Source organism: Streptomyces sp. NPDC058773 (genome assembly GCF_042746015.1).
In the GTDB taxonomy this organism is placed as follows: Bacteria; Actinomycetota; Actinomycetes; order Streptomycetales; family Streptomycetaceae; genus Streptomyces.
This window is the reverse complement of sequence record NZ_JBHYPE010000042.1, coordinates 1-55,909: the sequence shown is the minus strand read 5'-3', so window position 1 is coordinate 55,909 and position 55,909 is coordinate 1. Positions and strand designations below refer to the sequence as shown.

49 protein-coding genes and 2 pseudogenes (1 of these 51 cut by a window edge) are annotated in these 55,909 nt (G+C 72.1%); 23 read left to right on the top strand and 28 right to left on the bottom strand.

The features are described 5' to 3' along the window. The 5 genes from ACFW5B_RS28265 to ACFW5B_RS28245 all read left to right on the top strand — a co-directional run. Positions 1–403, top strand: the 3' portion of a protein-coding gene (locus tag ACFW5B_RS28265) for a DUF5925 domain-containing protein (RefSeq protein WP_386445407.1). Its footprint begins 710 nt before the window's first position; only the last 403 of its 1,113 coding nucleotides appear in the window; the start codon falls outside the window, past its left edge; the stop codon is at positions 401–403. A 1,101-nt stretch (positions 404–1,504) separates the two neighbouring features. Then, on the top strand, positions 1,505–1,870 hold the full coding sequence (locus ACFW5B_RS28260) for a hypothetical protein (protein WP_386445404.1): 366 nt from the start codon (positions 1,505–1,507) through the stop codon (positions 1,868–1,870). A 53-nt stretch (positions 1,871–1,923) separates the two neighbouring features. Continuing rightward, entirely contained in the window at positions 1,924–3,168 is a 1,245-nt protein-coding gene (locus tag ACFW5B_RS28255) for a hypothetical protein (protein ID WP_386445401.1), read from the top strand. Positions 3,169–3,383: 215 nt separating this feature from the next. Next, positions 3,384–3,845, top strand: a complete 462-nt coding sequence (locus ACFW5B_RS28250; RefSeq protein ID WP_386445398.1) for a hypothetical protein — start codon at positions 3,384–3,386, stop codon at positions 3,843–3,845. Positions 3,846–3,879: 34 nt separating this feature from the next. Beyond that, positions 3,880–4,482 (top strand): hypothetical protein, encoded by a 603-nt coding sequence (locus tag ACFW5B_RS28245; protein ID WP_386445395.1) that lies wholly within the window; start codon positions 3,880–3,882, stop codon positions 4,480–4,482. A gap of 338 nt (positions 4,483–4,820) precedes the next feature. Here the strand turns inward: ACFW5B_RS28245 and ACFW5B_RS28240 are convergent, their stop codons facing one another. From ACFW5B_RS28240 to ACFW5B_RS28220, 5 genes are all read right to left on the bottom strand, one after another. Further along, the gene (locus ACFW5B_RS28240; RefSeq protein ID WP_386445392.1) at positions 4,821–5,780 is read right to left on the bottom strand and encodes a pirin family protein; all 960 of its coding nucleotides are present in this window, start codon (positions 5,778–5,780) and stop codon (positions 4,821–4,823) included. Between the two features lie 70 nt (positions 5,781–5,850). Continuing rightward, a complete protein-coding gene (ddaH, locus tag ACFW5B_RS28235; RefSeq protein WP_386445389.1) occupies positions 5,851–6,627 on the bottom strand; it encodes a dimethylargininase in 777 nt (258 codons plus the stop codon). A gap of 100 nt (positions 6,628–6,727) precedes the next feature. Then, complete coding sequence (locus tag ACFW5B_RS28230) at positions 6,728–7,117, bottom strand: GntR family transcriptional regulator (RefSeq protein WP_386445386.1); 390 nt, start codon at positions 7,115–7,117, stop codon at positions 6,728–6,730. Positions 7,118–7,420: 303 nt separating this feature from the next. After that, positions 7,421–9,271 carry an asparagine synthase (glutamine-hydrolyzing) gene (gene asnB / locus ACFW5B_RS28225; RefSeq protein WP_386445383.1) on the bottom strand — a complete coding sequence of 617 codons (1,851 nt, stop codon included), beginning with the start codon at positions 9,269–9,271 and terminating at the stop codon, positions 7,421–7,423. A 233-nt stretch (positions 9,272–9,504) separates the two neighbouring features. Continuing rightward, positions 9,505–10,701 (bottom strand): methyltransferase domain-containing protein, encoded by a 1,197-nt coding sequence (locus ACFW5B_RS28220; RefSeq protein WP_386445380.1) that lies wholly within the window; start codon positions 10,699–10,701, stop codon positions 9,505–9,507. Between the two features lie 195 nt (positions 10,702–10,896). Between ACFW5B_RS28220 and ACFW5B_RS28215 the strand changes: the two genes are divergently transcribed. Beyond that, entirely contained in the window at positions 10,897–13,431 is a 2,535-nt protein-coding gene (locus tag ACFW5B_RS28215) for a SpoIIE family protein phosphatase (RefSeq protein WP_386445377.1), read from the top strand. A 359-nt stretch (positions 13,432–13,790) separates the two neighbouring features. Then, entirely contained in the window at positions 13,791–14,792 is a 1,002-nt protein-coding gene (locus ACFW5B_RS28210) for a lytic polysaccharide monooxygenase (protein ID WP_386445374.1), read from the top strand. A 67-nt stretch (positions 14,793–14,859) separates the two neighbouring features. Here ACFW5B_RS28210 and ACFW5B_RS28205 read toward each other — a convergent pair whose 3' ends face one another. Then, positions 14,860–15,327 (bottom strand): Lrp/AsnC family transcriptional regulator, encoded by a 468-nt coding sequence (locus tag ACFW5B_RS28205; RefSeq protein ID WP_386445371.1) that lies wholly within the window; start codon positions 15,325–15,327, stop codon positions 14,860–14,862. A gap of 80 nt (positions 15,328–15,407) precedes the next feature. On the opposite strand from ACFW5B_RS28205, the gene ACFW5B_RS28200 reads away from it, so the two are divergent. Next, positions 15,408–16,691 (top strand): APC family permease, encoded by a 1,284-nt coding sequence (locus ACFW5B_RS28200; RefSeq protein ID WP_386445368.1) that lies wholly within the window; start codon positions 15,408–15,410, stop codon positions 16,689–16,691. On the opposite strand, the gene ACFW5B_RS28195 is transcribed toward ACFW5B_RS28200, so the two are convergent. Beyond that, complete coding sequence (locus tag ACFW5B_RS28195; protein ID WP_386445365.1) at positions 16,681–17,163, bottom strand: SRPBCC family protein; 483 nt, start codon at positions 17,161–17,163, stop codon at positions 16,681–16,683. The two genes, ACFW5B_RS28200 and ACFW5B_RS28195, sit on opposite strands and share 11 nt — an antisense overlap. Before the next feature lie 75 nt (positions 17,164–17,238). Here ACFW5B_RS28195 and ACFW5B_RS28190 point away from each other — a divergent pair, with 75 nt between their 5' ends. Continuing rightward, the gene (locus ACFW5B_RS28190) at positions 17,239–17,826 is read left to right on the top strand and encodes a TetR/AcrR family transcriptional regulator (protein WP_386445362.1); all 588 of its coding nucleotides are present in this window, start codon (positions 17,239–17,241) and stop codon (positions 17,824–17,826) included. Positions 17,827–17,887: 61 nt separating this feature from the next. Here ACFW5B_RS28190 and ACFW5B_RS28185 read toward each other — a convergent pair whose 3' ends face one another. Then, entirely contained in the window at positions 17,888–18,763 is an 876-nt protein-coding gene (locus ACFW5B_RS28185; RefSeq protein WP_386445359.1) for an esterase/lipase family protein, read from the bottom strand. A gap of 325 nt (positions 18,764–19,088) precedes the next feature. On the opposite strand from ACFW5B_RS28185, the gene ACFW5B_RS28180 reads away from it, so the two are divergent. After that, positions 19,089–19,736 (top strand): pyridoxamine 5'-phosphate oxidase family protein, encoded by a 648-nt coding sequence (locus tag ACFW5B_RS28180; protein WP_386445356.1) that lies wholly within the window; start codon positions 19,089–19,091, stop codon positions 19,734–19,736. A 30-nt stretch (positions 19,737–19,766) separates the two neighbouring features. On the opposite strand, the gene ACFW5B_RS28175 is transcribed toward ACFW5B_RS28180, so the two are convergent. Both ACFW5B_RS28175 and ACFW5B_RS28170 read right to left on the bottom strand, forming a co-directional pair. Beyond that, complete coding sequence (locus tag ACFW5B_RS28175; protein ID WP_386445353.1) at positions 19,767–20,900, bottom strand: hypothetical protein; 1,134 nt, start codon at positions 20,898–20,900, stop codon at positions 19,767–19,769. Further along, positions 20,897–24,505: a DNA polymerase III subunit alpha gene (locus tag ACFW5B_RS28170; protein WP_386445350.1), complete on the bottom strand. Its 3,609-nt coding sequence runs from the start codon at positions 24,503–24,505 to the stop codon at positions 20,897–20,899. Before ACFW5B_RS28170 ends, ACFW5B_RS28175 begins: the two co-directional genes overlap by 4 nt. Positions 24,506–24,726: 221 nt before the next feature. On the opposite strand from ACFW5B_RS28170, the gene ACFW5B_RS28165 reads away from it, so the two are divergent. Next, positions 24,727–25,797 carry a DUF3533 domain-containing protein gene (locus tag ACFW5B_RS28165; protein WP_386445347.1) on the top strand — a complete coding sequence of 357 codons (1,071 nt, stop codon included), beginning with the start codon at positions 24,727–24,729 and terminating at the stop codon, positions 25,795–25,797. A gap of 37 nt (positions 25,798–25,834) precedes the next feature. Here the strand turns inward: ACFW5B_RS28165 and ACFW5B_RS28160 are convergent. Beyond that, a pseudogene (locus ACFW5B_RS28160) lies at positions 25,835–26,017 on the bottom strand (SDR family oxidoreductase); the annotation flags it as partial. Between ACFW5B_RS28160 and ACFW5B_RS28155 the strand changes: the two are divergent. From ACFW5B_RS28155 to ACFW5B_RS28145, 3 genes are all read left to right on the top strand, one after another. Next, entirely contained in the window at positions 25,971–26,387 is a 417-nt protein-coding gene (locus tag ACFW5B_RS28155) for a hypothetical protein (RefSeq protein ID WP_386445424.1), read from the top strand. The pseudogene ACFW5B_RS28160 and the gene ACFW5B_RS28155 overlap by 47 nt on opposite strands. Positions 26,388–26,757: 370 nt before the next feature. Further along, positions 26,758–27,198, top strand: coding sequence for an SSI family serine proteinase inhibitor (locus tag ACFW5B_RS28150; RefSeq protein WP_386445344.1), 441 nt, complete (start codon positions 26,758–26,760; stop codon positions 27,196–27,198). A gap of 135 nt (positions 27,199–27,333) precedes the next feature. After that, positions 27,334–28,167: a metallophosphoesterase family protein gene (locus tag ACFW5B_RS28145; RefSeq protein ID WP_386445341.1), complete on the top strand. Its 834-nt coding sequence runs from the start codon at positions 27,334–27,336 to the stop codon at positions 28,165–28,167. A gap of 86 nt (positions 28,168–28,253) precedes the next feature. On the opposite strand, the gene ACFW5B_RS28140 is transcribed toward ACFW5B_RS28145, so the two are convergent. From ACFW5B_RS28140 to ACFW5B_RS28130, 3 genes are all read right to left on the bottom strand, one after another. Next, positions 28,254–29,330, bottom strand: coding sequence for a S1 family peptidase (locus ACFW5B_RS28140; protein WP_386445338.1), 1,077 nt, complete (start codon positions 29,328–29,330; stop codon positions 28,254–28,256). A gap of 458 nt (positions 29,331–29,788) precedes the next feature. Beyond that, on the bottom strand, positions 29,789–30,712 hold the full coding sequence (locus tag ACFW5B_RS28135) for a slipin family protein (protein ID WP_386445335.1): 924 nt from the start codon (positions 30,710–30,712) through the stop codon (positions 29,789–29,791). A 228-nt stretch (positions 30,713–30,940) separates the two neighbouring features. Continuing rightward, positions 30,941–31,849 (bottom strand): S1 family peptidase, encoded by a 909-nt coding sequence (locus ACFW5B_RS28130; RefSeq protein WP_386445332.1) that lies wholly within the window; start codon positions 31,847–31,849, stop codon positions 30,941–30,943. A 995-nt stretch (positions 31,850–32,844) separates the two neighbouring features. Here ACFW5B_RS28130 and ACFW5B_RS28125 point away from each other — a divergent pair. Continuing rightward, positions 32,845–33,294, top strand: coding sequence for a cell division protein SepF (locus ACFW5B_RS28125; RefSeq protein WP_042157429.1), 450 nt, complete (start codon positions 32,845–32,847; stop codon positions 33,292–33,294). Positions 33,295–33,398: 104 nt separating this feature from the next. Here ACFW5B_RS28125 and ACFW5B_RS28120 read toward each other — a convergent pair whose 3' ends face one another. Together ACFW5B_RS28120 and ACFW5B_RS28115 are read right to left on the bottom strand one after the other, a co-directional pair. Continuing rightward, the gene (locus ACFW5B_RS28120; protein ID WP_386445327.1) at positions 33,399–34,595 is read right to left on the bottom strand and encodes an acyl-CoA dehydrogenase family protein; all 1,197 of its coding nucleotides are present in this window, start codon (positions 34,593–34,595) and stop codon (positions 33,399–33,401) included. A gap of 135 nt (positions 34,596–34,730) precedes the next feature. Beyond that, positions 34,731–36,371: an MFS transporter gene (locus ACFW5B_RS28115; protein ID WP_386445324.1), complete on the bottom strand. Its 1,641-nt coding sequence runs from the start codon at positions 36,369–36,371 to the stop codon at positions 34,731–34,733. A 211-nt stretch (positions 36,372–36,582) separates the two neighbouring features. Here ACFW5B_RS28115 and ACFW5B_RS28110 point away from each other — a divergent pair, with 211 nt between their 5' ends. Both ACFW5B_RS28110 and ACFW5B_RS28105 read left to right on the top strand, forming a co-directional pair. Further along, positions 36,583–37,773 carry a hypothetical protein gene (locus ACFW5B_RS28110; protein WP_386445321.1) on the top strand — a complete coding sequence of 397 codons (1,191 nt, stop codon included), beginning with the start codon at positions 36,583–36,585 and terminating at the stop codon, positions 37,771–37,773. A gap of 288 nt (positions 37,774–38,061) precedes the next feature. Continuing rightward, entirely contained in the window at positions 38,062–39,096 is a 1,035-nt protein-coding gene (locus tag ACFW5B_RS28105) for a phosphatase PAP2 family protein (protein WP_386445318.1), read from the top strand. Positions 39,097–39,201: 105 nt separating this feature from the next. Here ACFW5B_RS28105 and ACFW5B_RS28100 read toward each other — a convergent pair whose 3' ends face one another. Continuing rightward, on the bottom strand, positions 39,202–39,414 hold the full coding sequence (locus ACFW5B_RS28100) for an I78 family peptidase inhibitor (protein ID WP_386445315.1): 213 nt from the start codon (positions 39,412–39,414) through the stop codon (positions 39,202–39,204). 503 nt (positions 39,415–39,917) lie between these two features. On the opposite strand from ACFW5B_RS28100, the gene ctaD reads away from it, so the two are divergent. Beyond that, on the top strand, positions 39,918–41,597 hold the full coding sequence (gene ctaD, locus ACFW5B_RS28095) for a cytochrome c oxidase subunit I (protein WP_386445312.1): 1,680 nt from the start codon (positions 39,918–39,920) through the stop codon (positions 41,595–41,597). Here the strand turns inward: ctaD and ACFW5B_RS28090 are convergent. The 3 genes from ACFW5B_RS28090 to ACFW5B_RS28080 all read right to left on the bottom strand — a co-directional run bounded on the left by ACFW5B_RS28090 (position 41,488) and on the right by ACFW5B_RS28080 (position 44,824). Continuing rightward, positions 41,488–42,519 carry a helix-turn-helix transcriptional regulator gene (locus ACFW5B_RS28090; protein WP_386445309.1) on the bottom strand — a complete coding sequence of 344 codons (1,032 nt, stop codon included), beginning with the start codon at positions 42,517–42,519 and terminating at the stop codon, positions 41,488–41,490. The two genes, ctaD and ACFW5B_RS28090, sit on opposite strands and share 110 nt — an antisense overlap. Before the next feature lie 71 nt (positions 42,520–42,590). Continuing rightward, complete coding sequence (locus ACFW5B_RS28085) at positions 42,591–43,568, bottom strand: hypothetical protein (protein WP_386445306.1); 978 nt, start codon at positions 43,566–43,568, stop codon at positions 42,591–42,593. Then, positions 43,565–44,824 carry a glycosyltransferase family 4 protein gene (locus ACFW5B_RS28080; protein WP_386445303.1) on the bottom strand — a complete coding sequence of 420 codons (1,260 nt, stop codon included), beginning with the start codon at positions 44,822–44,824 and terminating at the stop codon, positions 43,565–43,567. The genes ACFW5B_RS28085 and ACFW5B_RS28080 overlap by 4 nt, the downstream gene beginning before the upstream one ends. Positions 44,825–45,099: 275 nt before the next feature. Here ACFW5B_RS28080 and ACFW5B_RS28075 point away from each other — a divergent pair, with 275 nt between their 5' ends. Then, on the top strand, positions 45,100–45,894 hold the full coding sequence (locus ACFW5B_RS28075) for a phytanoyl-CoA dioxygenase family protein (RefSeq protein ID WP_386445300.1): 795 nt from the start codon (positions 45,100–45,102) through the stop codon (positions 45,892–45,894). Between the two features lie 102 nt (positions 45,895–45,996). Here ACFW5B_RS28075 and ACFW5B_RS28070 read toward each other — a convergent pair whose 3' ends face one another. After that, positions 45,997–46,554, bottom strand: a complete 558-nt coding sequence (locus ACFW5B_RS28070) for a transglycosylase family protein (RefSeq protein ID WP_386445297.1) — start codon at positions 46,552–46,554, stop codon at positions 45,997–45,999. A 285-nt stretch (positions 46,555–46,839) separates the two neighbouring features. Between ACFW5B_RS28070 and ACFW5B_RS28065 the strand changes: the two genes are divergently transcribed. Together ACFW5B_RS28065 and ACFW5B_RS28060 are read left to right on the top strand one after the other, a co-directional pair. Then, the gene (locus tag ACFW5B_RS28065; protein ID WP_386445295.1) at positions 46,840–47,646 is read left to right on the top strand and encodes a hypothetical protein; all 807 of its coding nucleotides are present in this window, start codon (positions 46,840–46,842) and stop codon (positions 47,644–47,646) included. Between the two features lie 172 nt (positions 47,647–47,818). Further along, the gene (locus ACFW5B_RS28060; protein ID WP_386445292.1) at positions 47,819–48,100 is read left to right on the top strand and encodes a hypothetical protein; all 282 of its coding nucleotides are present in this window, start codon (positions 47,819–47,821) and stop codon (positions 48,098–48,100) included. Between the two features lie 37 nt (positions 48,101–48,137). Here the strand turns inward: ACFW5B_RS28060 and der are convergent, their stop codons facing one another. From der to aroH, 5 genes are all read right to left on the bottom strand, one after another. Further along, positions 48,138–49,598 (bottom strand): ribosome biogenesis GTPase Der, encoded by a 1,461-nt coding sequence (gene der, locus ACFW5B_RS28055; protein ID WP_386445289.1) that lies wholly within the window; start codon positions 49,596–49,598, stop codon positions 48,138–48,140. A 69-nt stretch (positions 49,599–49,667) separates the two neighbouring features. Further along, a complete protein-coding gene (locus ACFW5B_RS28050; RefSeq protein ID WP_386445286.1) occupies positions 49,668–50,324 on the bottom strand; it encodes a lysophospholipid acyltransferase family protein in 657 nt (218 codons plus the stop codon). Beyond that, positions 50,321–51,055, bottom strand: coding sequence for a (d)CMP kinase (cmk, locus tag ACFW5B_RS28045; RefSeq protein ID WP_386445283.1), 735 nt, complete (start codon positions 51,053–51,055; stop codon positions 50,321–50,323). Before cmk ends, ACFW5B_RS28050 begins: the two co-directional genes overlap by 4 nt. 86 nt (positions 51,056–51,141) lie before the next feature. Next, a complete protein-coding gene (locus ACFW5B_RS28040; RefSeq protein WP_386445280.1) occupies positions 51,142–52,227 on the bottom strand; it encodes a prephenate dehydrogenase in 1,086 nt (361 codons plus the stop codon). Further along, the gene (aroH, locus tag ACFW5B_RS28035; RefSeq protein ID WP_386445277.1) at positions 52,224–52,586 is read right to left on the bottom strand and encodes a chorismate mutase; all 363 of its coding nucleotides are present in this window, start codon (positions 52,584–52,586) and stop codon (positions 52,224–52,226) included. The genes ACFW5B_RS28040 and aroH overlap by 4 nt, the downstream gene beginning before the upstream one ends. A 230-nt stretch (positions 52,587–52,816) precedes the next feature. On the opposite strand from aroH, the gene ACFW5B_RS28030 reads away from it, so the two are divergent. Beyond that, the gene (locus ACFW5B_RS28030; RefSeq protein ID WP_386445274.1) at positions 52,817–53,512 is read left to right on the top strand and encodes a DNA polymerase beta superfamily protein; all 696 of its coding nucleotides are present in this window, start codon (positions 52,817–52,819) and stop codon (positions 53,510–53,512) included. A 10-nt stretch (positions 53,513–53,522) separates the two neighbouring features. Here the strand turns inward: ACFW5B_RS28030 and ACFW5B_RS28025 are convergent. Together ACFW5B_RS28025 and ACFW5B_RS28020 are read right to left on the bottom strand one after the other, a co-directional pair. Continuing rightward, positions 53,523–54,048: pseudogene (locus ACFW5B_RS28025) on the bottom strand (transposase). Between the two features lie 46 nt (positions 54,049–54,094). Further along, complete coding sequence (locus ACFW5B_RS28020) at positions 54,095–54,622, bottom strand: DapH/DapD/GlmU-related protein (protein WP_386445421.1); 528 nt, start codon at positions 54,620–54,622, stop codon at positions 54,095–54,097. A 114-nt stretch (positions 54,623–54,736) separates the two neighbouring features. Here ACFW5B_RS28020 and ACFW5B_RS28015 point away from each other — a divergent pair, with 114 nt between their 5' ends. Further along, entirely contained in the window at positions 54,737–55,666 is a 930-nt protein-coding gene (locus tag ACFW5B_RS28015; RefSeq protein ID WP_386445271.1) for a LysR family transcriptional regulator, read from the top strand. Positions 55,667–55,909 lie beyond the last annotated feature (243 nt).

Here is a 55,909-nt window from a genome sequence, read left to right as displayed (position 1 = left end):
CGAGGACGACAGCACCGGCAAGGGCCGCTGGCGGCTGCTGCTCCTGGAGGACTGCGACGAACTGATCCGCGGCGAGGCCAAGCACGCCGCGGGCCAGGCCCTGTCCCGGCTGCTCAACCTGACGGACGGTCTGCTCGGCCAGGGCCGCAACGTCCTGGTCGGCGTCACCACCAACGAGGACCTGGAGCGGATGCACCCCGCGGTGGTCCGCCCCGGCCGCTGCCTGGCCCGTATCGAGGTCGGTCCCCTGACCCGCCCCGAAGCCGCCCACTGGCTCGGCACCGACCAGAACACCGGCCGCGACGGCGCCACCCTCGCCGAGCTCTACGCCCTCCGCCGCGGCACCGGCCCCGCCTCGGTCCCGGTCCAGGACTCGGGGGCGGATGCGGGGTTGTATCTGTGAAGGCCGGCGGCTTGACCGGTCCGTATCTGTGACAGTCGACGGCTGACCGGTCCGTGCGCTACGGCTGACCGGGGCGCCCGGAGCCGGACGGGCTGGCCGGGAAAGTCGCTCGGTCAGGAACTCGGCGTGGACCGCTCCGCGGTGTGGCAGCACGTCACAGACCGGGACGCGCTGCTGCTCGCCGTGGGAGACACGCCTGGCCGACCTGCTGCCGAAGCTGCGCTCCGGGATCACCTACGACTGCTCACGGCCGGGCACCTGCTCGACAGGCCCTCCGGCGTCGACGTGCCCGAGATCTACAGCCCCTGGTGGCGCTTCAGCAAAGCCAAGCAAGGCCAGCCACCTCAGCCTCAACATCCAGTTGCTGGGCCTGATTCTGCTGCGCGTCGAGAAGAAGCCGCTGGCTGACCTACTCGCCGAGCGCATCTGGAAGCCCATGGGCGCCGCGCACACCGCGACTTGACCGCGAAGGTGGCGTGGACAAGGCCTTCTGCTGCCTTGACACCACGGCCCGCGACTTCGCCGGAATCGGCAAGCTCGTCCTCGACGGGGGCAGCGCCGACGGCTGGCAGATCATCCCCGAGGGATGAATCAGCCGCCTCTCCACCCCTGCCCCCCACCCCACCGGATCGACGGCTGGGGCTACCCCATCGTAAGCCACGGCCGTGTACACCTACGTACGGCGCTGCCCGGAACACCGACCATGCCGGCGGCACCGGCCATCTGTTGCTCGTTACCACTCTTCCCCGTCGGACTCCAGCATCTGCAGGACCTGCGCGAGGCGCTTCACCGTCCCATTCCACTTGCGGGTCGGGCGAGGAATGACAGCGCGATGGCGGCGATCCCAAGGGGAGCTGTGACCATTCGGCTGCGCCCGTGGCATCGCGGGTGGCCGGCCTGGTGCGGCGCTCGGTGAGATCGGGACGGGGGAGTGCGGTGAGCGCGAAACCGCGCATGTTCTCCGGCAAGGTCAGCAACCGTCACTTTGGGCACACGATGGGAGACTGCGGGCGCATGCACCGGTGACTGGACTGCGCCGGTGCGGGCTGCCAGTGGCGCCGGACAGACATTGCGTCCATCTGGCGAATGTAGGGTCTCCGGATGCGTAGGCCGATCGATCGGCACGCCGAATGCCAGAACAGCCGTAGGGGGCCTGTGGGAGAGAAATTCTCGGTCGACACCGGAGAGCTGGGCGATTTCATGAGAACGCTCAAAAAGGCTCATGAGTCGCTCGACAGTGTGCGAAAGCTGATGAATCAGACGAACTCTGACCGCATGGGCACCGGCGAGCTCGACGAAGCATGCAACGACTTCCAAGAACACTGGAAGTACGGTTCCGAGCAGATCGCCGAGCAGACCAAGAAGCTCACCGAAGCGGTGAGTAAGACCAAGCAGAACTACGAAGAGGTCGAGCAGGCGCTGGAAGAGGCATTCAAGAAGGCTGCGGGCAAGGCGGGAGCGAAGTGACACAGCCGTACCCCCACCTGGGCTTCGACCCCGTCCCCGGGAACGTTGCCGCCGTGTCGGCCCTGAAGTCGAAGCTGGCATCCTCGGCGGAGACCCTGGCGAAGGCGCACCGCTTGGTGCAGCAGCTGCAGTCCGGCAACTCGTGGGAGGGCGACGCAGCCGTCGCCTTCCGTGAGGAGCTGGACGGTGCGCTCCCGGACAACCTCAAGAAGGCCCACACCTCCCTGCTGAAGGCCGCGCACGCCCTGGACGGCTGGAGTCGCGCCCTGCACGGCTATCAGGGCGATGCGAAGAAGCTGGACGGCGAGGCGAAGGCCGCGCAGGACAAGCTCGACGCAGCCAAGAGCCGGGAGAAGAGCGCCAGCGGCAACCCTGACCTCAAGCTTGCGCACCAGACCTTCGACGACGAAGCGTCGCTGCAGAACGCGCAGGCCCGGCTGGATAAGGCCACTACGGCGCTCAACAATGCACGAGACGCGGTCACCGACGCGCAGGACGATCTCTCGTCCATCAAACGACGCGCCCACGACCTGGAGGGCGAGCACTCCTCCACGGCACGCAATAAGGCAGTCCTGATCCGGGATGCGACGGACAAGCTGGCACCTGAGGAGCCAGGCTGGTTCGGCAAGGCCATGGACTGGCTGGACGACAATCTCACGGATGTGCTGGGCACGGTGGCCGCGATCGCCGGTCTCCTCGCACTGATCCTCAGCGGCCCCATCGGCGTAGCCTTCCTGCTGATCGCGGCGACGGCGAGCGCGGCCACACTTGCCTCGCGCCTGTCGGACCCCGCCGTCCGTGCCTCTCTCTCGGACGGGTTCACCAAGGGCGAGTTCGACGCTGACTTCTGGAGCAACGCGGTGGGGGTGGCGGGGGACGCGCTGGGCATGGTGCCCGGAGTCGGCGCCGTGGCGCGCGGCATCAACGGAGCGGCCCGCTCGGCCGGCGCGGCGAGCGAGGCCGTGTCCCTCACCGACCATCTGGCGAGTGCCGGAAGCAAAACGTGGCTCGCCGCGAACCGGATCTCCGCGGCGGAGAACCCCTTGACCGCCTGGGTGGTCAAGGGCGCCGCCAACCCGGAGCGGGCCGGGCAAATGATCGACCTCGGCGTCGCAGGCGCCGGAGCCGCCACCGGCACGTACGGCACGGCGAAGGACCTGATTGACGCCCTGGACAACGACACAGTCAACAATGTGGGCACTGGCATGGACGGTGCCCGGGCTGGCAGCTTCGACGGTGCCGGCAACGGATCCGCTGCACTCAAAACGCTGAAGGTGGTGCTCGGTGCCGGCCACTGACGTGATCATGGATGAGTTTGCCGTCGCCGGATCGGCGATGAGCGCCGAGTGCGACATCTGGTTCGCCCTGCCCCCGGGGTTCGTCGAAGTGCCACTGGCACCCCGCTTCGGACGCACCCGACGCCGGGGCGGCGGAAGGGCTGGAACTGCTCGCCGGACTGGTACCTGAGGAACAGTACGAGTCGTTCCGCTCAAGCACGGATGAGGCTCGAGCCATGGGTGGCCTGCTGGCGCGGACCGGCACCGTCCACCTCTCGATGGGGGTGCACCATGACGAGTCGGGCGACATTTTGCACTCGGTGCTCCTGATCAAGTGGGAAGAAATTCCCTGGACTCCGCCGAAACTCGCAGCCGCGAAGGCTGCCCTGGCTTCGTCGGGTGCGCGCGACGCCGAACTGGTCGACCTGCCGTGCGGTCCGGCGGCTGTGGTAGAGAGTCTGAACGAGCGAGAAGGACAGAAGGTCTTCGAGATGACCGGCTACCTCCCGCACCCCGACGGCCTCCGGGTTGCCGTACTCGCGCTGAGCACGACGGCCGCATCAGACCATGCTCACTACCGTGACATGTTTCACGGCATCGCCCGCATGGTGAGCTTCGACAACCCACTTCCGCCGCAGCTGCGCGAGCAGGTGCCCGAAGCCCAGGAAGTCGCAGCCGCACGAGACGTGTTCGGCTGATCGGAGACTTGTGATGATGGAAGGGACGTCCCCAGTGCACTACAAGACGGCCTGGGAGGACCCGGCCACCCGCCAGGCGTGGCGCCGTACGGCGATGTTCCGGTGCGGCGCCGTGCTGGGCTGGATACTGGGCTTCTTCGCCTGGCTGTTCGCCGTCGTCATGACGCCGGTCTGGCTGGTATGGGTGTTGTGGATGCCCATGTTGTGCGTCGGTATCTGGTACGCCCTGCTCGCAGTGATCAGTGCCGCCTCGCTGACCGGAACACGCCGAGTGCTGCGCGTCTATCCGTGGCAAGTGGGAATCACCGAGGTCAGGTCGAAGAAGAACGGCGGCACACAGTTTCTCGTGCCGAATCCGGAGCGGCCGGAGAAGACCGTGGGCCTCGGGTATGGCGGGGCGATCGGGACGGGGCGGCACTTTTGGGTGCGCGCAGTGAAGTCCGGGCAGGTCACAACAGTGTGGTTCGCCGGGGACCCCCGGTACTTGGGCGTCATGGCGACTCCCGGGCCGCGGAACCTCCTGCAGGTCGCCCAACGGGAGGCGATGGACTCACGGATGTCCCCCCGCAAGCGGGGCGTCAGCCCCGAGGCACGGGCTCTGGCCCGCGCCGCCGGAGCGCGGGTCGGGGAGGACTGACACGGGCGCACCAGTGGGCCGAGTCACAACCAGGCGCTCCCGGGAGGTCGTGGGGCGAGAGCAGAGGACCGGACTCCGCGGGCGCGATACCCCTGTATGGTGGCCCGCTCGCAGTACGCCCCATGCAGGTACGTGATGTCGGCCGGGAGATTCAGTAGAGGCCCCGGAAGAGTCCGACCGGACCTGGTCACAGGCACACCCCATGCTCACATCACGACTCGTCTGCGGGCCGACCACCTGAGGGATGTCCTTGCCCTCTGCCGAATCTGGATTTCCCGGGGTGCGGTAGAGAAGGCAAGGGCCCCGCACGCAACCCGCCCCTCAGCCATGCCCCCGGCTCACCGCACCCTCCCCCGCGGCTTCAGCCCCACCGGCGGAAGATCCGGAGCCGCCAGCCGCTCGCCGTCGTAGCCGTGGACGGTGCCGAAGCGGGAGCCCGTCATCCAGTCCGTACGGGCCTCTTCGATGTCCTGTTGGGAGCGCCCCACGAAGTTCCACCACATGACGAGTTCTTCCTCGAAGGGTTCGCCGCCGAGGAGCATCAGGGTGCTGTCGGAGTCGGCGCGGAGGGGGAGTTCGGTGCGGCCGCAGCCGAGGTAGAGGAGGGCGCCGGGGGCCAGGCGGACGCCGTCGATCTCGCTCTCGCCGGAGATGGTCAGCGCGGCGTACTCGAAGTCGGGGTCGACCGGCAGGCGGGTGTCCGTGCCGGCGGTGAGGGTGAGGTCGGCGCCGACCAGTGGGGAGTAGGTGGTGCCGGGCGAGGTGGCGCCGGCCAGTTCGCCGAGGATGACGGTGGCGGAGAGGCCGCCGCCGTTGATCACCGGCAGGTCGGTGTGGTGCTCGAAGGACGGGGCGGTATGGCGGTGTTCGCCGGGGAGCGCCACCCACAGCTGGGCGCCGTGCAGGAGCGGGCCGTGGCCGTGCGGCGACTCCTCGGAGTGGGCGATGGCCCGGCCGGACGTCATCAGGCCCAGTTCCCGCGGCCGTACGGTCTGCAGGCTGCCGAGGCTGTCGCGGTGCAGCACCTCGCCCTCGCGCAGCCAGCTGACCGTCTGCAGTCCCATGTGCGGATGGGGCGGCACCTGCATCCCCGGCTCGTCGACGATGTCGTCGGGGCCGTAGTGGTCGACGAAGCACCAGGCGCCGATCATCCGTCGGCCGAGGTTCGGCAGCAGCCTGCGGACGACGGTGCTCTCGCCGAGTGGCACCTGCTTGCCGGGCTGGACATCACGGACCGGGCCCGTACGGCCGGTGCCGCCGCAGAGGCTGGGCGCGGGTCTGAGGTCGAGGTTGCTCATGGCGCCACGATAGGCACGCTCGGCGGTGCGGTCCGGGCAGGCGCACGAGGCGCCCGGGGATGATGCCCCGTCATGCATACAGCTCACGCAGCCGCACGGACAGGCAGGTCACACAGCCCTCCAGCTTCTCGAACTCGCTGATGTCCACGACGACCGGCTGATACCCCAGGTCGGCGAAGAGCTCGGCGCTGCGGGGCGCGCCGGCGGCCATCAGCAGCTTGCCGCCGCCGAGGAGCACGACGTGGGCGCCGGACTCCTCGGGGACGGGCAGGAAGCGGGGGAAGGCGGCGGGGTCGTCGACCAGGGGCGGATGGCCGATGACGGTGCCGTCCGGGAGCGCGGTCACGGCGGATTTGAGGTGTAGTACGCGGCTCACCGGTACGGCGACCACGCGGGCGCCCAACGGCTCGAAGGCGGCGCGGAGTTGGCGTACCCCGTCGGCGTTGGTGCGGCCGCCGCGGCCCACGTAGACGGTGTCGCCGACCTTGAGGATGTCGCCGCCGTCCAGGGTGCCCGGCTCGCGGATCTCGTTGACGGAGCAGCCGAGCGCCTCGACGGCCGCGCGGGTGGCCGAGACCTCGGGCCGGCGCTGTCCGGCACCGGGGCGGGCGAGCAGGGCGACATTGCGGAACATGACCACGGAGTCCTCGACGAAGACCGCGTCGGGGCAGTCGTCGGCGGGGGCGACCTCGGTGGTGTGCCAGCCGTGGTCGCGCAGCACCTGGACGTAGGACTCCCACTGGCGCAGGGCCAGGGCGGGGTCCACCGGGCGCCGGTCTATGTGAGTGACCAGCCCCTCGGCGAGACGGGGGCCGGGACGGCGCACGAGCGCCTGCTTGCTGGGCATGCGGCTCCTTTTCGGGCGGCAGGTCGGTGAGTCGACGGGTTGGGTGTGGGGGTGTGGGGGTGTGGGGGCGAGCCGGGTCGTGGCCCGGCCGGGGACCACGTCAGGCGTCGGCCCCGTACGTGGCCCGCAGAGCGTTTTCGACGGCCGTGCGGGCGGCTCGGTGGTCGAGACCGAGGCGCTGGGCGCGGCGGGCGTAGGTCTCGGCGGCCGCGGCGGCCTCCTTGTCCGCGGCCTCCCCGGCCGCCGCGATGAAGCTGCCGTTGCGGCCGCGGGTCTCGATCACGCCGTCGGACTCCAGGGCGCGGTAGGCCTTGGCGACGGTGTTGGCGGCCAGGCCGAGGTCTTCGGCGAGCCCGCGGACGGTGGGGAGTTTGTAGCCGACCGGCAGACCGCCGTCCCTGGCCTGGTCCGCGATCTGGGTGCGTACCTGCTCGAACGGCGCGGCGGCCGCCGCCGGATCGATGGTGATGGTCAAGGTCTGCGGGGACACGGTGGCGCTCCTGGTGCTGGTGGTGGGGCGGGCGGGTGCGCGACGGCCCGCACCTCTGGGGTGTCCCGGGGTGCGTGCGCGGCTGCGTACCCGTCGGTGCGCGTTCTTTGTCGCATCCATTGTGCGCCAGGAGCGCCCGCCGTGACGGGAGGCCGGCCTCTCGGGAAGTCTCATCGCGGGAAGCGGTGCCGTGCGGGAGCCGCCCGCAGGCCGGGAGTTGCCCGCAGGCCGGGAGTTGCCGTCTCTCGGGGAGGCGTCACCGTCCGGGGAGGCGGCTCCCTTCCCCGGAGCGTGTCCGCGCCCTCACAGCTCCAGCACGGTCCCCGTGGTCCGCAGCCAGGCGTTCATGCCGAGGATGAGTTCGGCTCCGGGGCGGATGTCGGGGGTCGCGGGGCCGGAGGTGGCCGCGGCGAGGGCGGCGGAGTCCAGGAGTGGGCGGACGGGGGCGGTGCGGTCGGCGGCCAGTGCGTTCAGTTCGTCGCGCAGTGCGTCGTGGTAGCGCGGGTCCTGGGTACTGGGGTAGGGGCACTTGACGCGGTCGGCCACCACATCGGGCAGGACGTCGCGGGTGGCGGCGCGCAGCAGCGATTTCTCCCGGCCGTCGAACGTCTTCATCGACCACGGGGTGTTGAAGACGTAGTCGACGAGGCGGTGGTCGCAGAACGGGACGCGGACCTCCAGGCCGACGGCCATACTGGCGCGGTCCTTGCGGTCGAGCAGGATCTGCACGAAGCGGGTCAGATGCAGATAGCTGATCTCGCGCATCCGGCGCTGGAGGCCGGTGTCGCTGTCGAGGAAGGGCACTTCGGCGAGCGCCTCGCGGTAGCGGCGCGCGGTGTAGCCGGGCAGGTCGAGCTTGGCCAGCAGACCGCGGTCCAGCAGCGCCTCGCGGGTGCCGGCGCCCCCGGCGAACCGTCCGGAGAGGCCTGCCGCGATCCAGGGGAAGGTGTCGGCGTGCACGACGTCGGGGTCGTGGAACCAGCGGTAGCCGCCGAAGACCTCGTCCGCCGACTCACCGGACAGCGCGACCGTGGACTGCGCGCGGACGGCTCTGAACAGCAGGTAGAGGGAGGTGTCGCCGTCGCCGAAGCCGTTGGGCAGATCGCGGGCGGTGAGCACCGCGGCGCGGTGGCCGGGGTCCGTCAGGGCGGCGGTGTCCAGCACGATGTCGTGGTGGTCGGAGCGGACGTGCTCGGCCAGGGCGTGGGCGTACGGCCCGTCGGGGGTGCTGCGCAGGTCGTCGGGCTCGAAGTTCTCGGTGTGGCCGGTGAAGTCGACGGCGAACGAGCGGACCGGGCCGCGGCCCTGGGCAGCGAGTCTGCGCGCGGCGAGCGCGGTGATGACGGAGGAGTCCAGGCCGCCGGAGAGCAGGGTGCACAGCGGGACATCGGCGATCAGCTGGCGGTGCACGATGTCGTCGAGCAGCTCGCGGATGCGCGCGACGGTGGTGTCGAGGTCGTCGGTGTGCTCGCGGGCCGTGAGGGACCAGTAGCGCTTGACGGTGACACCTCCGCGGCCGACCCGGACGAGGTGGCCCGGGCGCACCTCGTGCATGCCCCGGTAGACGGCGTGGCCGGGGGTCTTGGTGAAGGTGATGAGTTCGGCGAGGCCCTCGGCGTCGACGGTGGGGCGTACGGAGGGGTGAGCGAGGATCGCCTTGGGCTCGGAGCCGAACAGCACCCCGTCGGGGGTGGGGTGGTAGTAGAGCGGTTTGATGCCCATCCGGTCGCGTATCAGCAGGAGTTGCCGGGTGCGTGCATCCCAGAGCCCCAGTGCGTACATACCGTTGAGGCGCTCGGCGAAGGCCTCGCCCCACTGGAGGTAGGCGTGCAGCACCACTTCGGTGTCGCTGCTGGTGCGGAAGCTGTGACCCAGCAGCTCCAACTCGGCCCGCAGCTCGCGGTAGTTGTACACCTCGCCGCTGTAGGTGGTGACGAGCAGGGTGCGGCCGTCGTGGGTGACGGTCATGGGCTGCTTGCCGCCGTCGATGTCGATGACGGCGAGCCGGCGGTGGCCGAGCGCGGCGTGGGTGTCGAGCCAGAGGCCTGCCGCGTCCGGGCCGCGGCAGGTCATGGTCCCGGTCATCGCCTCAAGGGTGGCGCGCTGTCTCGTGAGGTCGTGGTCGTAGGAGATCCATCCGGTGATTCCGCACATGCTCGCGGCTCCTCCTTCGTGGGCCGCGCCGCGTCCGGGCGGCGGCCTGCGGCATGCACCGTACGCACAGGTAGATGTAACGGCCACCCAAACCTCCCCGGAGCGTGCGGAACGGGCCACGCGGTCGCCGGATTACGGAAAAGCAGCGGCAAAGCACGGCCCGCACACCGGGAAAGAGGCGGCAAACGGACACGAGGACGGGGGTGGGCGGGGCGCCACCCCCGCTTGCCGCCTCATCCCGTCGGCCCGGGGCCGTCGAGGACGACCGCGCGGCCGGGACACGACGGGTCATGGGCGACGGCGTCGCCGGACCGCTGCCAGTGGAGCAGGAAGCGGTGGCCCGCCCGCAGCCCGTCCAGACCGGCGCGGGAGCAGGCGACCATGTCGTCCGGCAGCGCGTCCAGCGGGAACCACGCCAGCTCCGCGCACTTGTCCGGTTCGCGGTTGGAGGGTTCGCCGCCCGCGCCGTACTCCGCCTCGAAGAACCAGCCGATCCGGGGCCGCGCCGGGGGCGGGGCGCAGTGCTGCATCACCAGCGCGACCCGCAGGTCCCCGGGCGCCAGCCGCAGCCCGGTCTCCTCCGCGGCCTCCCGGATCATCGCCGCCCTGACGTCCTCACCGTCCTCGGCATGCCCCGAGGGGACATTCAGCAGTCCGTCCGCGTAGCCCGTGCCGGCCCGGCGGGCGAGCAGCACCTCGTCGCCGCGGCGCAACACCAGGTGGACGTCGACGACTTCGGTGTGCCGGCGGGGGAGGTCGGCGGTCAGTACGTACCGTTCGTCGGTCACCTCCTTGCCCCAGAGCGCCGGCTCGTGCACCAGGCTCTCCACGTGCGTACGCGCCGCCAAGGGCCCCACGAGCGCGGTGAGTTCGGCGGCGCGAATGCCGATCGGGTCGACCTCGCCCCAGCGGCCCTCCACCAGCACCAGCCGGCCGCCCGGGCGGAGCAGAGCGGCCCAGTGCCGCAGCACGGCCGCGGGATCGGGCAGGGCCCACAGGACATGGCGCACCAGGACGACATCGAACCGCCGCTCCCCCACCGGGGGTTCGGCGGCGTCCCCGACCAGGAACGCGGCGTCATGGCCCGCGAGCTTGCCGCGGGCCCGCTCGATCATGCCGGCCGAGCGGTCGACGCCCAGGACGCGATGGCCCTGCTCGGCGGCGAGCAGGGAGAGGCTTCCCGTGCCGCATCCCAGGTCGAGGACGGCGGCGGGCGCGGGCGGAAGCCAGGAGCGCAGCCGGGCGGCCCAGGCGGCCCGGACCGCGGGGTCACGCAGACCGTGGTCGGGCTCCTCGTCGAAGGATGCGGCGGCCGCTTCCCAGTAGGCGGCGTCGGCGGCCGGCAGCGGTGATTCCCCCTGGCCGACAGGGGGGTTGAGGGCTTCGGGCGCGGGATGACGGGACGGGTCGGCGGAGGCGTCGGTGCTCATGTGTCGAGGGTGGCAGCACCCACTGACAATCGCGGCGGACGCGGCTTTCGGGGCGTGCTGCGCGGGCCCGGCGGCGGGCGCCGGAGAGAGCGCCCGGCCAGGGTGAGGGGTTACCGTGGAAAGGCCGGTCGTGTGCGACGGCGCCGCGGTGAGAGAGCGTCCGTCGCACGGTGGGACCGGCATTGGACCGGTCATATGTGTGCCTCCCAGAGCGGCCGTCTCTCCGGGGACGGCGTCTTCGACCTCACGCGGACGGCCGTGGTGATGGCCGATCGCGCGGGGGTGGCGCGGGGCTGGACGAAGGGCGCCGAGCGGCTGCTCGGCTATGCGGTGTCCGAGGCCGTCGGCAGGCCCCTGGCGGAGCTGTTCACGGGAGTGGCCCCCGGGGCTCAGCAGGACGACCGCTGGGAGTCCCGGCTGGCGTCGGCGGACGGCTGGAGCGGGCTGGAGGCCGTACGGCACAAGGACGGCCACCGGCTCGATCTGGAGTTCCGCGTGCTGCCGCTGAGGGACGCCCGGGAGCCCTCCGGACGTCTCGTCCTGGCCGCAGAGATGACCCGGACGCCCTGGTCGGGAGCGAGCCGGTCGTTCCTGGAGGGCATCTTGGGCATGTCGCCGATCGGCGTGGCCATGGTGAACCCCGATCTGCAGTTCGTGTGGCTGAACGACGCCCTGGAGCGGATGGGCGGCACCAGCCGCGAGCAGCGCCTCGGGAAGCGGCTGGGGGAGATCCAGCCGGGCCTCGCCGTTGAGGCCATCGAGGCGGAGATGCGCAAGGTGCTGAGCACCGGCACCCCCTCGGTGGGCTACGAGTACCTGGGGCGCCCGCAGTCCGATCCGGAGCGGGAGCACGCCTACTCCACCTCGTTCTTCCGCCTGGAGGACGAGGCCGGCCAGGTGCTGGGTGTCTGCTACATGGTCCTCGACGTCACGGAGAGTTATCGGGCGCGGCAGCGGATGACGCTGCTGAACCGGGCCGGGGAGCGCATCGGCAGTTCCCTGGACGTCTGGCGGACCGCGCAGGAACTCGCCGACGCGGCGGTGCCGGACCTCGCCGACTTCGTCACCGTCGATCTGCTCGACCCGCTGCTCTCCGGGGAGGAGCCGACGCCCGGCCCGGTCGACGCCGCGGATCTGCTGACCATGCGCCGCGCGGGACAGCAGTCGGTGCGCGAGGGCTGTCCCGAGGCGGTGGTGGCGGTCGGGGAGGCCGCCGCCTATTCCCCGTCGGCCCCCGTCGTGCCGGGTCTCGTCGCGGGGAATTCCGCGCTCTTCCAGACGCTGGACCTCGCCGCCGGCGACCGGCCGGCCGACGACCCGGTCCGGGCGGCGCACCTGCGGGAACTGGGTTTCCACTCCCTGATGGTGGTGCCGCTGCGGGCCCGTGGTGTCTTCCTGGGGGCGGCCGCCTTCGCCCGCCGGCAGCACACCGGGCCGTTCCAGCCCGACGACCTGGTGCTCGCCGAGGAGTTCGTCACCCGCGCCGCGATATCCATCGACAACGCCCGCCGGTACACCCGCGAGCACACCGCGGCGCTCACGCTCCAGCACAGCCTGCTGCCGCACGATCTGCCCGAGCAGTGCGCGGTGGAGGCGGCCTACCGCTATCTGCCCGCCGATTCCCTCAGCGGGGTCGGCGGCGACTGGTTCGATGTGATCCCGCTGTCCGGTGCCCGGGTCGCGCTGGTGGTCGGCGATGTCGTCGGCCACGGGGTGCATGCCGCGGCCACCATGGGGCGGCTGCGGGCCGCGGTGCAGGCGCTCGCCGACCTGGACCTGTCGCCGGAGGAGGTGCTGGCCCACCTGGACGACATGGTCAACCGGGTCGCCCATGACACCAACGCCGACGACGGGGTCATCGGAGCCACCTGTCTGTACGCGGTCTACGACCCGGTCGGCTGCCGCTGCACGCTGGCCCGCGCCGGTCACCCCGCGCCGCTGCTCGTCGGTCCCACGGGCGACGGGCAGTTGCTGGAACTGCCGACCGGACCGCCGCTGGGGCTGGGCGGGATGCCCTTCGAATCCGTCGAACTGCCTTTGCCGGAGGGCAGCCTGCTGGCTCTCTACACCAACGGTCTGCTGCTCGGGAAGGCTCTGGACCTCGACGGCGGGATCAGCCGGCTGCGCAGCGCCCTGACCGATCCGCGGGCCCCGCTGGAGGACCTCTGCGACACCGTGATCGGCGGTCTGCCGGGCGGACGGCCGGTCGACGACGTGGCGTTGCTGCTGGCCCGCACCCGGGCGCTGGCGCAGTCCCAGCTGGCGGCCTGGGAGATCCCCGCCGATCCGTCCGCGGTCGGCCGGGCCCGCAGGTACGCCGCCGAGCGGCTGGCGGAGTGGGGCCTGGAGGAGCTCGCGTTCTCCACCGAGCTGATCGTCAGCGAACTGGTCACCAACGCCATCCGGCACGCCTCCGGGCCGATCGCCTTGCGGATGATCCGGGCGCGGGCCCTGATCTGCGAGGTCTCGGACGGCAGCAGCACCTCACCGCACCTCCGCCATGCGCGGACCACCGACGAGGGCGGCCGGGGGCTGTTCCTCATCGCCCGGTACGCCGAGCGCTGGGGCACCCGTTACACCGCCCAGGGAAAGATCATCTGGGCCGAGCAGCCGCTCCGGCCGGCCACCGGGACCACACCGCCCAACGCCGTGGACGCGCTCCTCGACGTCCTGGAAGACCTCGACGACACCGGCGGCCCGACCCCCGCCACCGGCACGGACGCCCCCTGACGGCACCTCATACCGGGCCCAACTCCCGTTGCGGGCATGCCCTGAGAGCGGCACACGGCGACCGGATGCCCAGGTCCCCCGGGCGTACCGACGCCGGACGAACGGCACGCACCCCACGCCGATGCCCGTTTCCTCCCCGCCTGTATGAGCCCCCTCTTAGCCATCCCTTAACAGGACCATAAGGATCACCAGGATCGCCCTTCAGCCCCCAAAACCGCTGTTCAGCGCGGCTAGCGTGCTCATCACAGGCGGGTCGCGGACCGCCGGCGCCGGTCACCGGGGGCGGCGTCGCGGGCTGCGTCCCGACCCCCCACTCCCCCGCCACCCGCTCGACGCACCAGATGAAGGAGACCCCCACCATGACCGCTCGTCGCAAGGCCACCGGGATCGCACTGGTCGGTTTCGCCCCGCTCGCGCTCACCGCGCTCGCCGCGAGCCCGGCCGCCGCACACGGTTCGATGACCGACCCGGTCAGCCGGGTATCGGCCTGCTACGCGGAGGGCCCCGAGAGTCCGAAGTCCGCGGCGTGCAAGGCCGCCGTACAGGCCGGCGGAGCCCAGGCGTTCTACGACTGGAACGGGGTCCGGGACGGCAGCGCGGGCGGCCAGTCCCGGACCCGTATTCCGGACGGCAAGCTGTGCAGCGCCAACAGCCCCGAGTTCAAGGGCCTGGACCTGCCCCGCGCCGACTGGCCGTCGTCCCCGATGAAGGCGGGCAACCACACCTTCCGCTACAAGGCCACCGCACCGCACAAGGGTTACTTCGAGCTGTACCTCACCAAGGCCGGCTACGACCCGAAGAAGCCGCTGAAGTGGTCCGACCTGGACGCGAAGCCGTTCGCGAAGGTCAACGACCCGAAGCTGGTCAACGGGGAGTACGTCTTCGACGCCAAGGTGCCGGCGCGGTCCGGGCGCCACCTGGTCTACAGCGTCTGGCAGCGGTCGGACAGCCCCGAGGCCTTCTACACCTGCTCCGATGTCACCTTCGGTAAGACGGCCGGCACCGCCAAGTCCCCTGCGGCGCCCGCGCCGGCCGCCTCCGCGCCGACCGACGCCCAGATCGAGAAGGGCGCCCCCAAGTCGTCGGTGGGCACCGGTCACCACGACGACTGCGGCACCACCGGCCACAAGGACGGCGCCCGGCCGAAGTCCGCCGGCGCGCCGGCCCACGCGGACGCGGCGAAGGCCAACGCCCCGCACACCAACGGTGATTCCGAGCCGGTCGACGGTCAGCGGCTCGCGGAGACCGGTAACGACAGCTCCACCGCCCCGCTCGCCGTCAGCGGCGCCGCGGTGCTCGCCCTGGGCGCCGGGGTCGTGTTCGCCACCACCCGCCGCCGGGCCGCCCGGCACCGCGGCTGAACCCGGCACCTCGCCGTCCGGGAAGTGACGCCGCCCCCTTCTGCACCTGGGGGGGCGGCGTCGCCTGTTACGCGCCGTGCGGCGGCAGTGCCTCGATGATGTCGTTGGCGACGTGCTGGTAGATGACCGAGCTCCGGCAGTCGACGACCTCACGGCGCTTGAAGACCTGGTCCATCAGGAGCGCGTGCAGCCGGTCGACGTCGGGCACGGCGACATGGACCAGGAAGTCGTCGCCGCCGGCGACGACATAGACGTTGAGCACCTCGGGCAGCGACGTCAGGAATGCCTTGAAGCGCTCGATGACCTCGCGGTTCATCGGCCGGATACGGACCGTGAGCAGCGCCTGGACGGGCCGGTTGAGGGCACGGAGGTCCACCGTCGCGCGATAGCCGGTGATCACGCCCCGGGCGCGCAGGGCCCGGACCCGTTCCAGGCAGGTGGAGGGCGCGATGTTCAGCCGACGGGCCAGGTCGCGGTTGGTCTGCCGCGCATCGCGCTGCAGTTCCCGGACAATCGCCGAATCAATGTCGTCCATGACCCCCATGGTGCCGCAGCTACCGAATTATGTTCGGCGAGACTCCATATTGATCAATCCAACGGTTACCTTCAGCGACTGTGACCGTACAAGAAACATCGCTCGCCACATCCGAACGACCGGATGTGCGGCGGCTGGGCGTCGGCAGCGGTACCGCGCTGTGCGCCGGGGCCGTCCTCGGCCCCGGCGTCCTGACGCTGCCGTCGCTGGCCGCCGCGGCGGCCGGCCCCGCCTCGATCCTGGCCTGGGTGGTCCTGCTCGCCCTGTGCGTACCGGTGGCCGCCTCCTTCGCGGCGCTCGGCGCGCGGTTCCCCGACGGCGGCGGCGTGGCCACCTATGTGCACCGGGCGATCGGGCCGCGGGCGGCGGCCGTGGTCGGGTGGTGGTTCTACGGGGCGGTGCCGATCGGGGTGGTCTCGGCGGCCTGGATCGGCGGGAAGTACGTGGCCGGCGCGGCCGGCTGGGACGGCAGCGGCGCGGCCGTCGTGGCCGGGGTCGTGGTGGCGGTGGCGCTGGTCTCCAACGCGGTGGGTCTGCGGATGTCGGGCCGGGTGCAGCTGCTGCTCGGCGGGCTGCTGGCGGTGGTGCTGCTGGGCACGGTGCTGGCCTCCGCGCCGCAGGTGACCGCCGGCCACTTCGCCCCGTTCCTGCCCGGCGGCTGGTCCTCGGTCGGGTCGGCGGCCGGGGTGCTGTTCTTCGCGTTCGCCGGCTGGGAGGCGGCCAGCCATCTGTCGGGCGAGTTCGCCGACCCCGCGCGGGATCTGCCGCGGGTGACGCGCCGTACGCTCGGTGTCATCACCGTGCTCTACCTGGGCCTCGCGGTGACCACGATCGGTGTGCTGGGGCCGGCCGCGGCCCGTACCGACACCCCGCTGACCGAGCTGCTGATACGGAGCGTGGGCGGCGCCGCCCGTCCCGTGGCCGCCGCGGCCGCCCTCTTCCTGACCTTCGGCGCGGTCAACTCGTATCTGGCCGGGGCCTCCCGGCTCGGTGCGGCGCTCGCCCGGGACGGGGCGGCGCCGCGCGGGCTGGCCAAGGGCGGGGCGCCGGGCGAGGTGCCGCGGCGGTCACTGGCGGTGCTCGGCGGGGCGGCGGTGCTGGTGGCCGCGGCGGCGGGGTTCGGCGGCGCCGACCTGGATCTGCTGATGAGGGCCACCGCCACCTGTCTGGCGGCGGTGACCCTCGCCGGCCTGGCCGCCGCGCTGGTGCTGCTGCCCCGCCGCACTCCCCTGTGGTGCGGCGGCCTCGCAAGCGCCCTGCTGACGGCGGCCGTGCTGGGCTTCGCCGGGCGGCTGCTGCTGATCCCCGCGGGACTCGCCTGCGCCGCCCTCGGCTTTCTGACGCTGCGCCGGGTCACCCGATGAGTCGGCGCAGCAGCCGGACATAGCCGCTCCAGCGGGCGGGCCGGGCGACGCGGCCCGTGCAGGCCCGTTCGGCGCGGTCCAGGCCGTCCTCCAGGACCGCGTCGTGGAGCGGCCGGAAGACCAGCGGCCAGCTGAACCGGGCCCCGCCGCGGGCGTGCATGGCGAGGGTGTGGCGCAGCAGCGTGCGGTCCGGGCCGAGCGGGTGGACGGTGAATTCGTGGAAGCCGTGGAAGCCGCGCGGCGCGGTGAAGAGGAAGCGCACCCACCGGCCCGGTACATGGGCCGCCACGGTGTAGCGGACCGGGCCGTGGCCGCCGGCTGCGCCCGATGCCAGCGGGCCGTCGAGCCGCATCGGGGGCCAGTCGCGGCCCGGCCAGAGCGGGTCGGAGTCGCCGGACAGGCCGTCGAGCAGCAGGCCGGCCTCGGCTTCGGGCACCGTCAGCACCCGCTCGTGCACGTTGTAGACCCCCATCGCGCCCTCCCTCGCCCGGTCCACGCCCCGTTCTAGAGGCGCTTCTCCAATATAGTGGAGAGTACCCTCTAGAACATGGCCAGGCCATCCCGATTCGAGACCGCCCAGCTGCTCGACGCCGCCGTACGGCTCGCGGCCGAGTCCGGACCCTCGGGCGTCACCATGTCCGCGGTCGCGGCGGCGGTCGGCGCCCCCAGCGGCTCGCTCTACCACCGTTTCTCCGGACGCGCCGCGCTGCTCGCCGAGGTGTGGCTGCGCACCGTCGAGGGCTTCCAGGAGGGCTACTTCGAGGCCCTCGAATCGTCGGACGACCCGCGTACCGGGGGCCGGGCGGCCGCCCGGCACGTCGTGGCGTGGAGCCGCGCGCACCCGGCGGAGGCCGCGCTGCTCCTGTACGGGGCCCAGGAGTTCGGGCGGGACGACTGGTCCGACGCGCATCTGCTCCGCGCGGAGGAGGGGAACATCCGGGTCCGGGCCGCCCTGGCGGCGCTCGCGGGGGCACTGGGGCTGCACGGCCGTGAGGGCTTCGACCGGGTGACGCTCGCCGCCGTCGACCTCCCGCTGTCGCTGGTCCGCCGCCATCTGCGCGGCGGCACCCCCCTGCCCCCGCACGCCGAGGACCTGGCGGAGCGGTGCACCGACGCCCTGCTGGCCATCGACTGACCAGCACCTCCCGTACGGAGCGCGGCCCGGTCCCGCGGCGGCGGGCCGGGCCGGCTTCCGGTCAGTTCACGCAGGTCGTCGGGGTGGCGTGGGCCGGGTCGAGGGCGTTGGCCGTCTCGTGGAAGGCGACACGGTCGACGAGCCCGATGGCCACATGCTCGGAGAGGTCGATCGCGCACATGTCCTGAACCACCACATTGCGTACGTCGGAGCCGTTGAGGAACGCGCTCCGGTAGGGGGTGACGACCTCGTCGCACTTGGTCGCGATCACGGTGTAGTGCACACCGGGGAGCGTGTCGCCGCCCTCGTTGAGGCGGTTGAGGACGTCGGAGCCGGCGATCTGGTCGGCCAGCCCGGGGGTCAGCTCGCTGATGTACTTCTTGGCGCCGGGGAAGTGGTCGAGCAGACGGGTCAGCCCGTTCAGATCGGTGCCGTGGTTGTCGGGGGCCAGCCCGACCAGCGTGTTCACCTTGCCCGCGCCGCCGTGGAACTTCAGATAGACCCGCGCCATCATGCCGCCCTGGGAGTGGCCGACGAGATCGGCCTTCTCACTGCCGGTGGCGGCCAGCACCCGGTCGACATACGCGGCGAGCTGCCCGGCGGACGCGTCGACCGGGCCCAGGCCGTGGAAGAACGGGACGCCGGACAACTGGCCGTAGTCCAGGGAGAAGACGCAGTAGCCGCGGGCCACCAGATAGGGCGCGAGGCCGAGCCAGTTGTCGACGGAGTTGCCGAGGGTGCCGTGCACCAGGATCACCGGCCGCGGATGGGCGGCGGAGGGCTTGCAGGAGTAGTTGTTCCAGCCGCTGCTGACGGCGGTGCGTTCGGCCGCGGCATCCCCGGCCGGGGTTCCGGCGGCAGCGGGGACGGTGGTGGCGCCGAGGGCCAGGGCGAGGGCGGGAAGCAGGGTGAGCGTTCGTGACCAGCGCAGCTTCATACGATGCTCCTTGCGGGGTGAGGGGACTCCGAAGTGCTCGGTGAGCCGTTCACGCGATCCGGATCGCAAGGGCCAACGCAGTTGACTCGCAAGTAAGTTACGGCCGGGTAAGCGGAGTGGACCAGCGGTGCGACGGTGAAGGAAGCGACACACAACCCTCACCGGACGTCCGGGGTACGGCGCCCCATTTGTGTGCCTGCGTGACTCCCCTTCGGTCCCGCTCCCTGCCCGTGCCGTCCCGCGCGTTCCGACCGGGGCGGATGTCAGACCCCTCCCGTAGAGTCGGCAACGACGTGGCCAGGCAAGCAAGTTGAAGGAGACGCCGATGGAAACGGCCGGGACGGCGGATCTGACCGGGATCGTGGAGGTCGGGTCGGCGGCGGAGCTGCGCGAGCTGGCCGGTGAGCCCAGCTCCCATGCGGCGAACAAGACCCGCCACCGGCTGCACGACCTCGACCGCCAGTGGCTGGCGCGCTCGCCGTTCTGCGTGATAGCCACCTCGGACGCGCAGGGGCGGTGCGACGCCTCCCCCAAGGGCGACCCCGCGGGCTTCACCCTCGTCCTGGACGACACCACCCTGGTGATCCCGGACCGCCCCGGCAACAAGCGCGTGGACGGCTGGATGAACGTCCTCGCCAATCCGCACGTCGGCCTGAACTACCTCCTCCCGGGGCGCGGTGACACCCTGCGCATCAACGGCCGTGCCCGGCTGCTGCGCGACGCCCCGTTCTTCGACGCGCTGACCGTCAAGGGCAACCGCCCGCGGCTGGCCCTCCTGGTGGAGGTCGAGGAGGTCTTCTACCACTGTTCCAAGGCGTTCCTGCGCTCGGAGCTGTGGAAGCCGGAGACCTGGCAGCCGGACGCGGTGCCCTCACGGGCCCGGATCGTCAAGGGCGTCGAGGCACAGGACATACCCCTGGAGGATCTGGAGCAGCACTACGGCCCCCGGTATGCGGAGAGGCTCTACGGCTGAGGCCGGGGGCTCCGGCCCGGGGGACGGGTCCTAAGGACGGTCGGCCCCGGGGCCGCGGGGCTTCGCCCCCGGAGGCGGAGGGGTCCGGGCGGCACCGGCGGTCCCGGTGGTCCCGGCAGCCCCGCCGAGGGTCGCCGCGGGCCGTACGCTCGCGGCCCCGAAGCGCGCCCTGGCGCGGTCGACAGCGGCCTCGATACGGTGCGCCTTGTCGTCGGAGGGGTCGAAGGTCAGCTGCCGCGCGGCGCGTTCGGCGCGGCACAGGTCCTCCGCGCGCAGCGCCACGGACCGCACCCGCGCCCGCTGGAGCCCGAGCGCGGCATGCAGCGCATAGGCCGCCTCGGTCAGCGCGGGCCCGTGCGCGGTCGGCGCGTCCAGCCGCCGGGTGCGGGTCGTGGTGGAGCGGTCGGCGTAGCGGACGGTGAGGGTGAGCGCGCGGGCCGCCTGCCCGCTCGCACGCATCCGGGCCCCGAGGTCGTCGGCGAGCGAGAGCAGCGCCCGGCGGCGCCTGGCCGGGTCCAGCTCGTCGTGGACGAAGCGGTGTTCGGCGCCCATCGAGCGGGCCGCGGCGTTGGGCGTCACCGGCGTCGGGTCGATACCGCGGGCCCGCTCGTACACGATCCGGCCCGTCCGGGCGCCGAGGATCCGCTGCAGGGTCGCGGGCGGCGCGGCGGCGATCCGGCCGATACTGTCGAGTCCGTACGCACACAGGGCGCGCGCGGTCGCCGGGCCGACACCGTGCAGCGCCGAGGCCGGCCGGCGGTCGAGGAACGCGGTGACGGTTCCGGCGTCGTCGGGGACGGTCCGGATCTCCCCGGGTGCCGCGCCCTGGGCCGCCAGCCGGGCGAGCAGCGGGTTGCCGCCGATCCCGATCGTGCACCGTACGCCGTGCCAGGCCAGCGCGCGCAGCCGCACCAGTTCGGCGATGCCCGCCGCGTCCCGGTCGAAGTAGCGCAGCGCACCGCGCACATCCGCCAGCGCGGCGTCCGGCGGCAGCGCCTCGACCACTGGGGTGAACTGTCCCAGCAGTCCCAGCAGTTGTTCGTAGCACCCGGCGCTCACGGGGATGCCGTCGGCGGTCCGGAACCGCACGTGGAGCAGGCCCGGCTGCCGCGGGGCACCGGAGGGACCGGGCGGCGCGGCGAACGGCCCCGGCCCGGGGGTCATCCCGCGCTCCCCGGGCTGGAGTGCCACAACTTGCGCCCGGTGGCGGCGCGTTCGCCGGGCGGCTGGAGGTCGGCCCACGGGTGCAGCTCGTAGCCGGTCGACAGCCGGATGGTGCGGCCCGGGGCGACCGGCTCGGGCTCCCGGTCCGGCCCGGCCTTTTCACCGGCCTCCTTGCCGGGCCCCTGCCCCGGCTCCGCCACGGGTCCGTCCGGCTCGGCCTCCGGGGCGTCCGCCTCGGCCGTGCCCCCCTCGGCCGTCCCCGTGTCCGGCCCCGCCGCGAGCCGGGCGGCGACCGCCTCCAGCCCGCCCTCGCGGCGGAGTTCGGCCAGCTCGGCGAGGTTCCAGGCGGCAGCGCCGACCACGCTGAGGCTGCGCGGGCCGCGCCGCTGGACCGTACCGCGCACCAGCAGCAGCCAGGAGTGGAAGACCGTGTGCGCGCAGGCGGCATGGCTGTCGTCGAAGAAGGCACAGTCGACCAGCCCCGTGCTGTCGTCCAGGGTGGTGAAGATGACCCGGCGGCCGGAGCGGATCGGGGGCGTCTGGGTGGCCGCCTTGGCCCCGGCGACCAGCACCGTCTCGCCGTGCCGGGCGCTGCGCAGCAGCCGGGCCGGCAGCGCGCCCAGCTCCGTGAGGAACTCCCGGTGGTCGGCCATCAGATGCCGGGAGGCGTCCATGCCGAGGACGCCCAGCTCGGCGCTGAGCCGTTCGACGTCGCTGAGGTCGGGCAGCCCGGCCGGCTCGACCGGATCGACCGGCTCCGCGCCGTCGAGGGTCCGGCCGGGCAGCGTCAGCTGGCCTCCGGGCGCCCGCCGTCCGTGGCGGTGCAGCTCGGCGAGGTACAGCAGCAGGTCCCGCCGGTTCGCCCCGAAGGCGTCCAACGCGCCCACCCGGGCGAGGCGTTCGGCCACCGGACGGCTCGGCCCGGCCCGCTGCCACAGGTCCTGGAGCGAGCGGTAGGGCTGCCCGTCCGCGATCCGCCGCGCCTCGGCCTCGCTCATCCCGTGCACATCGCTGAGCGCGAGCCGTATCCCCCAGACCGCGGAGCGGCTCCCCGGACCGTCCCCGCCGGAGCCCGTGCCGGACACCAGTTCGATTCGATGGGCGACCGCCGAACGGTTCACATCCAGTGGCAGCACCGGCACCCCGCGCCGCCGCGCGTCCGCGAGCAGCAGCCGCTTGGGATACATCCCCGGATCATGGGTGAGCAGCCCGGCGTAGAAAGCCGCCGGATGGTGCGCCTTGAGCCAGGCGGACTGGTAGGTGGGCACCGCGAAGGCCACCGCGTGCGCCTTGCAGAAGCCGTACGAGCCGAAGGCCTCGACGATCTCCCAGGTGCGCGCGATCACCTCGGGGCTGTACCCACGCCGCTCGGCGCACTGCGCGAACCAGGCGCGCACCCGGCCCTGCAGCTCCGGATGCGACAGCGCCCGCCGCTTCTCGTCCGCCTCGTCCCGGGCGCAGCCGGTCATGATCCGCAGCAGCTCGATGATCTGCTCGTGGAAGACCACCACCCCGTAGGTCTCGCGCAGCGGTTCCTCCAGGTCGGGGTGCGGATAGCGGACCGTCTTGCGGCCGTGCCGGGCCTCGATGAAGGGCCGCACCATATCGGCGGCGACCGGCCCCGGACGGAACAGCGAGATGTCGACCACCAGGTCGTGGAAGGTGGCCGGCTGGAGCCGCCCGACCAGGTCACGCTGGCCCGGCGACTCGATCTGGAAGCAGCCGAGGGTCTCGGTCGAGCGGATCAGGTCGTAGGTGGCGGGGTCCCCGGGCGGCACCTGGGCGGGGTCGTCGAGGTCGAGCCGGCGGCCCGCGGCCCGGCCGATCTCGGCGACCGCGTGCGCCATCGCGGACTGCATCCGCACGCCCAGCACATCGAGTTTGAGCAGCCCCAGGTCCTCCACGTCCTCCTTGTCGAACTGGGACATGGCGAAGCCCTCGCCGCTGGTCGGGACGACCGGCGTCCGGTCCAGCAGCGTGGCGTCGGAGAGCAGCACCCCGCACGGGTGCATGGCGATACCGCGCGGCAGTGCGTCCAGCGCCTCGACCAGCGGCCACAGCCGCTCACCGCCGGCCGCCCGCACCCCGCGCAGCTCCGGCAGCTCGTCCAGCGCCGCCCGCGCGTCCCGGGCGCGGATATGCGGGAAGGCCTTGGCCAGCCGGTCCACCTGCGCCGGGTCCATGCCCAGGGCGGCGCCCACGTCCCGTACGGCGTGCCGTACGCGATAGGTCTCGGGCATCGAGACGGTGGCGACCCGCTCCGCGCCGAACCGGTCGAAGATCGCGCGGTAGACCTCCAGCCGGCGGGCGGACTCGACGTCGATGTCGATGTCCGGCAGCGCCGCCCGCCGCTCGGACAGGAAGCGCTCCATCAGCAGCCCGTGCTCGACCGGATCGGCGTGCGCGATGCCCAGGAGGTGGTTGACCAGCGATCCGGCACCGGACCCACGGGCCGCGACCCGGATGCCCATCTCCCGTATGTCGTCCACGACTTGAGCGACCGTCAGGAAGTACGAGGGGTAGCCGAGCCGTTCGATCGTGCGCAGTTCGTCGTGCAGCCGCGTCCAGCGCTCCCGGTCGCGGTCGTAGCCGCGCAGCACCATCCCGGCGGCGCAGCGCGAGCGCAGCACCCGGGCGGCGGTGCGGTGCTCCGCGCCGACCAGCCGGGGCTCGGGGAAGTGGATCCGGCCGAGCCCGATGTCGTCCTGTGGGTCGACCAGGCACTCCCCGGCGGTCTCCTCGGTCATGGCGAGCAGCCGGTGGGCCAGCGCGCGCCGGAAGCCGGCCGCCTCGGCGATCCGCTCGGCGGTGTGGCTCATCGTGGCGCCGTCCTTGAGCCAGCGCTCGCCGCTGTCCCGGGCCTCGGGGCGCCGGTCCACCGGCACCAGCCGGCGGGCGGAGTCCAGGACGTCGGCGACCGGACCCTGACCGGGGTCGGCGTAGCGGACCGCGTTGGTCAGGACGGCACGGACGCCCTGGTCGACGGCGAAGCCGAGGGCACGGGCGGCCAGCCGTGGGGAGCCGGGTCCGCTGCCGGCCCGGCCGTGGTCGACGACCTCCAGGCGCAGCGCCTCGCCGTACAGCTCGCGCCAGGGGGCGAGCAGCCGCGCGGCGCGGTCCGGGCGGCCGGCCGCCAGCGCCCGGCCGACGTCGGAGTCCGGCCCGAGCAGCACGGTCAGTCCGTCCGTGACGGATTCCAGGGCGCTCCACCGGAGGACGGGCTGCTCCCCCTGCCCGGCGTGGGCGGCCGAGACCAGCCGGCACAGGGCGGCCCAGCCGGCCGCGCCGTCGCGGGCCAGGAAGACCACCCGGGCGGCGGACTCGTCGAGGAAGGCGCCGCCGCGCACCGGGGTGCGGCGGCGGGCGGTGGGCATGGGCGCCGACTCGCGCTCCGCCACGGCGAGTTCGCTGCCGAACAGCGGGCGGACACCGGCTTCGGCCGCGGCCTTGGCGAACCGTACGGCCCCGGAGAGCCCGTCCCGGTCGGTCAGTGCGAGGGCGTCCATTCCGCGCTCGGCGGCGCGCTCGGCGAGCCGCTCCGGATGGGAGGCGCCGTAGCGCAGGGAGAACCCCGAAGCGGTGTGCAGATGCGTGAACCCGGGCATCCGCACCTCCTGCACCTCATCCGCCCCCCGGCTGACCTTATGTCCCCCGTTCCTCCTCTCCACCATAACCCGCTCATCGAACATTCGTACGAAGACATGCCGGGGGCCGCCCACCGGTCCGCCGATCAGCCCCACCGATCTGCACACCTCTGCCGCCAACCGGAAGATAGGGGCACAAATGCACTGGACCCGGCCGCCGAAGTGTGGCGAGGAGCTGAGCCATGGCCATGACGGACGACGGCACCCGCAGCACCTTCCTCGGAGAGGTGAAGAGCGCGGTGACGCCGCATGCCTCACTGCTGGTGCTCGGCGTCCTGGGGCTGATGATCGCGTTCATCACGTCGTACACCGGCGCCTTCCACCACCCCGAGCCGACCCGTGTGCCGCTCGGAGTCGTCGCCCCCGCGCAGGTCAGAGGGCAACTGGTGAACAAACTGGACCGGCTTCCCGGCACCCCCCTGGACCCGCGCGCGGTGCTCTCCGAACGGGCCGCCCGGCAGCGGATCGCGGACCGGACGCTCGACGGCGCGCTGATCGTCGACCCGCGCGGGAGCACCGACCGGCTGCTGGTCGCCGGCGGCGGCGGCGCCTCGCTCTCCCAGACGGTCGAACTGGTCGTCCGCTCGGCCGAGAAGGCCGAACACCGCACCGTCCGCACCATCGACGTGCGCCCCGCCGCCCCGGGCGACGGCCGCAGCCTCTCGTCCTTCTACCTCGTCGTCGGCTGGTGCGTCGGTGGCTACCTGTGCGCCGCGATCCTCGCGATCAGCGCCGGGGCGCGCCCCTCGAACGGGCACCGGGCGGTCATCCGGCTGGCCGCGCTCGCGGTGTACGCGCTCGCCGCCGGGCTGGCCGGCGCGATCATCGTCGGGCCGGTCCTCGGCGCGCTGCCCGGCACCTTCTTCGGCCTGTGGGGGCTGGGCGCCCTGACCGTCTTCGCGGTGGGCGCCACCACCCTCGCCTGCCAGGCCCTGCTGGGCATCCTCGGCATCGGCCTGGCGATCCTGCTGATCGTCATCCTCGGCAACCCGAGCGCGGGCGGCGCCTACCCCTACCCGCTGCTGCCCCCGTTCTGGCGCGCGATCGGCCCCGCCCTCCCACCGGGCGCGGGCACCTGGGCGGCCCGCTCCCTCGCCTACTTCCGCGGCAACGCGGTCACCGGCCCGCTCCTGGTGCTCTCCGCCTGGGCGGTCGGCGGCGCACTGCTCACCCTGGCCCTCTCGGTCCTCCGCAGGAAGGACGAGGCGGATGGGACGGACGAGAAAGAACGACCGCACCCGGCCGGCGCCTGAGCCCGGCCGGGCGCGCGGCCCCCTCCACCGCCCCGCCTCACATATGCGTGCCGCCGTCGATCCGGATCTCCGTGCCGGTGATGAACGCGCCGTCCCGCGAGGCGAGCATCGCGATGACACCGGCGACCGTCTCAGGGCCGGCGAAGCCTTCGCCTATGGCCGGGAAGAGCTTGGTGAACAGCGTCATATCGGCGTCCTCGGGCAGCCCCGGAACCCCGCCGCCGGCCGACGAGCCGGCCGCCGAGGCGCTGCACTGGACTCGCGGGCTCCTCCGGACGGCACCGGGCGATCCGGCGCTGCGCGCGGTCTGGCACCGGGTGCACCACGACTCCGAGGAGGCGCTGCGGCCGGTCCTGGCGCGGCTGACCGGCGCGGGCCTGGACGAGACCTGCGGGGCATACGCGGAGAACGGACGGGAAAACGGCGGGAGCCCGGACCGGCGGGTCGACGGGGAGGCAGCAGCGGCGGGCGTCCGGAATGCGGTACGAGAGGGTGCGGCCGGCGGCCGGAAGGCAGCACCGGAAGAGGCGGCGAAGAGCGGTCGGAAGCCGGCGCGGAAGGGCAGCGCGACGGGCACGCCGGGCCGGTAAGGCGACCAGCGGGCGGCCGGTTCTTACCGCTGCGGGCGCCCGGGGCAGCACGGAGGGACCCTCCGGCCCCCCTCTTCGGCCAATCGCCGGAGATCCAAACCCGCCCGAACGACCGGTCGGCGGCCGGATTCCTTCGTTCCGTGGCCGAGCAGCCCATGCCCGGGGCATACCGGGGACGACATCCCCGCTGGCCGGACACGACCCACCGCCGGCCGTCCCGCACCACCCCCGGCCGGTTCGCGCCATTACTCTCAGCTTTCATCTAACGACTCAAAGCGATCGCTCCTTGTCCGCTCGGGATGCTTTTCGGGGTGCGGTTGGGCCAGACTCCCGACCGGTATCTGCACCTTCGAGCAAGGGAGTGTTCGTCATGCGGTACATCACTGGGGCGGTCGCGCTCGGCGCAGCACTGGTCCTGGGCACGCTCGCCACCTCCGCGCACGCCGTCGCCGCACCGGCGCAGCCCACGCGGACCGCCGGGCTCTACGCCCCGACGGCACTGGTGCTGACGGCCGGCCAGGGCGAGAGCCGTGCGACCGCCACGGTGCAGCGCGCCGTGACGCTCAGCTGTATGCCGGGGGCGACCGGCAGTCACCCGAACCCCAAAGCCGCCTGCGCCCAACTGCGTTCGGTGGCCGGTGACTTCAACGCGGTGACCACCGCCGCGTCGGACCGGCTGTGCACCAAGGAGTGGAACCCCTTCGTGGTCACCGCGGACGGCGTGTACCAGGGCAAGCGGGTCTCGTACTCCTACACCTTCGCCAACTCCTGCGCGATGGCCGACGGCATCGGCGCGGTCTTCGACTTCTGACCGGACCACCGGCCCAGCTCCCCGGACACCGGACGCGGTGCCCGGGGAGTTCGCATGTGCCGGGACGCTCACGGCCCCCGGGGAAGTTCCGCGAAGTCCCGCCCACCGGACGCGGCCCCGGCCTAGGGTCAGCGCATGGACACTCCCCCCACCAGCAAGGACTCCCCTCCCGGCCCCGCACGTCCGCACGGCACCGGCGTCGCCGTGCTCTCCGACATCCATGCCGTGCTGCCGGCGCTGGAGGCGGTGCTCGCCGAGCCCGACGTCCGCGCCGCCGAACGCATCGTGCTCACCGGTGATCTGCTCGCCGGGCCGCTCCCCCGCGAGACCCTGGCGCGGCTGCGCGCCCTCGGCGACCGGGCGGTGTGGATCAGCGGCAACGCCGACCGCGAGATGGCCGCGACCCGTAAGGGGACCGGGGTCGAGCCGGGGGATCCGATGGACGCCTGGGCTGCCGGTCAACTCGGCCCGGATGAGCTGGAGTTCCTCGGGTCGCTGCCCGCCGCCGCGACGCTGGAGGTGGCCGGGCTCGGGCCGGTCCTCTTCTGTCACGCCACCCCCCGCGACGACACCGAGATCGCGCTGGTCGACTCCCGGCCCGAACGCTGGGCGGAGGTGCTGGCGGGCGTGCCCGAGGCCGTACGGACGGTGGTCTGCGGGCACACCCATATGCCGTTCGTGCGCTTCACCCACGGGCGGCTGGTGGTCAATCCGGGCAGCGTCGGCATGCCGTACGGCCGGCCGGGCGCGCACTGGGCGCTGCTGGGGCCGGGCGGCGGAGCGGTCACACTGCGGCATACGGCCTTCGATCACGAGGCGGCCTGCGCCCGGATCGCCCGGGAATCGGGCTCTCCGTCGGCGGCAGCATGGGCGGATACCTATGTCCGGGCCCGGTGTTCGGCCGAGGAGGCACTGGCCGCGTTCGGGCCGGGCGACGGCCGGAACGCGGTGCCGGGCACGGACGGCTGAGCGCCGCGGGACGGTGCCGGGGCCGGACCGCGAGCGGGTCCGGGGCCCGGCACCGTGCGCCGAGCCGGTGCGGGGGTGCCTGCGGGTCAGCCGATTTCCGCGCCGTAGGCCTTCAGGGCCTCGGTGACCGGCTGGAAGAAGGTTTCGCCGCCGTTGGTGCAGTCGCCGCTGCCGCCGGAGGTGAGACCGAGGGCGGACTCGCCGTCGAAGAGCGCGCCGCCGCTGTCGCCGGGCTCGGCGCAGACGTCGGTCTGGATCAGCCCCTCGACCGTGCCCTCCTGGTAGTTGACGCTGGCGTTCAGCGCCTTGACCGTGCCGTCGTGGACCTGGGTGGTGCTGCCGCTGCGCCGCACCTTCTCACCGACGGTGGCCTCGGCGGCCTTGGTGATCTTCTGGGCGCCGCCGTCGTAGAGGTTGACCTCGCTCGGGTGCGCGGTGTCGCCGGTGTACTTGGCGAGCGAGTAGTCGTCGCCGGGGAACTTGGAGTCCTCAGTGGTGGCGATCGCCGAGCCGCCCTGCTTGTCGGACCAGCTCTTGATCTCGTTGCCGCAGTGGCCGGCCGTCAGGAAGTACGGCTGGCCGTCCTTGACGACGTTGAAGCCGAGCGAGCAGCGGGCGCCGCTCCCCCAGATCGCGTCGCCGCCGCCGATGAAGGGTTTGAACTCACCCTTGCTGCGCCGGACCTCGACCTTGTCGCCAAGGCTCTCGGCGACCTTGGTGAGCCGGTCCAGCTTGCCGCCCTTGACCGTGCGGTCGGCGGTCACCACGACCTTGTTGCTCTGCGGGTCGATGCCCCAGGACGTGCCGGGGATGGTCGCCTTCGACTTCAGCGTCTGCCGGGCCGAGTCGAGCTGGGCGAAGGTGTGCTCAACGAGTCTGGCTTCCGCCCCCTTCGCCCGCACGGCCTTGGCCGCCGCCTCGTTCACGACGTTGACCACCAGCTTCTTGGTCTTGGCGTCGTAGAAGGCACCGGCGGTGTCCGTCTTGAGCTTGGCGGCGAGGGCGGTGGCCGCCGCCGAGGTCAGCTTGCCGAGCGTGGGCTTGGGGGCGGGGGCCTGGGACGCGTTGGCGTTCGCGAGGGTGACGGTGGCGGTGGCGGCGAGGGCGAGCGCTCCCGCGCCCGCGATGACGGCGCGCCGGTTGGGTATGCGTCGGTGCTTCAAGTCGGAGCCTCCCGTGGGGGGGAAGAACCCGGAAACCGTGGGGAGTTGTCCGGGCCCGGAGAGTGAGGGGTCGGGACTGGCACCGGTCCGCCCCGGGAAGCAGCGCCCCGAGGAGTCGCGTCCATGCCAAGGTGAGCCGAGTATTCCCATCCGCCTCACTCACGCACAAGACCGAGTTCCGGTCTCCTCTGCGGGAGTTCACCAATTCGTCACACGAAGGCCACACCGGCATCCGCGCACTTCGACTCCGAGTGCGGACATCAGCGCGCGCACGGAGCGCCCGACGGACAGCAATGTGTGAGGACTATAACTGGCCGGAAAACACCCGCCGGGAGCCGCCCCTCGGGGCAATGACAAAGCCGTATGTACCCGTACCAATGAGCACATACGGCCTTCATCCGGATATCAGGAAGGGCACCCCCGAGGACCGCGCGAGCCGCCGGGTGCGCCGGTACCGCCTACGGGAGGTCCTCCACCGGCGGGAGGTCCGCCAGCGCCGACGGAAGTTCGTCCTCCGCACCGTGCTCGACGGCCGTACGCGGAGAACGGGGCGCCGCCGGTGCGGCCGGACGCTCGACGCCGTCCCGCTCCGCCTCCGCCGCCGCGGTCTGCGCCTGGGCCTGCAGCCCGGAGCGCTCCAGGAACCGCAGCAGCTCGACCGGGAAGGGCAGTACGAGGGTGGAGTTCTTCTCGGCGGCGACCGCCACCACGGTCTGCAGCAGCCGCAGTTGCAGCGCCGCGGGCTGGTCGGACATCGCCTCGGCCGCCTCGGCCAGCTTCTTCGACGCCTGCAGCTCGGCGTCGGCGTTGATCACCCGGGCCCGCCGGTCGCGGGTGGCCTCGGCCTGGCGGGCCATCGACCGCTTCATCGTCTCCGGCAGCGAGACGTCCTTGATCTCCACCCGGTCGACGGTCACCCCCCAGCCGATGGCCGGGCTGTCCATCATCAGCTCCAGGCCCTGGTTGAGCTTCTCGCGGTTGGACAGCAGATCGTCCAGCTCGCTCTTGCCGATGATCGACCGCAGCGAAGTCTGCGCCATCTGCGACACCGCGAAGCGGTAGTCCTCGACCCGGATGACCGCGTCGGCGGCGTCCACGACCTTGAAATAGACGACCGCGTCGACCCGCACCGTGACGTTGTCGCGGGTGATGCCCTCCTGGGCGGGCACCGGCATCGTGACGATCTGCATGTTGACCTTGCGCAACCGGTCGATGATCGGAACGATCATGGTGAACCCGGGCTCGCGCACCTCGGAGGCCAGCCGCCCCAGCCGCAGCACCACACCGCGTTCGTACTGCTTGACCACCCGGGCCGCCGCCATGAGATACACCGTGCCCGTGCAGGCCAGTGCCACCCCGGCCGTCACCAGTTCTTCGACCATCACGGCCCCCTGAAGATGTGCCGCACGCGTCCGAATCGCGCCACCTACCATGGTATGCCCGGGCCCGGAAGGCGGTCGAGGGCCGGGACGGACGCGGCCGGGCCCCTGTCCGCCGGCGGACAGGGGCCCTCGTACCGCCGGAGCCGGGTCCGGCGTTCCGTGCGGTGAGCCCGCCGTACCGGTCCGGGCCGCGCGATCCCGGACCGGTGCGGACCCGCCCGCCCGGCGTCAGTAGACGCTCACGCCGTACGCACTCAGCGCCTCGGTGACGGGCTGGAAGAACGTGGTACCGCCGGAGGTGCAGTCCCCGCTGCCCCCGGAGGTGAGGCCGAGCGCCTTGGTCCCGGAGTAGAGGGGACCACCGCTGTCGCCGGGCTCGGCACAGACCGTGGTCTGGATGAGTCCGGAGACGATGTCGCCGCCGCCGTAGTTGACGGTGGCGTTCAGCGCGGTGACCTTGCCGCTGTGGGTGCCGGTGGTGGAGCCCCGGCGGGTGACCGTCTGGCCGACGCTCGGGGTACCGGCGCTGGTGATGTCCTGGCTGCCGACCGTGCCGGCGTGCGCCACGGAGGAGTTCGTGTACTTCACGATGCCGTAGTCGTTGCCGGGGAAGCTGGAGCCTGCGGTCGGGCCGATGCTGGTGGTGTGCGAGGAGTTGGTGTACCAGGGCGGGTTGCCCTCGGTGCAGTGCCCGGCGGTCAGGAAGTAATAGGTGCTGCCGCTGCGGACGTTGAAGCCGAGCGAGCAGCGCCAGCTGGGTGCGTAGATGGCGTCGCCACCGGAGATGAACTTGCGGAAGGTGCCCGCGATGCGGTCGATGCGGACCGCGTCGGCGTTACTGCCCGCGGCCCGCTCGATCCTGGCGATCGCGGCCTGCGAGACCGTGCGGTCGGCGGTGACGACCAGGGTGCGGGTCGCACTGTCGACCCGCCAGGCGGTGCCCGGGACGTCCGCGGCGCGTACCGCCTTCCCGGCGGCGGAGAGCTGGGCGGCGCTGAACTTCTGTGCGGGAGCGGGGTTCTGGGCGCTGGCGCTCGGTATGGCGATGGCACCGATGGCCACCAGTCCGGACGCCACGGCGATCAGCCGGGTACGTCTCGCCACGCCGCTGTGGGGGATGGTGCGCTCGTTCCTCACTGATTCCTCCGAGGGGGATCGGGGGCCGCCGGTGGGCAGCCCGTGAGGCGCAGCCGAAGGGCACGCGGGAATCCGCACGTTCACATTCAGCGTGCCCCTGACAAGCGCTGAGCGGAGTCTCGGGCGCACCACCCCCGCAGCGCAAGAGGTCGGCACGGATGTCTCACGCCGGACACCCGGCCGCAATCCTCCCTCACCCCAACACTCCGCCCCGGCAGCCACGTTGCCGGCTGCCGGGGCGGCGCTGACCCCCTCGGTCGCGGGTTGGACGGAGCCCCGGTCGATGCGGTTCCGCCCCCTCCGCAGGGTCCGCGCGATGCCGCGCCCGCGCGGTGGACGCCGCACTGCGGAGCGGCAGCACGTCACGACGGGAGCAGCCGTACGTCACAACCGGGAACAGTCGCACGTCACGACCGGCGCAGGCGTCCGTGACGTGCCGGGACCGCTCGCCCTTCAAGACCCTCACGGAGGGGCCCATCGAAGATCCATCAACGGGTTCCGGGAAGCCGGCACAGCACAGCGCCCAACACCCTCTGTAGGGGGGCGCGAACTCCACCCGGAACATCGGATTCCGGCTGCCATCGTCGGACTATCGGCCTGGGCAACTTTCGAGGGAAGCGGGTCCGGTGGACACAGGTCGGAATCCGCTGCCGCGTCAACCCCCCTCCGATGGGCCAGTCTCCCGATCATCGGGCTATCCCCCGGCCCCTCGCCGAGACCCTTGGCATTTGCCCTGGTCCCGTGCATGAACCGACCCGCGAGTCCGCTCCGTTTTATCCGCGCATCCGGCCCCTCTCACCCGATAGAGTACGGACCGTGATGTTCGTCGTACCGTCAGTTTCATTGCGGGGCGCGTGAGCTGATGCTTCGCCACCCCCTTTGCACCAGATGTGTCACGAACCCCCCGTGCGGCGGCTATCCACTTGGCACACCCTCCGCATCATGAACGACGATAGGGGCGGACACGCAGAGACCGCGGGTGAGAGGAGGCGTCAATGGGATCGGTGCGCAAGGCGAGTGCCTGGCTTGGCCTCGTCGACGACAGTGATGACGAGCGCTACTACGACGACGACTACGCCGAGGGACCCGATGCCGGTGACTCGGGCGACAGCCCCTGGGTCACCGACCCCCGGGTCCGAGTGGCCGACGAGGCCGCCCAGGACCAGGGCACCCGCATCGCCACGGTCTCCCCGGAGAGCTTCCGGGACGCCCGCGGCATCGGCGAGCTGTTCCGGGACGGCGTCCCGGTGATCGTCAATCTGACGGCCATGGAGCCCTCCGACGCCAAGCGGGTGGTGGACTTCGCGGCCGGTCTGACCTTCGGCCTGCGGGGTTCGATCGAGCGGGTCGCCACCCGCGTCTTCCTGCTGACCCCCGCCGACTACAAGGTGGTCAGCGGCGAGGCCCGCGGCCACCGCAACGGCGGTTTCTTCAACCAGAGTTGAGCCGGACCCGCGGCGGTCCGGACGGGGTCCGGGCGCCCGCGGCGAACGCCACCGGCGCACCGGCCCCCGGGTGGTGCGGCGCCCCGCTCAGCGGGCGAGGCCGCTCACCGGAAGGCGTCCAGACCGGTGAGCGCCTTGCCCAGCACCAGCTGGTGCATCTCGACGGTGCCCTCATAGGTGAGCACCGACTCGAGGTTGGTCGCATGCCGCATGACGGGGTACTCCAGCGAGATCCCGTTGGCACCGAGGATCGTCCGGGCCGTGCGGCAGATCTCGATCGCCTCCCGCACGTTGTTCAGCTTGCCGAAGCTGACCTGCTCGGGGCGCAGCCGTCCCGCGTCCATCCGCAGCCCCAGATGATGGGCCAGCAGGATTCCCTTGTGCAGCTCGACCGCCATGTCGGCCAGCTTGGCCTGGGTGAGCTGGAAGCCGCCGATCGGCTTGCCGAACTGCTCCCGGCTCCTCGCGTAGTCCAGCGCCGCCTCGAAGCTGGCGCGGGCGGCGCCCATGGAGCCCCAGACGATGCCGTAGCGGGCGTGGCTGAGACAGCCGAGCGGGCCGCGCAGCCCGGTGGCCCCGGGGAGCACCGCGTCGGCCGGCAGCCGCACCTCGTCCATGACGAGTTCGCTGGTCACCGAGGCGCGCAGGGACCACTTATGGGTGATTTCGGGGGCCGAGAACCCGGGGCTGCCAGTGGGGACGACGAAGCCGCGGATGCCGTCGTCGGTCTGCGCCCAGACGACCGCGACACCGGCGACCGAGCCATTGGTGATCCACATCTTGCGCCCGTTGAGCACCCAGTCCCCGCCGTCGCGCTTGGCGTGGGTCCGCATCGCTGCGGGGTCGGAGCCGATGTCGGGCTCGGTCAGCCCGAAGCAGCCGATGATCTCGCCGGCCGCCATCCGCGGCAGCCACTGCTGCTTCTGCTCTTCGGAGCCGAAGCGCCAGATCGCGTACATGGCGAGGGAGCCCTGGACGGAGACCAGTGAGCGGATACCGGAGTCGGCGGCCTCCAGCTCCAGACAGGCCAGGCCGTACTGGACGGCGGAGGCGCCCGCGCAGCCGTAGCCGGTCAGGGACATCCCGAGCGCGCCGAGGGACCCGAGTTCACGGGCGAGTTCACGGATGCCGGGCAGTTCGCCGCGCTCGTACCAGCCGGCGATCTCCGGCAGCACGCGGTCGGCGGCCCACCGGCGGACGGTGTCCCGTACGGCGCGGTCCTCGTCGGTCAGCAGATCGTCGAGGCCCAGAGGGTCGCCCGGGTCGAACGGCGGAAGCTTCGAGGACGGCGTTGCGGACATGGCGGGCCTCCGGCGGCTCGGGCGAAAAACTAGCAGTGGTAGTTATTTCGCTTCCGACGGTACGGCCCGTGCTGCCGCGCGGCAAGGGTCACCGCCGCGCGGCGGAGCGGGAGCGCCCGGTGCGGACGCCGGAGGTCAGCGGCCGGAGTTCGCCGGGGCGGGCTCGCTGCTGCCGCGGCCGGCCCCGCCCGGGGCGGGCTCACCGTCCGCCTCCGCCCGCTCGGTGGACTCCGCCGCCCGGCGCGGCAGCCGCAGCGCGATCCCCGCGCCGATCAGCAGCAGCACGGCGCTGGCGACGAGGGTGATGTGCAGCCCGCGGACGAAGGAGTCCCGGGCGGCCTCGCGCAGCGCGGCACGGGCTCCCTCGCCCAGGCCCGCGGCGACCTTGTAGGCCTCGCCGAGGGAGTGCGCCGCCGAGGCGGAGGCCTTCTCGGAGACCCCGTCGACGTGGTTCAGGCCCGGGGCGTAGGCGGCGTTCATGACGCTGCCGAGCAGGGCGACCCCGATACCGGCGCCGAGTTGGTAGGAGGTCTCCCCGATCGCGGCGGCGCCGCCGGACTGCTCGGCGGGAGCCTCGTTGAGCATCGACTCGTAGGCCCCGAACAGCGTGGACTGGAAGCCGAAGCCGAGCAGTACGAAGCCCAGGGACAGCAGCCACGGGCGGTCCTGACTGCTCATCGCGGTCAGACAGAGCACCGCGACGGCGGTCAGCACGAAGCCTAGGGAGACCATCGCGCGCGGCCCCAGAGCCTGGAGCATCTTCGAGCCGGTGAGCCCGGCGGCCATCGCGGCGAACACCAGCGGCAGCATCCGCAGACCGGTCTGGAGCGGGCTCAGCCCGAGGACCAGTTGGAGGTACTGCACGGCGATCAGCTGCAGGCCCACCAGGGCGAGCATGGCCAGCACGATGCAGCCGACGGAGGTGCCGAACGCGGGCCGGGCGAACAGCCGCACATCGATCAGCGGGTGCTTGCGGCGGCGCTGGCGGCGGACGAAGAGGATCAGCAGCAGGACACCGAGGACGATGGGCAGCAGCGTCGTCGGGCCGACCACGGCCGCACCGCTGCCGATCCGCTTGACGCCGAGGACGATTCCCAGCACACCGAGCGCCGCGACGATCGCGCCGATCACGTCCCAGGGGCCGTTGCGCTCGCCGCGCGACTCCGGCAGCAGCCACCGCCCTATCAGCAGCATCGCGGCCATCATCGGGATGTTGATGAGGAAGACCGAGCCCCACCAGAAGTTCTCGACGAGGAAGCCGCCGAGGACCGGGCCGACCGCGGCGCCGACCGCGGCCACCGCGCTCCAGACGCCGATGGCGACCGCGCGCTCGCGCCGGTCGGGGAAGACCTGCCGCAGGATCGACAGCGTCGCCGGCATGATCATGGCGCCGCCGATGCCGAGCAGGGCACGGGCCACCATCAGGATCTGCGGATTGGGCGCGAGCGCCGCGGCGGCCGAGGCCAGGCCGAAGAGGCCGTAGCCGAGGAGGAGGACGCGACGGCGGCCGACGCGGTCGCCGAGGGTGCCGAAGAGGATCAGCAGCGACGCCGCGATCAGCGGATAGACGTCGACGATCCAGAGGAGCTCCACCGGTCCGGGCCGCAGGTCCTCGGTGACCGAGGGCACCGCGACGTAGAGGATCGTGGTGTCCAGCGCGACGAAGAGCAGGCTGACGCAGAGCACGATCAGCACGGTCCAGCGGTTCACACCGCCGCCTGAAAGCCGGGGAACACCAGCCGTCCGTCCACTGCCGGACGCGGTCGTCCCGGACATAGCACCTCCAGTCATGCTCTCGCGGCCACGGAACAGGGCGCGAAAACGCCCCGGGGCGAACCGGCGGCACGGGCGAGTTGAGACGCTCAGACTACGCGAGTCCCGTGGAGTGCCGCGTGGCTCACCTCACGATGAGACGCGCATCGCAGCGTCCCGCGTTCCCCCACCCGCCGTCGGCCGTCGTTCTTCGGCCACCTGGATAATCGTCCCGATGAACGATCTTGCCCCCGCCGCCGTTCCCGGCCGGGCCCGCAGCGGCGGAGCCGTCCGGGCCGCGCTGCGCCGGGCCGCGCCCGCGCTGCTGGCGTACGCGGCGATCCGGCTGCTGGGCATCGTCGTCCTCGCCCTCTGGTCGGCGGCCGACGGCAAGAGCTGGCACACCTTGCTCACCGCCCGCTGGGACGCGCTCTGGTACACCCGGGTCGCCGAGCAGGGCTACGGCTACACCGTCGTGCTGCCCGACGGCGAGGTGCACTCCAACCTGGCCTTCTTCCCGCTTCTGCCCTGGCTGGAGCGCGGACTGTCGGCGCTCTCCCCGCTGTCGCCCGCCGACGCCGGGATGGTGGTGTCCTGGCTGGCGTCACTGGCCGCGGCCTGGGCGCTGTACGCGACCGGGGAGCGGCTGCACGGGCCGCGGGCCGGGGTCGCGCTCGCGGCGCTGTGGGCCGCGCTGCCGGTGGGGATCGTGCAGTCGATGGCGTACTCGGAGGCGCTGTTCACCGCGCTCGCGGCCTGGGGCCTGTACGCCGTGCTGACCGGGCGCTGGGTGTGGGCGGGGGTGCTGGCCTCGCTGGCCGGGCTGACCCGGCCGGTGGGTGTGGCGGTGGTGGCGGCCGTGTGGCTCACCGCGGCGGTGACGCTGTGGCGGTCGCGGGCCTGCGGGGTGAGGCTTCGGGGAGCGCTGCGGCGGCATCCGGGGCTGCTGCCCGGTGTGGCGCTCGCCCCGCTCGGCTGGTGCGGCTTCTTCCTGTGGGTGGGGGCCCGTCAGGGGTCGTTCACCGGCTACCTGGAGGTCCAGGGAGGCTGGGGCAACGGCTTCGACGGCGGGCTCGCGTTCGGCACCTTCCTCTGGCAGCAGCTCTCCGGGCCCGGGTTCGCGACCGGCCTCGGACTGACCGTCGGCGTCGGGCTGGTGATCTGGCTGCAGGTGCACGGCATCCGGCAGGGGCAGCCGCTGCCGCTGGCCGTCTACGGCGGGACGGTGCTGCTGCTCGCGCTCACCGCCAAGGGCTACTTCGGCTCCAAGCCCCGGCTGATGCTGCCGGCCTATCCGCTGCTGCTGCCCCTGGCGGCGGGCCTCGCGCGGTGGCGCCCGATGTGGTCGTGGCTGACCGTCGGGCTGGTGGCGGCGGGCTCCGCCGTCTACGGGGCGTTCTGGCTGAACGGTTCGGGACCTCCATGACGGCCAGATGTCACGCTGTGTGACCACGTGGGCCCACTGTGCGAGCACCGCCGGAGGAAACGTGGCGCGACCCGCGAGCGAATAGCCGATAAACGCCGGAGGGGAAAAGCGGATAAGGCGCCCGGAGGTCCCGACACGCGCATGGCGGGAGGCGTTTGGGAATCGCCGGGAATTCGCTTCCAAATCCCTGCGGCGAAGCCCCGTTTGAGACGTATTCCACATCACATCGTCATTACAAAGCGCACAGTTTGACCAAGCACCTACATCACACGCGGTAACGTCGATTGAGTGCGTACCGATGACAAGCTCGACCAGATGGAGGAGCGCCCTACCGATCGCGTACGACCGCCCAGCATGACCCGGACCCGTGTATGGCTGTTCTGGGGGACGCTGGCGGTCTATTTCGCGATCGTGGCCGGGGTGCTGGCCACTTCATGGCTGGTCACGCTCGACTGGCAAGTCATGTTCTTCCGGCCCTACAAGCAGTGGCCGGAGATCCATGCCTTCCTCGACTACTTCGTGGTGCTGGGCCAGCGCGGGCCGACCGCGGTGGCGGTGGCGGCCTGGCTGGGCTGGCGCTGCTGGCGTCAGCGCAACCTCCACCCGCTGCTGGTGCTCGGCGCCTCGCTGCTGCTGCTGAACATCACCGTGGGCGCCGCCAAGCTCGGCATGGGCCGGCTCGGCCCGCACTACGCGACCGTGGTCGGCGCCAACGAGATGGGGCTGGGCGGCGACATATTCCCCTCGGGTCACACCGCGAACGCCGTGGTCACCTGGGGCGTGCTGGCCTATCTGGCGACCACCTCGCTGCGCCGCCGCACGCTGTCGGTGATCGCCGCGCTGGGCGCGCTGGGCGTCGGCATGACCACCGTCTACCTCGGTACGCACTGGGTCAGCGATGTGCTGCTCGGCTGGGCCGCGGGGCTGCTGGTACTGCTGGCGATGCCCTGGCTGGAGCCGGCGATCACCTGGTTCGAGGACCGTCTCATGGGCATCCTGCTGCGGCTGTGGCTGCGGCTGCGCCCCGACTCGCTGCGCGGCCCGCTGCCGGCCGGTGCGCCGGCGGGAGTGTCCCGGCAGCGCCTCGCCTCGGACGGCGAGACCCTGGTCCGCGAGACGGTCTCCGCGGGTACGGGCGGCCGCTCCGCCTCCGGCCACACCCCGGACGGCTGGCCGCACCACCCGGCGCGCCCGTACTCCATCCGTTCGGAGCGCACCCCGGCCACCCCGGCGGGCAGCCGGCGGCCGCCGCACGCGGACCGCGTCCCGCGCAGCACGCCGCTGAGCCCGACGTCCGGGCGCGGCCGCAACGGGAGCGGCTGACCGCCCCACGAGCCGCGGGGCCGGTACGCACACACCCCCAACCCCGCAGCGAAGGCCCCGGCCGCTCCCAGGAGCGGCCGGGGCCTTCGTCGTCGTCAGCGGTGCTCAGCCCTGCCAGCTGCGGTGCACCTCGCCGTCCTTGACCTCGAAGTTGAGCCGGCCGGCCAGGTACTCCATGGTGATGATCGCGCCCGGCGGCAGCGAGCGGACGGTGGTCCAGCCGCGCGCCCGCGCCTGGTCCTCGGCGTCCTGCTGAGCGAGGCCGACATACGCCTCGATGTCGTCCTGAGGGTTGTCGGGGAGGTTCGGTACGTCCATGACAGCCACCGTAGGCGCCCGCGCCGGTCCGTGGAAGGCCCGCCCTCGCACACCTCGGTGACTTCCCGGTCCGGCATTGGTCACACTTGTGTCACAACGGACCTTCCCGCGTTTGCCGGAACTTCCGTCACCCGTACGCGCCGTGTGACGGCGCAACCGGGTGGAAAATAAATCGGCCGGAATTCCGCCTTGATCAAACCCAGAACGGACGCGGCCCATCCGGTCAACGCGGCGCGCCGTCCGAAAACAATCCCCCCTCAGTTCGGGATTCCCATTACCGGACGCTCTTTATCGGCCGTGGGGAAATTGGCCAACGAGACACACTCCACACACATTTTCCGCACATCGCCCATCACCCCGCTTACCGGGCCCCGCGCCCTCCCGCCGTCCGGCGTCCCGCCGGATGCCACCGGAACGGACCGGAGCGCCCTCTCGCTCTGTGCCCGCCGCGCGCGCATCATGTCCCGGTCCCCAGTCCACCGTCGACGAACGAGGTGCAGCGGATGGTTACGGACACCGAGCGGGCGCACCTCCGGCCCCCCAGGGCGCGGCGCCGCGGCTCGGTGGTGGTGGACTGGCTGACGACCACCGACCACAAGAAGATCGGGCACCTCTACCTGATCACCGCGTTCGGGTTCTTCCTGGTGGGCGGGCTGCTGGCGATGGTGATGCGCGCCGAGCTGGCGCGGCCCGGGCTGCAGATCATCGACGCGGAGCAGTTCAACCAGGCGGTGACCATGCACGGCACGATCATGCTGCTGCTGTTCGCCACCCCCGCGTTCGCCGGTTTCGCGAACGAGATCATGCCCCTGCAGATCGGCTCGCCCGATGTGGCCTTCCCGCGGCTGAACATGCTCTCGTACTGGCTGTTCCTCTTCGGCGGCCTGATCGTGCTGGGCAGCTTCCTCACACCGTTCGGCGGGCCGGCCTTCGGGTGGACGGCCTACGCGCCGCTCAACTCGATGGTCCGCTCCCCCGGCGTCGGCGCCGACATGTGGATCATGGGCCTGGCGCTGGCCGGCTTCGGCACCATCCTCGGTGCCGTCAACTTCATCACCACGGTCATCGTGCTGCGGGCGCCCGGCATGACGATGTTCCGGATGCCGGTGTTCACCTGGAACGTGCTCTTCACCTCGATCCTGGTGCTGATGGCCTTCCCCGTGCTGGCGGCCGCGCTGCTGGTCCTGGAGGCGGACCGGCAGTTCGGGGCGGTGGTCTTCGACGCGCGGTGGGGCGGGGCGCTGCTGTGGCAGCACCTGTTCTGGTTCTTCGGCCATCCCGAGGTCTACATCATCGCGCTGCCGTTCTTCGGCATCGTCACGGAGATCATCCCGGTCTTCTCCCGCAAGCCGATCTTCGGCTATGTCACGCTGATCGGCGCGACGATGGCCATCACGGCGCTGTCGGTGATGGTCTGGGCGCACCACATGTTCGTGACCGGGGCGGTGCTGCTGCCGTTCTTCTCCATCATGTCGTTCCTGATCGCGGTGCCGACCGGGGTGAAGTTCTTCAACTGGATCGGCACCATGTGGCACGGCTCGGTGTCGTTCGAGACACCGATGCTCTGGTCGGTCGGGTTCCTGGTGAGCTTTCTGTTCGGCGGGCTGACCGGCGTCATCCTGGCCTCGCCGCCGATGGATTTCCAGGTCACCGACTCGTACTTCGTCGTCGGCCACTTCCACTACGTCGTCTTCGGGACGGTCGTGTTCGCCACCTACGCGGGCTTCTACTTCTGGTGGCCGAAATTCACCGGCAAGATGCTCGACGAACGGCTGGGAAAGATCCATTTCTGGACGCTGTTCATCGGCTTTCACACCACCTTCCTCGTCCAGCACTGGCTGGGGGTGGAGGGCATGCCCCGGCGGTACGCCGACTACCTGGCCGCGGACGGCTTCACGGCCCTCAACACCTTCTCCACCATCGGCTCGTTCCTGCTCGGCCTGTCCACGCTGCCCTTCCTCTACAACGTCTGGAAGACCACCCTCTACGGCGCCAGGGTCACGGTGGACGACCCCTGGGGCTTCGGCCGGTCCCTGGAGTGGGCGACCTCCTCACCGCCGCCCCGGCACAACTTCACGACCCTGCCGAGGGTCCGCTCGGAGGCCCCGGCGTTCGATCTGCACCACCCGGAGGTGGGGAAGCAGCCGGTGGCGGTGCCAGCGCCCGGGTCAGCCGGTCCCTGACCTCGCGCACCGTGCCGAGCAGCTCCGGCGGCTCCCGGACCTCGAAGTCGAAGCCGGTCAGCACGATGTGGAGCACCATCAGTTCGAGGCTCTGCGCCCCCGTACGGAGCAGGCAGTGCCGCTCGTCGACCGGTTCGAGCATCCCGGCGGCCGGGCTGAGGCGCTCCGCGGCCTGCTCCAGCGAGGCGTGCAGCAGCACGGTGGCCCGGCTCGGGTAGACGCGGGTGGAGATGCCCTGGCGGACGTACGCGGCGAGGTCCTCGGCCGGTGGCGTACGGGGCGTGAAGCGCGGCCCGTGCGGCGGGGTGGGGGTGATGCGGTCGGCGCGGTAGGTGCGCCAGTCCGCGCGGTCCACGTCCCAGGCGACGAGGTACCAGTAGCGACGGGCGCAGACCAGGCGGTGCGGTTCCACGGTGCGGCGGGAGACCGTCCCGTCATGGGTGGTGTAGCTGAAGCGGAAGCGGTGGCAGTCCCGGCAGGCGTGTGCGAGCTCGGTGAGGACGTCCGGGTCCACCCGGGGGCCGCCGCCGAACATCGGGACGGTGACGGCGTTCAGCGCGCCGACCCGCCGCCGCAGCCGGTGCGGCAGCACCTGCTCCAGCTTCGCCAGCGCCCGTACGGAGGTCTCCTCGATGCCCTCGACACCGCCGGCAGCGGCGGTGCGCAGCCCGACCGAGACCGCCACCGCCTCGTCGTCGTCCAGCAGCAGCGGCGGGAGTTCGGCGCCCGCGCCGAGCCGGTAGCCGCCGGCCGTCCCCGGGGTGGAGTGGACGGGGTAGCCCAGCTCGCGCAGCCGGTCGATGTCCCGGCGCACCGTGCGCGGGGTGACATCGAGCCGGCCGGCGAGCTCCGCGCCGGACCATTCCCGGTGTGCCTGGAGCAGGGAGAGCAGACGGAGCAGACGTGCCGAGGTCTCCAACATGACCCGAGTCTCCCAGCCCTTGCGGACAGCCACGGTCCTCGATGCCGGGCGGGGCCCCGCCCGGCGCTCCGTCAGCTCCCGGCCGGCCCGGCGACCCGTAGGGCCAGGTCGTTGTCGAGCGTGTAATACGGGCCGACCCGGAGCTCTCCCGCGGCGGCCGGCACCGGCAGCGCCGGGTAGCTGAACACCTGCTTCTTGTCGGCGACATCGTCCAGGAGCCGGGCGATACGGACCGGCCGGGCGCCCTCGGCAGGCAGCAGCCACAGGTCCCAGGGCTCGGTGCCGCGCTCCCACCGGCCGGCCGGCCCGTCATAGGGCAGCGTGAAGGTGAAGTCCGCGCCCTCGACGGTCAGCGGGACGGAGACGGTGACCGGCGCCGCGCCCGGGGCGGCAGGGGTGCGGCGGGCACGGGCCTCCACACAGGCACCGGCGCCCGGGACGGCGCCGTAGAGCCGGCCGGAGACCGTCATGCCGTCCGGTGCCAGCAGGATGTCGCCGGCCTCGGCGTGCGGACCGCGCAGCCAGCTGCGCAGGGCGAGGTTGCCGAACTTCGTCGTGTACGGGATGCGCACCCCGAGCCGGCCGATGCCCGCCAGCGGCCGGCGGTCCACCAGCGACCGCAGATCGTTGATCCCGGGCAGCAGGCGCCGGGGCTCCCGGCCGTCGCCGAGGTCGGCGTAGGCGTTCCAGCGGCCCTCGGCGAGCGAGACGGTGCTGGGCAGTACGGCGCGCAGCCGCCCGGCGCCGTTCGGTCCGAGCGGCAGCCGTACCTCGTCGTCCGCGCCGTCGCCGCCGCGCAGCCGCAGCACCAGCGCCGCGCTCCAGGTGGTCCGGGTGTCCTGAGGGGCGTTCAGGTCGAAGGTGAGGCCGCCCGCGGAGTCCGCGATGCAGTCGGCCCGCAGCTCCGCCGGCGCCACTGCGCCGCCCCGCTCGCCCGGCCGTTCGGGGTCCTCGGGTCCCGGACGCGCCGGCGTTCTGGGTTCCTGATCGATGGCGGAGGACTCCTTCGTCTCGTGTCCGGTCACGGTCAACTGGCTGGGCGCCGTCATACCGTCCGCACCCCTCTCATGGCGGCGCGGGCCGCGTCCTTGGTGGCGTAGGCGCCGCTGAGCAGGGCTCCGCGGGCGCGATGCAGGCTGCTGTGCCATCGGCTGCCGCGCCTGCGGGTGAGCAGGTCCCCGAAGAGCTCCTCGTAGCGCCCGGCGACCGTGGCGGGGTCGAAGCGCGCCGACGAGACCAGCGCGGCCGCGCCCATCCGCGTGCGGGCGGCATCGTCGTTGATCAGGGACAGCAGCGAGCCGGCCAGCGCCTCCGGATTGCCGACCGGTACGAGCTTGCCGTCGACCCCGTCATCGATGATCTCGCCCGGCCCGTGGGGGCAGTTGGTGGCGACGACCGGCAGACCGCAGCGCATGGCCTCGACGATGGTCATCCCGAACGACTCCAGGCTGGAGGAGACCGCGGCGATCGAGCCCTTGGCCCACTCGGGCTCCAGGGGGTTGGCCGGGCCCATCAGGAAGACGTGGTTGTACAGGCCGAGTTCCTCGATCAGGGCCCGCAGCCCGGCCTTCTCGGCGCCGCCGCCGTATATCCGCAGCCGCCAGTCGGGACGCTCCGCCGCGACCTGCGCGAAGGCACGTATGAGCACGTCATAGCGCTTGGCCCGGGCGAGCCGGCCCGCCGCGACGACCCACTTTCCGCTGCCGTCGGCGGGCGGCAGCACGGACGCCGGGACGCTGTTGGGCACCGCCTCGACGCGCACCCCGGGCAGCCGCAGCGTCCGGCGGTAGGCGCGGGCATCGGCCTCGGTGACGGTGGTGACCGCGTCGAGGCGCGGATAGGCGCCGCGCAGCGCCAGCTTGAGCGCGCGGTTGTGGGTGTCCAGGGTGAGGTGTTCCTGCCCGATCCGCACCGGGCCGCGGCGCGCCTGCTTGGCGATGTGCACATTGAGGCCGGGCCGGGTGCCGACCAGCACGTCTGCCTCCGTCCGGCGCAGATGCTGGGCGATCCGCCGGTCGGTGAGCTCGCTGTACTGGTCGAAGCGGCGCTCGGCAGCGGGGAAGACCTTGGCGGGACGGGCATGCGCGGGGTCCGCGCCGTCCTGTCCCGGACCGTTCTCCCGGAGGTCCACGAGAGGCCTCAGCGCCACACGGGGGCCCAGGTCGAAGACCGGGTCGTCGCGGTGGCGCAGCACGGACACGATCTCGACGTCATGCCGTTCGGCGAGCGTACGGGCCAGATTGAACGTCGTCCTGATCGTCCCCCCGATACCGTAGGCATTGTGAATCAGGAATGAGATGTGCATCCGTCCCCGTACCCCCCTGGTCTTCCGGTCCTGCCGGTGTCCCCCTGGGCCGCTTCGCACTCCCCTCCTGATGGCGCGAGGCGGCCCCTGCTCTGAGGAAGGACCGCGAAACGGCGGTTTTGGTTGGGTCTTGGGCCAACTTGTGCCGAAAGAGTTAACCCATCGGTAGCCAGCTCATGGAACCTCCGGGCCACGGATCCCCTCCGCGCGACGGCGTCCCGCCCGGGCCAGGAAATTCGCTGGCCCATGCGTTCCGGCGGTGGCACGCTCGCCCGATGACCGACTCGAACCTTGATGACGCCGCCCTGTCCGCCTTCGTGGAGCAGGGCTTTCTCCATGTGGAGGGCGCGTTCCCGCCCGAAGTCGCGGCGGAGTGCCGGGAGATCATGTGGCGGGACCTCCCCGGTGAGCCCGGCGATCCGGCGACCTGGAAGGACCCCGTGGTACGGCTCGGCAACTACGGGCAGGAGCCCTTCCGGACCGCCGTCAACACGCCCCGGCTGCGCGCCGCGTACGACGCCCTCGCCGGACCGGGACGCTGGGCGCCGCGCGGCGACCTGGGCACGTTCCCGGTGCGGTTCCCCAGCGACGACGCTCCGGGCGACGACGGCTGGCACATCGACGCGAGCTTCCCGGGGGACGACCCCGCCGACTTCCTGTCCTACCGGGTGAACGCCGCGTCCAAGGGCCGCTGGCTGCTGATGCTGTTCCTGATGTCCGACGTGGGGGACGACGACGCGCCCACCCGGCTCCGTGTCGGCTCCCATCTGGACGTCGCCGCGCTCCTCGGCCCCGAGGGCGAGGCCGGGCTGTCCTTCATGGACCTGGCCCGGCGCGCCGTACCCGCCACCGAGCACCGCCCGCTCGCCCTGGCCACCGGCCGCGCCGGTGACGTCTTCCTCTGCCACCCGTTCCTCGTGCACGCCGCACAGCCGCACCGGGGCACCGAGCCCCGTTTCCTGGCACAGCCGCCGCTGCTTCCCCGGCCGGGACAGGACCCGAGCCCCGCACGCCCCGACGGGGCCCACTCACCGGTGGAGGCCGCGATCCGCCGCGGTCTCGGCCACTGACGCCCGCCGTACGGCAGGTGAGGCGCCAACGGCCGGTGAGGCGCCAGGAGAACGCGCGATCCTGCCACCCGGCCCCGGGAGCGGGTCCTTCGCGGACCCGCCTTAGGGAAGCCGCAGCCGGGTGCCGACCGACAGCCGGTCCGGGTTGCGGCCGATGGCCGTCCGGTTGACCTGGTAGAGCGCCTGCCAGCCGCCCCGCACCCGGTACTTCTGCGCGATCGAGCCGAGCGTCTCCCCGCGCCGTACGACATGGGTCCGACTCTTGGCGGTCAGCCCGTAGCGCCGGGCGCACTCGGGCCAGGCGCCCCAGCCCTGGACCGCCTGGACCTTCTTCGCGACCTCGATCTGCTCGTCACGGGAGGCGAGGTCGGCCCGCCGTGCGAAGTTGAGGCCGCCGAAGGCCTCCCAGGTGGGCTGGTGGAACTGCAGCCCCCCGTAGAAGGAGTTGCCGGTGTTGATGTGCCAGTCACCGCTGCTCTCGCACTCGGCGAGGCAGCCCCACGGCCACTGGTCGGCGGCACAGGCGTGAGAGGCCCGGCCGTCGCCGTCCGGCCCGTCGGCGACGGCACCTCCGGGCAGGCCCAGGAGCAGGGTGGCGGCCGCGGTGAGCAGCCCGACGGATCCCACGAAGCGCCGCGGCGCCGAAGAGTTGTCCGACATAGCCGGTGACGGTAAGCAGCCCTCCGGCACCGGCCAGCCCGCCACGCCCTCGGCACGTCGCTGCCACCCGGTCCGGCGTACGGAACGCCGCCGACTGCGCCAAGTTCTGCGCAAGAGTTGGCGTTAGGTGACCGCTTCCGAGACCGCTTTCCATGGTTTTCGGCTGTGCGGCGATTGGTTCGATTCCAGTTCCCTTCCTCGCGTGACCCCTGCCGCAGGTCACCCGTTGTCCTTGTACGAGCCGGGAGACCACCCGGCTGACGCACAGAGATCGAGGAGCCACCCGTGCCGCGCATGCTCGACGTCAGCGACGACGTTCGCGCCGAGATCGGCGATGAAGAAGCCGACCGCCTGCTGGCCGGTGGCGACGCCCCCGGCAGCTACGACTGCACTTCCTGCCGGACCCCCGGAGACAGCGACCAGGAGCGCACCAGCACCGTCCTGTTCGTGGGCGAGGAGACCGCGGTGCTCGCATTCGCCCATGCCACCTGCATCCCCTCGCAGGTCGTCCCGGTGTCGGAGGAACAGCTCCAGGGAGCCGTGCGCTCCATCACCGGCGAGGACGCCGCCCCCCGCACCCCCGGCTCGGAGCCGTCCCCCGTCCCGGTTCCCACCGCACCGCGCCAGGCGACCCTGGGCATCACCTGCGGTCTGGTGCTCGTCGAGGCCGATCTGCGTCCGGCCCTGGTGGTCGAGCCGGACGGCCCGATCGCCCGACCCGGTTCGACCGGCCCGGACGACGACTTCCTCCCGCTGCTCCTGGAGCAGGGCTTCCACCCGGTGACGGACATGAACCAGCTCCCCGGCGCCAACGCCGGCTGGTCCGCGCTGCTGGCCATGGGCAAACTGCACGCCGTCCTCCAGCCGGGCAGCTCCGGCCAGCAGTCCGCCTGGTGGCAGGCCCATCAGCCGCTGGCCGTCTCGGACGGCTGGCGTGCCGCGGCCAACAAGTCGCAGTCCGTGCTGCTGTACGCCGCGCCCGCCGGCACCATCGGCCACCAGCCCCGCGAGGACCTGATGCGGGAGGCGCTGGAGGACGCCGCGGCGAAGGGCGCCCTGGTCGCCGCGGAGATCCCGCTCGCCGGCACCTGACGGCCCGTCGGACCCGATCGCGGGGGCAGGACCGGCACTCCGGACGGTCTTGACCCCGCGATCAGCCATTTCCACCGGAAAGCCGCATCCCGCGGGCATCGGGGTCGTTGCCACGTATGTGCACGCATATGACCCGCCTTCCCGCGCCCCGTACCCCCACCCGATCCCCGCCATGCGCCCGTCGCACGAACACCTGACGCCGCACTCCACGGATCATGGGTCGGCCACGCCGATCTATGACGCGCTCTACGCCGAGTACCGCCGCAGCTTCCGGGCCCTGCCCGGGGACCGTACGGACGAGCCGGAACTCCCGGAGTCACTGCGCGGGAGCTGGAGCCGTACGCCGGGCTCCGCGGGCCACTGGGAGGTCGTGAGCCGGCAGCCCTACCACCCGCGGGGGCATGTCCCGGCGCTGCCGCCGGCGCAGCGGGACGCCCGGCCGCACGGACGCTGAGCGCTCCGCGCGGCCGGGAAACCGCCGCTGTCTGCCGCTACTTCTTCTTGCTGCGCTTCTCGCGCACCCGCACGGAGATGTGGATCGGCGTCCCGTCGAAGCCGAACTCCTCCCGCAGCCGCCGCTCGACGAAGCGGCGGTAGCCGGCCTCCAGGAAGCCGGAGGCGAAGAGGACAAAGCGCGGCGGCTTGGTGCCCGCCTGGGTGCCGAAGAGGATGCGGGGCTGCTTGCCGCCGCGGATCGGGTGCGGGTGGGAGGCGACGATCTCGCCGAGGAAGGCGTTCAGCCGCCCGGTGGGAATCCGGGTCTCCCAGCCGGCCAGCGCGGTCTCGATCGCCGGGACCAGCTTCTCCATGTGGCGGCCGGTGCGCGCGGAGACGTTCACCCGCATCGCCCAGGGGATCTGCACGAGGTCCCGCTCGATCTCCCGCTCCAGGTAGAAGCGGCGCTCCTCGTCGAGGGTGTCCCACTTGTTGTAGGCGATGACCAGGGCGCGGCCGGCCTCCACCGCCATCGTGACGATCCGCTGGTCCTGGACGCTGATGGACTCGGACGCGTCGATCAGGACGACGGCGACCTCGGCCTTCTCGACGGCCGCCGCGGTGCGCAGCGAGGCGTAGTAGTCGGCGCCCTCCTGGAGGTGCACCCGGCGGCGGATACCGGCGGTGTCCACGAACTTCCAGGTCTTGCCGCCCAGTTCGATCATCTCGTCGACCGGGTCGCGGGTGGTGCCGGCCAGCTCGTTGACGACCACCCGCTCCTCGCCGGCGACCTTGTTCAGCAGCGACGACTTGCCGACGTTCGGGCGGCCGATCAGGGCGATCCGGCGGGGGCCGCCGAGGGCCGTGCCGAAGGTCTGCGCGGGGGCCTCGGGCAGGGCGTCCAGTGCGGCGTCGAGCATGTCTCCGGTGCCGCGGCCGTGCAGCGCGGAGACCGGGTGGGGCTCGCCGAGGCCCAGCGACCACAGCATGGCGGCGTCGGCCTCACCCGACGGGCCGTCGACCTTGTTGGCGACCAGGACGACGGGCTTGCCGGCGCGGCGCAGCAGCTTGACGACGGCCTCGTCGGTGTCGGTCGCGCCGACCTTGGCGTCGACGACGAAGACCACCGCGTCGGCGGCCTCGATGGCGAACTCGGCCTGCATCGCGACGGACGCGTCGATGCCGAGGACGTCCTGCTCCCAGCCGCCGGTGTCAACGACCTTGAAACGGCGGCCGTTCCAGTCGGCCTCGTAGGTGACGCGGTCGCGGGTGACACCCGGCCGGTCCTCGACGACCGCTTCCCGGCGGCCGATGATGCGGTTCACCAGGGTCGACTTGCCGACGTTGGGGCGGCCGATGACGGCGAGGACGGGCAGCGGGCCGTGGCCGGCCGCGGCGATGTCACCCTCGACCTCCTCGAGGTCGAAGCCCTCCTCCGAGGCGAGCTCCATGAACTCCGCGTACTCGGCGTCGCCAAGCGCACCGTGCTCGTCGCCGGTAGGGATCTGGTCGTTCATGAAGTCCGTTCCTCGTTCATCATCGTGATCGGTGGGCCGCTCGTCCGCGGCCCACTACTCAAGTGTCGGTCAGCGCCCGGTCAGGCGCCTGGCCTCTGCCAGGTGGGCGGTCAGCCGCTCCTGGATCCGTACGGTCGCCTCGTCGAGCGCCTTACGGGTGCGCCGCCCACTACCGTCCCCCGCCTGGAACGCGTCGCCGAAAACGACATCCACACGGGACCGCAGCGGCGGCACGGCCGACGACAGCCGGCTCTGCCGCTCCTTGCCGCCGAGCACCGCCACCGGCACGACCGGGGCCCCGGAGCGCACCGCGAAGTACGCCAGGCCCGCCCGCAGCGAGGCGAAGTCGCCCTCGCCACGGGTGCCTTCCGGGAAGATCCCCAGTACTCCACCGTCCTTCAGCACACCGAGGGCGTCGGTGATCGCCTTGCGGTCGGCGGCGTCGCGGTCCACCTTCAGCTGCCCGATGCCCCGCAGGAACGGGTCCAGCGGGCCGACGAAGGCTTCCTTCTTGATCAGGAAGTGCACCGGCCGCGGCGCGGTGCCCATCAGCATCGGGCCGTCGATGCCGTGCGAGTGGTTGACGGCGAGGATCACCGGGCCGGCGGACGGCACTCGCCAGGCGCCCAGCACCCGCGGCCGCCACAGCCCGTACATCAGGCCGATGCCGATCCGGCGGCCGACCGCGGCACCCGCCGCGCTCGGCGCGCTGCCGCTGTCGGTCACCGGGCGACCCGCCCGGCCTTTTCGGCGCCGGCGCCCTCGATGAGGGTGACCACACACTCGATGACCTGCTCCAGGGTCAGGTCGGTGGTGTCGACCTCGACGGCGTCGTCCGCCTTGGCCAGCGGCGAAGTCTTCCGGCCGGAGTCGGCGGCGTCGCGCTTGATCAGCGCGTCGCGGGTGGCGGCCAGGTCGGTGGCCTCCTTGCCCTTGAGCTCGCCGCTGCGGCGGGCCGCACGCGCCTCCGGAGAGGCGGTGAGGAAGACCTTGAGGTCGGCGTCGGGCAGCACGGTGATGCCGATGTCCCGGCCCTCGACGACGATGCCGCGCGGCGCCTCGGCGGCGATGCTGCGCTGCAGGTCGGTGATCAGGGTCCGGACCTCGGGGACGGCGCTGACGGCGCTGACCGCGGCGGTGACCTCCTGGGTGCGGATCGGGCCCGCGGCGTCCAGGCCGTCGACGGTGATGGTCGGGGCGGCCGGGTCGGTGCCGGAGACGATCACGGGCTTGGCGGCGGCATCGGCCACCGCGGTCGCGTCATTGACATCGATCCCGTTGGTCAGCATCCACCAGGTGATCGCGCGGTACTGGGCTCCGGTGTCGAGGTAGCCGAGGCCCAGTTTGGCGGCGACGGCCTTGGACGTGCTGGACTTGCCCGTGCCTGCGGGGCCGTCGATGGCGACAATCACTGCTGCCGGGGCGGTCCGAGCGGCGGTTTCCACGGTGACGAACACCTTTCTTGTACACGGGGCGGGGGTCCAAGGGCCATAAGGGCCTCGCACAAGGTTACTGGCTCACCCGCACCGCCCCGTCCACGGTGTCACTGCCGGATCGACCAGCCCCGCTCCCGCAGCTCCGCGGTCAGCCCCGGCACCGCCTGCGGCTCGACCATGAGCTGGATGAAGCCCGCCTGCTGGCCGGTGGCGTGCTCGATGCGGACGTCCTCGATATTGACCCCGGCCCGGCCGGCGTCGGCGAAGATCCGGGCCAGCTCACCGGGCTGGTCGCCGATGTACACGGCGACGATCTCGTAGGTGGCCGGGGCGGCGCCGTGCTTGCCCGGCACCCGCTCCCGCCCGGCGTTGCCGCGGCGGAGCACGTCCTCGATACCGCCGGCGCCGCCGGTGCGCTTCTCCTCGTCGGCGGATTCCAGGGCCCGCAGGGACCGGACGGTCTCGTCCAGATCGGCGGCGATCTCGGCCAGGACATCGGCGACCGGGCCGGGATTGGCGGACAGGATGTCGATCCACATCGCGGGGTCGGACGCCGCGATCCGCGTCACATCGCGGATGCCCTGGCCACAGAGGCGTACGGCGGTCTCGTCGGCGCCCTTGAGGCGGGCGGCGACGAGGCTGGAGAGCAGCTGCGGGGTGTGCGAGACCAGGGCGACCGCGCGGTCGTGGGCGTCCGCGTCCATCACCACCGGGACGGCCCGGCACAGCGCGACCAGCTCCAGGGCGAGGTTGAGCACCTCGGTGTCGCCGTCGCGGGTCGGGGTGAGCACCCAGGGGCGGCCCTCGAAGAGGTCGGCCGTGGCGGCCAGCGGGCCGGAGCGCTCCTTGCCCGCCATCGGGTGCGTGCCGAGGTAGCCGGACAGATCGCGGCCCATCGTCTCCAGCTCCCGGCGCGGGCCGCCCTTCACGCTGGCGACGTCGATGTAGGCACGGGCCACCCCGCGCCGCATCGCGTCCGCCAGCGCCGAGGCGACATGGGCCGGCGGCACGGCCACGATCGCCAGGTCGACCGGCCCCGGCGGCGCCTCGGCGGTGCCCGCGCCGAGCGCGGCCGCCGTCAGGGCCTGGGCCTGGTCGTGGTCCTCCAGGTACACCTGGACGCCCCGGGCGTTGAGGGCGAGCGCGGCCGAGGTGCCGATCAGGCCCGTGCCGATGACGAGTGCGGTCCTCACTGCGCGATGTCCTTTCGCAGCGCCCCGGCCGCGCCGAGGTAGACGTGGGCGATCCCGGCCTTGGACAGATCGGTCTCCACATGGGCCAGCACCCGCACCACACGCTCCATGGCACCGGTGATGTCCAGCTCCTGCGCGCAGATCAGCGGGACGTCCGTGATCCCCAGGGCCCGCGCGGCGGCGGCCGGGAAGTCGCTGTGCAGATCCGGGGTGGCGGTGAACCACACACTGATCAGGTCGTCCGCGCTGAGCTCGTTGCGCTCCAGGAGGGCGGTGAGCAGCGCGCCGACCTGCTCCTGCATGTGCTCCGCGTCGTCCCGCTCCAGCTGGACGGCCCCACGGACCGCTCGTACCGCCACGTCACTGCTCCCCTGCGTTATGTGCCGCGTCACGCACCTGTGCGCGCACTGCTCAGCGTAACCAGCCGCACCGACAATCCGTACGGCGACGGAGGCGGCGGCACGGGCACGGGCCGTCCACGCACCCCGCGACCGCCTGTGCACCGACGGTGGCCGAGCCCCCGCCCGGCCCGCAACCGGCCACCGAAACCTGGTGACATGCGCCCTCCCAGCCAGCGACAATCGCCGCCATGTCCGAAGCCGCCACAGGTCACACCCTGGTCACCGAGCACACCGTCTACGGCTGTGTGATGGGCTCACGCGCCTTCGGTCTGGCCACGGAGACCAGCGACACCGACCGCCGTGGGGTGTTTCTCGCCCCCACCCCGCTCTTCTGGCGCTTCGAGAAACCGCCGACCCATGTGGAGGGACCGCGCGAGGAGGAGTTCTCCTGGGAGCTGGAACGCTTCTGCCAGCTGGGACTGCGCGCCAACCCCACCGTCCTGGAGTGCCTGCACTCCCCCCTCGTGGAACGGATCGACGCCACCGGCCGGGAACTGCTCGCCCTGCGCGAGGCGCTCCTGTCCCGCCAGGTCCACCGCACGTTCGCGGGCTACGCCACCGGCCAGCTGAAGCAGCTGCGCGTCGACCTCCGCCGGCACGGCACACCCCGCTGGAAGCCCGCCATGCATCTGCTGCGGCTGCTGGCCTGCTCCCGCGACCTGCTCCGTACGGGCGTCCTCACGCTGGACGTCGGCGCCGACCGCGACGAACTGCTCGCCGTCCGGCGCGGCGAGGTCCCCTGGGCCACGGTGGAGCGCCGCATGGCCCGCCTCTCCGAAGAGGCCGACGCGGCGGTTTCCGGCTCCCCACTGCCCGCGGAGCCGGACGGGGCCCGGGTGGCGGACTTCTTGTTCCGCGCGAGGCGGGCGTCTGCCCTTGGCTAAGGCGTGCCCGTTAAATGCGAGCCCAGACCAGCACCGCGGCGAGGACCGCGGCCGAGCGGCAGACGAGAGCGAGCTTGTCGAACCTCGCGGCCAGGCCCCGCCACTGCTTGAGCAGGGCGAAGGACCGCTCGACCACGTTGCGGTTCTTGTAGGCCACCGGATCGGACTTCGACGGACGCCCGCCTGCTGAACCGCGGCGGCGACGGTGCTCCTGCTGGTCATGCCGTTCAAGGATGACCGCGGTGATCCCGCGGGCCTTGAGCGCCGCTCGGATCGCGCGGGAAGAGTATGCCTTGCCCCCGAGCAGCAGGTCGGGGTTGAGCGGCCCAGCGGCGGTGGCGGGCCCACACGGTCTTCCAGGATCCGAACCTGGCTGGTAGGTCTCGCCAAGGAATACCGGTGCGGTACCGAAAGATGATCGCCTCCACAATGCGGCGGTGATCGGCCCACGGCCTGCCACGACGACCGGTACCGGAGGGCAGGAGAGGTTCGATGCGGTCCCACTGCCGGTCGGTCAGCCGGGCGTGACGAGGCATCAGGATCAGACCACAGACGTGCTACGCACCCAGGCCAGCAGCGCGCTCAGTCGATCTTCTTGATCACTCGGGCGGGCACTCCCGCGACCACGGCGCCGGCAGGGACATCACGAGTGACCACCGCACCGGCAGCGACCACCGCACCGGCACCGATGGTCACCCCCTGCGTGATCACGGCAGCCGTCCCGATCCAGACGTCGTCCTCGATGACGATCGGGGCGAAGGAGAGGTACTCGCGGCGCTCAGCCAGACGCAGTGGATGGCCTCCGGTGATGAGGCTGACCATCGGGGCGATCATGACGCCGTTGCCGATACGGATGCCTCCCTTGTCCATGAAGGTGCATCCCTGGTTGACGAAGACGTTCTCCCCGAACGTCGTGTTCAGCCCGTACTCGGTAAAGAACGGCGGGTAGATCACCACCGAGTCCGGCAGCGGGCCACCGAACACAACAGAAAGTAGTTCCGCGCGACCTGCGCTGTCGCTGAACGGAAGTACGTTCAGTCGAGACGTCGCATCGGTCACTTCCACGATCCGCTCCGCATGACGCGCGAACTCGGGTGTCTGGACATACATGACCTGCTCTGTGCGGGTAGACATGCGCTGATCCCACCACCGCGCAGAACTCCCGATCAAACAACCCTGCACCACTCCAGGCACAACCAATGGTTGTGGAAGTAGAGTGGAAGCGTGGATGTTGAAGCGCTGCGGACGTTCGTGGCCGTCGCCGAGACCGGCCGGTTCCAGGCTGCGGCCGACGAGCTGGGGGTCAGTCAGCAGGCGGTCTCCAAGCGGATCGCGGCCTTGGAGAGGCACATCGAGGGCACGCTTCTGGTGCGGGCCTCCCGAGGCTCCCGGCTGAGCCTGGACGGGCAGGTCTTCCTGCCGCACGCCAAGAAGGTCCTGGCGGCCATCGAGCAGGCCGAGCAGGCCGTGCGCCCCGGCAGCCGTCCCTTGCGCGTCGATGTCCTCAATCGGCGCATCTCTCCGGCCCAGGCCGTCTACCAGTTCTACCGCTCCCACCCCGAGATGGACCTGGACGCGGTCACGCTGAGCAAGGAGAACGCCGCCCAGGCCGCCCAAGCGGTGCTCGAAGGGACCGTCGACGCGTCCTTCCGTGCCCTGCCGGCAGACCAGATCCCGGCCGGGATCAGCGCCGAACGACTCCTGGACGCACCCTTGGAGCTCCTGGTCGGCCCCGGCCACCCGCTGGCTGACGCGCCCTGGGTCAGTCCTGCGGACCTGGCCGGCCACCGCATCTGGATCCCCGGGATCAGGCCAAGCACGGAGTGGGCAGCGTTCTACCAGGCGCTGTCCCAGGCCTTCGGCCTGAGCATCGACGCGCTCGGCCCCAACTTCGGCGACGAGGCCCTGATGGACGCGCTGGCCGACTCGGCCTCGCTGGCCACCCTCATCGGCAGCGGGGACCGGTACCTGTGGCCCCAGACCCACGACCTACGGCGTATCCCGTTGCACGACCCTACCCCGGTCTACCCGCACGTGCTGCTGTTCCGCAGCGGAGACCAACACCCCGTGCTGACCGCGCTACGCGACCATCTGCGCACCACAGACCCACGAGCCCCGCATGACGTGTGGGCGCCGGACTGGGTAGACCGCTGACCAGACGACCGAAATAACAGACCCCGCCGTGGTGGTTGCTCGCCGTTTGTGGCCCGCTTCGCGGTGCCCTCACCGTTGCGCCTGCGGCGGGCCGGTCCGCTGCGCTGTGCCTCGGCCTGCGTTCGGCTTTCCCGCCGTGGTGGTTGCTCGCCGTTGCGCCTGCGGCGGGCGGGTCCGCTGCGCGGGGCTGTCGGGTGCGGTGACGGGCCTGCGCGGGTGGGGGTGTCCGGACTGCTTCGCTTT

Excerpts from the sequence above, each read along its gene's own strand:
- ACFW5B_RS28175 (WP_386445353.1), bottom strand. The coding sequence starts at position 20,900 with ATGACCCCCGGGCCGGGGCCGTTCGCCGCGCCGCCCGGTCCCTCCGGT.
- ACFW5B_RS28195 (WP_386445365.1), bottom strand. The coding sequence starts at position 17,163 with ATGGGGGTCTACAACGTGCACGAGCGGGTGCTGACGGTGCCCGAAGCC.
- ACFW5B_RS28110 (WP_386445321.1), top strand. The coding sequence starts at position 36,583 with ATGAACGATCTTGCCCCCGCCGCCGTTCCCGGCCGGGCCCGCAGCGGC.
- ACFW5B_RS28180 (WP_386445356.1), top strand. The coding sequence starts at position 19,089 with ATGGAAACGGCCGGGACGGCGGATCTGACCGGGATCGTGGAGGTCGGG.
- ACFW5B_RS28030 (WP_386445274.1), top strand. The coding sequence starts at position 52,817 with ATGTCCGAAGCCGCCACAGGTCACACCCTGGTCACCGAGCACACCGTC.
- ACFW5B_RS28070 (WP_386445297.1), bottom strand. The coding sequence starts at position 46,554 with ATGTCGGACAACTCTTCGGCGCCGCGGCGCTTCGTGGGATCCGTCGGG.
- ACFW5B_RS28100 (WP_386445315.1), bottom strand. The coding sequence starts at position 39,414 with ATGGACGTACCGAACCTCCCCGACAACCCTCAGGACGACATCGAGGCG.
- ACFW5B_RS28080 (WP_386445303.1), bottom strand. The coding sequence starts at position 44,824 with ATGCACATCTCATTCCTGATTCACAATGCCTACGGTATCGGGGGGACG.
- ACFW5B_RS28085 (WP_386445306.1), bottom strand. The coding sequence starts at position 43,568 with ATGACGGCGCCCAGCCAGTTGACCGTGACCGGACACGAGACGAAGGAG.
- ACFW5B_RS28090 (WP_386445309.1), bottom strand. The coding sequence starts at position 42,519 with ATGTTGGAGACCTCGGCACGTCTGCTCCGTCTGCTCTCCCTGCTCCAG.
- ACFW5B_RS28170 (WP_386445350.1), bottom strand. The coding sequence starts at position 24,505 with ATGCCCGGGTTCACGCATCTGCACACCGCTTCGGGGTTCTCCCTGCGC.
- der (WP_386445289.1), bottom strand. The coding sequence starts at position 49,598 with ATGAACGACCAGATCCCTACCGGCGACGAGCACGGTGCGCTTGGCGAC.
- ACFW5B_RS28115 (WP_386445324.1), bottom strand. The coding sequence starts at position 36,371 with ATGTCCGGGACGACCGCGTCCGGCAGTGGACGGACGGCTGGTGTTCCC.
- ACFW5B_RS28060 (WP_386445292.1), top strand. The coding sequence starts at position 47,819 with ATGCGCCCGTCGCACGAACACCTGACGCCGCACTCCACGGATCATGGG.
- ctaD (WP_386445312.1), top strand. The coding sequence starts at position 39,918 with ATGGTTACGGACACCGAGCGGGCGCACCTCCGGCCCCCCAGGGCGCGG.
- ACFW5B_RS28205 (WP_386445371.1), bottom strand. The coding sequence starts at position 15,327 with ATGGACGACATTGATTCGGCGATTGTCCGGGAACTGCAGCGCGATGCG.
- ACFW5B_RS28240 (WP_386445392.1), bottom strand. The coding sequence starts at position 5,780 with ATGAGCAACCTCGACCTCAGACCCGCGCCCAGCCTCTGCGGCGGCACC.
- ACFW5B_RS28215 (WP_386445377.1), top strand. The coding sequence starts at position 10,897 with ATGTGTGCCTCCCAGAGCGGCCGTCTCTCCGGGGACGGCGTCTTCGAC.
- ACFW5B_RS28250 (WP_386445398.1), top strand. The coding sequence starts at position 3,384 with ATGGGTGGCCTGCTGGCGCGGACCGGCACCGTCCACCTCTCGATGGGG.
- asnB (WP_386445383.1), bottom strand. The coding sequence starts at position 9,271 with ATGTGCGGAATCACCGGATGGATCTCCTACGACCACGACCTCACGAGA.
- ddaH (WP_386445389.1), bottom strand. The coding sequence starts at position 6,627 with ATGCCCAGCAAGCAGGCGCTCGTGCGCCGTCCCGGCCCCCGTCTCGCC.
- ACFW5B_RS28125 (WP_042157429.1), top strand. The coding sequence starts at position 32,845 with ATGGGATCGGTGCGCAAGGCGAGTGCCTGGCTTGGCCTCGTCGACGAC.
- ACFW5B_RS28260 (WP_386445404.1), top strand. The coding sequence starts at position 1,505 with ATGCGTAGGCCGATCGATCGGCACGCCGAATGCCAGAACAGCCGTAGG.
- ACFW5B_RS28185 (WP_386445359.1), bottom strand. The coding sequence starts at position 18,763 with ATGAAGCTGCGCTGGTCACGAACGCTCACCCTGCTTCCCGCCCTCGCC.
- ACFW5B_RS28150 (WP_386445344.1), top strand. The coding sequence starts at position 26,758 with ATGCGGTACATCACTGGGGCGGTCGCGCTCGGCGCAGCACTGGTCCTG.
- ACFW5B_RS28220 (WP_386445380.1), bottom strand. The coding sequence starts at position 10,701 with ATGAGCACCGACGCCTCCGCCGACCCGTCCCGTCATCCCGCGCCCGAA.
- ACFW5B_RS28210 (WP_386445374.1), top strand. The coding sequence starts at position 13,791 with ATGACCGCTCGTCGCAAGGCCACCGGGATCGCACTGGTCGGTTTCGCC.
- ACFW5B_RS28020 (WP_386445421.1), bottom strand. The coding sequence starts at position 54,622 with ATGTATGTCCAGACACCCGAGTTCGCGCGTCATGCGGAGCGGATCGTG.
- ACFW5B_RS28165 (WP_386445347.1), top strand. The coding sequence starts at position 24,727 with ATGGCCATGACGGACGACGGCACCCGCAGCACCTTCCTCGGAGAGGTG.
- ACFW5B_RS28120 (WP_386445327.1), bottom strand. The coding sequence starts at position 34,595 with ATGTCCGCAACGCCGTCCTCGAAGCTTCCGCCGTTCGACCCGGGCGAC.
- ACFW5B_RS28075 (WP_386445300.1), top strand. The coding sequence starts at position 45,100 with ATGACCGACTCGAACCTTGATGACGCCGCCCTGTCCGCCTTCGTGGAG.
- ACFW5B_RS28190 (WP_386445362.1), top strand. The coding sequence starts at position 17,239 with ATGGCCAGGCCATCCCGATTCGAGACCGCCCAGCTGCTCGACGCCGCC.
- ACFW5B_RS28145 (WP_386445341.1), top strand. The coding sequence starts at position 27,334 with ATGGACACTCCCCCCACCAGCAAGGACTCCCCTCCCGGCCCCGCACGT.
- ACFW5B_RS28135 (WP_386445335.1), bottom strand. The coding sequence starts at position 30,712 with ATGGTCGAAGAACTGGTGACGGCCGGGGTGGCACTGGCCTGCACGGGC.